50 protein-coding genes and 1 pseudogene (1 of these 51 only partly in view) are annotated in these 57,671 nt (G+C 38.8%); 29 read left to right on the top strand and 22 right to left on the bottom strand.

All coding sequences use genetic code 11. The features are described 5' to 3' along the window. Positions 1-97: the 3' portion of a thiamine pyrophosphate-binding protein gene (locus ACYU0V_RS13735; RefSeq protein ID WP_461847896.1), read on the top strand. Its footprint begins 1,544 nt before the window's first position; 97 of the gene's 1,641 nt are visible here — the last part of the coding sequence; its start codon lies off the left edge, out of view; its stop codon occupies positions 95-97. A gap of 155 nt (positions 98-252) precedes the next feature. Then, complete coding sequence (locus ACYU0V_RS13730) at positions 253-1,449, top strand: hypothetical protein (protein WP_461847894.1); 1,197 nt, start codon at positions 253-255, stop codon at positions 1,447-1,449. A gap of 61 nt (positions 1,450-1,510) precedes the next feature. Here ACYU0V_RS13730 and ACYU0V_RS13725 read toward each other — a convergent pair whose 3' ends face one another. Beyond that, positions 1,511-2,809, bottom strand: coding sequence for an MFS transporter (locus ACYU0V_RS13725; RefSeq protein WP_017399054.1), 1,299 nt, complete (start codon positions 2,807-2,809; stop codon positions 1,511-1,513). A 241-nt stretch (positions 2,810-3,050) separates the two neighbouring features. Between ACYU0V_RS13725 and def the strand changes: the two genes are divergently transcribed. Continuing rightward, positions 3,051-3,533 carry a peptide deformylase gene (gene def, locus ACYU0V_RS13720; RefSeq protein ID WP_199111803.1) on the top strand — a complete coding sequence of 161 codons (483 nt, stop codon included), beginning with the start codon at positions 3,051-3,053 and terminating at the stop codon, positions 3,531-3,533. A 178-nt stretch (positions 3,534-3,711) separates the two neighbouring features. Beyond that, positions 3,712-5,034, top strand: a complete 1,323-nt coding sequence (locus tag ACYU0V_RS13715) for a glutaminase (protein WP_262441929.1) — start codon at positions 3,712-3,714, stop codon at positions 5,032-5,034. Here the strand turns inward: ACYU0V_RS13715 and ACYU0V_RS13710 are convergent. Then, complete coding sequence (locus tag ACYU0V_RS13710; protein ID WP_461847893.1) at positions 5,001-5,789, bottom strand: AraC family transcriptional regulator; 789 nt, start codon at positions 5,787-5,789, stop codon at positions 5,001-5,003. The genes ACYU0V_RS13715 and ACYU0V_RS13710 overlap by 34 nt on opposite strands. 106 nt (positions 5,790-5,895) lie before the next feature. Here ACYU0V_RS13710 and ACYU0V_RS13705 point away from each other — a divergent pair, with 106 nt between their 5' ends. Both ACYU0V_RS13705 and ACYU0V_RS13700 read left to right on the top strand, forming a co-directional pair. Next, complete coding sequence (locus ACYU0V_RS13705; protein WP_461847891.1) at positions 5,896-7,116, top strand: MFS transporter; 1,221 nt, start codon at positions 5,896-5,898, stop codon at positions 7,114-7,116. A gap of 271 nt (positions 7,117-7,387) precedes the next feature. After that, positions 7,388-8,623, top strand: a complete 1,236-nt coding sequence (locus tag ACYU0V_RS13700) for a hypothetical protein (RefSeq protein ID WP_461847890.1) — start codon at positions 7,388-7,390, stop codon at positions 8,621-8,623. Positions 8,624-8,774: 151 nt separating this feature from the next. Here ACYU0V_RS13700 and ACYU0V_RS13695 read toward each other — a convergent pair whose 3' ends face one another. Beyond that, a complete protein-coding gene (locus ACYU0V_RS13695; protein WP_461847888.1) occupies positions 8,775-9,920 on the bottom strand; it encodes an aldose epimerase family protein in 1,146 nt (381 codons plus the stop codon). 192 nt (positions 9,921-10,112) lie between these two features. On the opposite strand from ACYU0V_RS13695, the gene ACYU0V_RS13690 reads away from it, so the two are divergent. Beyond that, the gene (locus ACYU0V_RS13690) at positions 10,113-10,559 is read left to right on the top strand and encodes a hypothetical protein (RefSeq protein ID WP_461847887.1); all 447 of its coding nucleotides are present in this window, start codon (positions 10,113-10,115) and stop codon (positions 10,557-10,559) included. A gap of 11 nt (positions 10,560-10,570) precedes the next feature. Here the strand turns inward: ACYU0V_RS13690 and ACYU0V_RS13685 are convergent, their stop codons facing one another. After that, a complete protein-coding gene (locus ACYU0V_RS13685) occupies positions 10,571-11,446 on the bottom strand; it encodes a LysR substrate-binding domain-containing protein (RefSeq protein WP_081037658.1) in 876 nt (291 codons plus the stop codon). A gap of 184 nt (positions 11,447-11,630) precedes the next feature. Between ACYU0V_RS13685 and ACYU0V_RS13680 the strand changes: the two genes are divergently transcribed. The 4 genes from ACYU0V_RS13680 to ACYU0V_RS13665 all read left to right on the top strand — a co-directional run bounded on the left by ACYU0V_RS13680 (position 11,631) and on the right by ACYU0V_RS13665 (position 15,639). Continuing rightward, positions 11,631-12,380, top strand: a complete 750-nt coding sequence (locus ACYU0V_RS13680) for an SDR family NAD(P)-dependent oxidoreductase (RefSeq protein WP_069120008.1) — start codon at positions 11,631-11,633, stop codon at positions 12,378-12,380. 77 nt (positions 12,381-12,457) lie between these two features. Further along, positions 12,458-13,759 carry an MFS transporter gene (locus ACYU0V_RS13675; RefSeq protein ID WP_461847884.1) on the top strand — a complete coding sequence of 434 codons (1,302 nt, stop codon included), beginning with the start codon at positions 12,458-12,460 and terminating at the stop codon, positions 13,757-13,759. Positions 13,760-13,778: 19 nt separating this feature from the next. Then, the gene (locus ACYU0V_RS13670; RefSeq protein WP_079381098.1) at positions 13,779-14,624 is read left to right on the top strand and encodes a transketolase; all 846 of its coding nucleotides are present in this window, start codon (positions 13,779-13,781) and stop codon (positions 14,622-14,624) included. 10 nt (positions 14,625-14,634) lie between these two features. Beyond that, positions 14,635-15,639 carry a transketolase family protein gene (locus ACYU0V_RS13665; protein ID WP_057084886.1) on the top strand — a complete coding sequence of 335 codons (1,005 nt, stop codon included), beginning with the start codon at positions 14,635-14,637 and terminating at the stop codon, positions 15,637-15,639. 79 nt (positions 15,640-15,718) lie between these two features. Here ACYU0V_RS13665 and metH read toward each other — a convergent pair whose 3' ends face one another. Then, positions 15,719-19,405, bottom strand: coding sequence for a methionine synthase (gene metH / locus ACYU0V_RS13660; RefSeq protein ID WP_461847883.1), 3,687 nt, complete (start codon positions 19,403-19,405; stop codon positions 15,719-15,721). A gap of 464 nt (positions 19,406-19,869) precedes the next feature. Between metH and ACYU0V_RS13655 the strand changes: the two genes are divergently transcribed. Next, complete coding sequence (locus ACYU0V_RS13655; RefSeq protein WP_005070664.1) at positions 19,870-21,501, top strand: inorganic phosphate transporter; 1,632 nt, start codon at positions 19,870-19,872, stop codon at positions 21,499-21,501. A 165-nt stretch (positions 21,502-21,666) separates the two neighbouring features. Continuing rightward, positions 21,667-23,001: a D-serine ammonia-lyase gene (locus ACYU0V_RS13650; RefSeq protein ID WP_461847881.1), complete on the top strand. Its 1,335-nt coding sequence runs from the start codon at positions 21,667-21,669 to the stop codon at positions 22,999-23,001. Between the two features lie 47 nt (positions 23,002-23,048). Here ACYU0V_RS13650 and ACYU0V_RS13645 read toward each other — a convergent pair whose 3' ends face one another. The 5 genes and pseudogenes from ACYU0V_RS13645 to ACYU0V_RS13625 all read right to left on the bottom strand — a co-directional run bounded on the left by ACYU0V_RS13645 (position 23,049) and on the right by ACYU0V_RS13625 (position 28,887). Continuing rightward, positions 23,049-24,596 (bottom strand): hypothetical protein, encoded by a 1,548-nt coding sequence (locus ACYU0V_RS13645; protein WP_461847880.1) that lies wholly within the window; start codon positions 24,594-24,596, stop codon positions 23,049-23,051. Positions 24,597-25,150: 554 nt separating this feature from the next. Next, the gene (locus ACYU0V_RS13640) at positions 25,151-25,315 is read right to left on the bottom strand and encodes a hypothetical protein (protein WP_000854552.1); all 165 of its coding nucleotides are present in this window, start codon (positions 25,313-25,315) and stop codon (positions 25,151-25,153) included. Between the two features lie 109 nt (positions 25,316-25,424). Beyond that, positions 25,425-26,429: a formylglycine-generating enzyme family protein gene (locus ACYU0V_RS13635; protein WP_005070657.1), complete on the bottom strand. Its 1,005-nt coding sequence runs from the start codon at positions 26,427-26,429 to the stop codon at positions 25,425-25,427. Beyond that, positions 26,426-28,099, bottom strand: a pseudogene (locus ACYU0V_RS13630) (arylsulfatase). The gene ACYU0V_RS13635 and the pseudogene ACYU0V_RS13630 overlap by 4 nt, the downstream one beginning before the upstream one ends. A gap of 170 nt (positions 28,100-28,269) precedes the next feature. Continuing rightward, positions 28,270-28,887 carry a rhomboid family intramembrane serine protease gene (locus ACYU0V_RS13625; protein ID WP_017387134.1) on the bottom strand — a complete coding sequence of 206 codons (618 nt, stop codon included), beginning with the start codon at positions 28,885-28,887 and terminating at the stop codon, positions 28,270-28,272. Between the two features lie 158 nt (positions 28,888-29,045). On the opposite strand from ACYU0V_RS13625, the gene nfuA reads away from it, so the two are divergent. Both nfuA and ACYU0V_RS13615 read left to right on the top strand, forming a co-directional pair. Then, positions 29,046-29,684 (top strand): Fe-S biogenesis protein NfuA, encoded by a 639-nt coding sequence (gene nfuA / locus ACYU0V_RS13620; protein WP_068566332.1) that lies wholly within the window; start codon positions 29,046-29,048, stop codon positions 29,682-29,684. A gap of 165 nt (positions 29,685-29,849) precedes the next feature. Then, a complete protein-coding gene (locus ACYU0V_RS13615) occupies positions 29,850-31,889 on the top strand; it encodes a ligand-gated channel protein (protein ID WP_461847878.1) in 2,040 nt (679 codons plus the stop codon). A gap of 22 nt (positions 31,890-31,911) precedes the next feature. Here ACYU0V_RS13615 and ACYU0V_RS13610 read toward each other — a convergent pair whose 3' ends face one another. Further along, positions 31,912-32,919: a hypothetical protein gene (locus ACYU0V_RS13610; protein ID WP_202744650.1), complete on the bottom strand. Its 1,008-nt coding sequence runs from the start codon at positions 32,917-32,919 to the stop codon at positions 31,912-31,914. A gap of 25 nt (positions 32,920-32,944) precedes the next feature. Continuing rightward, positions 32,945-33,970, bottom strand: a complete 1,026-nt coding sequence (locus tag ACYU0V_RS13605; protein WP_461847875.1) for an alpha/beta fold hydrolase — start codon at positions 33,968-33,970, stop codon at positions 32,945-32,947. Between the two features lie 285 nt (positions 33,971-34,255). Here ACYU0V_RS13605 and ACYU0V_RS13600 point away from each other — a divergent pair, with 285 nt between their 5' ends. Beyond that, complete coding sequence (locus tag ACYU0V_RS13600) at positions 34,256-34,870, top strand: carbonic anhydrase (RefSeq protein ID WP_304395059.1); 615 nt, start codon at positions 34,256-34,258, stop codon at positions 34,868-34,870. Between the two features lie 35 nt (positions 34,871-34,905). On the opposite strand, the gene ACYU0V_RS13595 is transcribed toward ACYU0V_RS13600, so the two are convergent. Continuing rightward, positions 34,906-35,529 (bottom strand): arylesterase, encoded by a 624-nt coding sequence (locus ACYU0V_RS13595; protein WP_461847874.1) that lies wholly within the window; start codon positions 35,527-35,529, stop codon positions 34,906-34,908. A gap of 44 nt (positions 35,530-35,573) precedes the next feature. On the opposite strand from ACYU0V_RS13595, the gene ACYU0V_RS13590 reads away from it, so the two are divergent. Both ACYU0V_RS13590 and ACYU0V_RS13585 read left to right on the top strand, forming a co-directional pair. Then, positions 35,574-36,266, top strand: a complete 693-nt coding sequence (locus tag ACYU0V_RS13590; RefSeq protein ID WP_101663935.1) for an ABC transporter ATP-binding protein — start codon at positions 35,574-35,576, stop codon at positions 36,264-36,266. A 3-nt stretch (positions 36,267-36,269) separates the two neighbouring features. Beyond that, on the top strand, positions 36,270-38,729 hold the full coding sequence (locus ACYU0V_RS13585) for an ABC transporter permease (protein ID WP_101663934.1): 2,460 nt from the start codon (positions 36,270-36,272) through the stop codon (positions 38,727-38,729). A 1-nt stretch (position 38,730) separates the two neighbouring features. Here the strand turns inward: ACYU0V_RS13585 and ACYU0V_RS13580 are convergent, their stop codons facing one another. Further along, positions 38,731-39,540, bottom strand: coding sequence for a rhomboid family intramembrane serine protease (locus ACYU0V_RS13580; protein WP_461847872.1), 810 nt, complete (start codon positions 39,538-39,540; stop codon positions 38,731-38,733). A gap of 76 nt (positions 39,541-39,616) precedes the next feature. On the opposite strand from ACYU0V_RS13580, the gene mtgA reads away from it, so the two are divergent. After that, positions 39,617-40,294, top strand: a complete 678-nt coding sequence (mtgA, locus tag ACYU0V_RS13575; protein ID WP_002117784.1) for a monofunctional biosynthetic peptidoglycan transglycosylase — start codon at positions 39,617-39,619, stop codon at positions 40,292-40,294. A 105-nt stretch (positions 40,295-40,399) separates the two neighbouring features. Then, complete coding sequence (gene ppk1 / locus ACYU0V_RS13570; protein WP_014206067.1) at positions 40,400-42,478, top strand: polyphosphate kinase 1; 2,079 nt, start codon at positions 40,400-40,402, stop codon at positions 42,476-42,478. 58 nt (positions 42,479-42,536) lie between these two features. On the opposite strand, the gene ACYU0V_RS13565 is transcribed toward ppk1, so the two are convergent. Continuing rightward, on the bottom strand, positions 42,537-42,665 hold the full coding sequence (locus tag ACYU0V_RS13565) for a hypothetical protein (protein WP_227061766.1): 129 nt from the start codon (positions 42,663-42,665) through the stop codon (positions 42,537-42,539). A gap of 57 nt (positions 42,666-42,722) precedes the next feature. Here ACYU0V_RS13565 and ACYU0V_RS13560 point away from each other — a divergent pair, with 57 nt between their 5' ends. Then, a complete protein-coding gene (locus ACYU0V_RS13560; protein WP_461849949.1) occupies positions 42,723-43,313 on the top strand; it encodes an SPOR domain-containing protein in 591 nt (196 codons plus the stop codon). 29 nt (positions 43,314-43,342) lie between these two features. Here the strand turns inward: ACYU0V_RS13560 and oxyR are convergent, their stop codons facing one another. From oxyR to rubA, 4 genes are all read right to left on the bottom strand, one after another. Continuing rightward, a complete protein-coding gene (gene oxyR, locus ACYU0V_RS13555; RefSeq protein WP_002117503.1) occupies positions 43,343-44,251 on the bottom strand; it encodes a LysR family transcriptional regulator OxyR in 909 nt (302 codons plus the stop codon). A 6-nt stretch (positions 44,252-44,257) separates the two neighbouring features. Beyond that, complete coding sequence (gene estB / locus ACYU0V_RS13550; RefSeq protein WP_002117541.1) at positions 44,258-45,202, bottom strand: esterase EstB; 945 nt, start codon at positions 45,200-45,202, stop codon at positions 44,258-44,260. Positions 45,203-45,254: 52 nt separating this feature from the next. Next, the gene (rubB, locus tag ACYU0V_RS13545; protein WP_461847868.1) at positions 45,255-46,436 is read right to left on the bottom strand and encodes a rubredoxin reductase RubB; all 1,182 of its coding nucleotides are present in this window, start codon (positions 46,434-46,436) and stop codon (positions 45,255-45,257) included. 94 nt (positions 46,437-46,530) lie between these two features. Further along, a complete protein-coding gene (gene rubA / locus ACYU0V_RS13540) occupies positions 46,531-46,695 on the bottom strand; it encodes a rubredoxin RubA (RefSeq protein ID WP_000760495.1) in 165 nt (54 codons plus the stop codon). 446 nt (positions 46,696-47,141) lie between these two features. On the opposite strand from rubA, the gene ACYU0V_RS13535 reads away from it, so the two are divergent. Beyond that, complete coding sequence (locus ACYU0V_RS13535; protein ID WP_349913211.1) at positions 47,142-47,582, top strand: SRPBCC family protein; 441 nt, start codon at positions 47,142-47,144, stop codon at positions 47,580-47,582. 15 nt (positions 47,583-47,597) lie between these two features. On the opposite strand, the gene ACYU0V_RS13530 is transcribed toward ACYU0V_RS13535, so the two are convergent. Continuing rightward, entirely contained in the window at positions 47,598-48,086 is a 489-nt protein-coding gene (locus tag ACYU0V_RS13530; protein WP_017387145.1) for a YqiA/YcfP family alpha/beta fold hydrolase, read from the bottom strand. Between the two features lie 256 nt (positions 48,087-48,342). Here ACYU0V_RS13530 and lysS point away from each other — a divergent pair, with 256 nt between their 5' ends. The 6 genes from lysS (at position 48,343) to ACYU0V_RS13500 (ending at position 54,877) form a co-directional block, all read left to right on the top strand. Beyond that, on the top strand, positions 48,343-49,872 hold the full coding sequence (lysS, locus tag ACYU0V_RS13525) for a lysine--tRNA ligase (protein WP_461847862.1): 1,530 nt from the start codon (positions 48,343-48,345) through the stop codon (positions 49,870-49,872). A 185-nt stretch (positions 49,873-50,057) separates the two neighbouring features. Next, positions 50,058-51,500, top strand: coding sequence for a capsule assembly Wzi family protein (locus tag ACYU0V_RS13520; protein ID WP_461847861.1), 1,443 nt, complete (start codon positions 50,058-50,060; stop codon positions 51,498-51,500). A gap of 254 nt (positions 51,501-51,754) precedes the next feature. Next, complete coding sequence (locus ACYU0V_RS13515; RefSeq protein WP_002117520.1) at positions 51,755-51,886, top strand: hypothetical protein; 132 nt, start codon at positions 51,755-51,757, stop codon at positions 51,884-51,886. Continuing rightward, positions 51,879-52,787, top strand: a complete 909-nt coding sequence (cysD, locus tag ACYU0V_RS13510) for a sulfate adenylyltransferase subunit CysD (protein WP_000140408.1) — start codon at positions 51,879-51,881, stop codon at positions 52,785-52,787. Before ACYU0V_RS13515 ends, cysD begins: the two co-directional genes overlap by 8 nt. Positions 52,788-52,817: 30 nt before the next feature. Beyond that, positions 52,818-54,431, top strand: a complete 1,614-nt coding sequence (gene cysN / locus ACYU0V_RS13505; protein WP_032056838.1) for a sulfate adenylyltransferase subunit CysN — start codon at positions 52,818-52,820, stop codon at positions 54,429-54,431. Between the two features lie 89 nt (positions 54,432-54,520). Further along, positions 54,521-54,877: a hypothetical protein gene (locus tag ACYU0V_RS13500; RefSeq protein ID WP_461847850.1), complete on the top strand. Its 357-nt coding sequence runs from the start codon at positions 54,521-54,523 to the stop codon at positions 54,875-54,877. Between the two features lie 48 nt (positions 54,878-54,925). On the opposite strand, the gene ACYU0V_RS13495 is transcribed toward ACYU0V_RS13500, so the two are convergent. Beyond that, the gene (locus ACYU0V_RS13495) at positions 54,926-55,483 is read right to left on the bottom strand and encodes a DUF2239 family protein (RefSeq protein WP_461847848.1); all 558 of its coding nucleotides are present in this window, start codon (positions 55,481-55,483) and stop codon (positions 54,926-54,928) included. Positions 55,484-55,696: 213 nt separating this feature from the next. Between ACYU0V_RS13495 and ACYU0V_RS13490 the strand changes: the two genes are divergently transcribed. Beyond that, complete coding sequence (locus ACYU0V_RS13490) at positions 55,697-56,209, top strand: hypothetical protein (protein WP_002117749.1); 513 nt, start codon at positions 55,697-55,699, stop codon at positions 56,207-56,209. Positions 56,210-56,251: 42 nt separating this feature from the next. On the opposite strand, the gene ACYU0V_RS13485 is transcribed toward ACYU0V_RS13490, so the two are convergent. Beyond that, positions 56,252-57,589, bottom strand: a complete 1,338-nt coding sequence (locus ACYU0V_RS13485) for a CitMHS family transporter (RefSeq protein ID WP_002117607.1) — start codon at positions 57,587-57,589, stop codon at positions 56,252-56,254. Positions 57,590-57,671: the final 82 nt, after the last annotated feature.

Genomic DNA, 57,671 nt, shown 5'->3' with positions numbered 1-57,671 from the left:
GGCTGTCGCTTTTGAAGGGCCAACCGTGATTGAGCTCGATATGAACTCGATTGGGCCATTAAACTTCGCGGGTCCACCGCAAAAGAAACTGTATTAACCAGTTTGGATGGTTTAGTACATATGCGATGGGAGCTGCTAAGCCATCCTTTTTTTAGATAAATTTTTTTGTCTAAAAAAAAATAAAAACGAAGTTTTACAGGTAAAACAAATAAAGTTCCAGCAGGACGCTGGAACTCAATCAAGGATGTAGAGATGAAAAAGACTTCATTGATCATGGCATTCATTGCATCGCTTACGCTGGGGGTAAGCGTCAATGCATTTGCAAAAGACTCATTGCTTGAATGGAAAAGTGATGATGGTACCGATTCATTAAAGTTAGGTGGGGTGGTTCGGTTAAATCAACGCTATGAAGATTGGGAAGGGCCAAACCGTGGTTTTGGTAAGCTCCATTTTGATATTTTCAGGGTTGATCTCAAAGGTAAATTTGATGATGCCTATATCAATGCCAGCTATATGGTTCAAGACCAACAGAAAACGTCCATTGAAAAAGCATATGTTGGCTATAACCTGGATGCCAATAACAGCATCGAAGCGGGGCTAGTCTATAAACCTTTTACGATTTATCCTTATCCGCAAAATGGCTGGACCTATCACATTCCATTCTTTTTAGGTTATGGCAATAACATTGCACCGGGGTTCAACTGGAATTATCACGACAAAGACTGGGATTTAAAACTCGGTTATTACCCGCAAATGCTAGAGACGAACCTGCGTTATTCACCAGAGAGTGCAACTTATGATGACTTGGTTGGAAATGCATTTCCATCTCAAAAAGCCTATCAAAATGAAAAACGCAATCAGGTGAATACCCGCATTGTTCGCAAGTTAGAAACTGATTTCGGTAAGCAAGAGTTCGGTGTATCGGGTGCAATCGCCCAGCTACATAATGATATTACCGATAAAGACGGCAAATATTATGCAGTCGGTTTGCATACTGAAAACAACTACAAACGCTTTAATTTACAAAGCTCAATCATTCATTATCAATATGATGCTAAAAACCCGGATGGTGTAAATAGTGATATGACTTTGATGGGAGCGAATGGACTTACACCTGCTTATTTCATTGCTTCGGAAGGTACGATTGCCAGTTTAAACCTTGCCTATACGTTGCCTGTGACCAATATGGGCAAGCTAAAAGCCATTAAGTTTTATAATGACTATAGTTATCTCGATAAAAAACGTGATGATTGGTCAGACTCGCAAATGAACACTACAGGGATGATGTTTATTGCTTCACCATTTATGGTTTGGGCAGATTATACTTGGGGTAAAAACTCTAACATTATTGGTGGGGCAACCAACTCAACAGGATATACCTCTGCTACCTCGCCAAACAGTGACAAATGGTTATACCGTATTAACTTTAATATCGGGTTTACTTTCTAGAGTAAGCAGCAATAAAAAACCACGCAATTGGCGTGGTTTTTTATTTAATAAGTGAAAATTTTTAATACCTGTTTTTTTCGAACTTATTCCAAAACACAAAGGCAGTCACAAAGGCCAAAATGGTTAGCGCGAAAATATAATACATCGCACCAATATCACTATATTGACTGAGCCAATGCACTAAAGGCAGGGTCATACCACCAACAATTGCATACGATAAATTATAAGAAAATGAAATGCCCGAGAAGCGAACAGGCGCGGGGAACATTTTAACCATACTGCTCGACACCATGCCGACAGTACCAGAGCATAGACCCAACAACATATATAAACCAAAAATGGTTGAATGTGCCGCGTGCCCCAAACTATTATAAAAAACTGCTGCTGTGAGTGCCACGGCAAGCGCACCGACCATCATGACTTTGCCACAGCCAAAACGGTCAGCAAAATAGCCTGCCAAAATACAGCCGACCATTTGCATGACAATGGCTGCACTTTGCATTTCAAAAGTTTGAGAACGCTCAAAGCCAAACGTACCAGTTAATAAATTTGGCATGGCTAAAATCACCACCACCACACAACCTGTTAAAAACCATGTAAATAACATGCCAATCGCAACAGCTGTTTTATGCGTTTTTAACACTTGTTTTACAGGCATTTCTTTTGAGATTTCTTTACGAGCTTGCATGGCTTTAAACACAGGCGTTTCTTTTAAATAAGTCCGCAAATAAAGTGCAACCAGACCAAAAATACCACCTGCAATGAAAGGAATACGCCATGCCCAGTCATGGATTTGTCCTTCACTAAAATTCAGTGAAATCCATAAAGACATCAATGCACCCAATAAAATTCCTAAAGACAGCCCAGCGGTGAGTAAACCATTTGCCAGTCCAATTTTTCTTTCAGGTACATGTTCAGACACAAATGTCCATGCGGCTGGAATTTCACCCCCAATCGCAATACCTTGGACCACACGCATAAGCAATAAAAGTAGGGGTGCCAAATATCCGATATTTTCAAAGGTAGGCAATATCCCGATAAACAGGGTAGGCAGTGCCATCAGTAAAATAGAAAGCGAAAATAGTTTTTTACGACCGACCAAGTCACCAAAATGGGCCATGACAACCCCGCCTAAGGGCCTGAAAAAATAACCTGCTGCAAAAATACCGTAAGTGTTGAGCATGGCCCAAAACGGACTAAGTGTGCTAGGGAAAAAGAGGTCGGAAATGATTTTGGCGTAAAACACATAAATCACAAAATCATAAAACTCTAAAGCTCCACCCAATGAAGAAAGGGCGAGGGTTCGTTTATCTTCTTTATTAAGATAGTTCGCATCCTGCAAAGTTAATTCCTGATCCATTTTTTACTTAATTGTTGTAATTGAAGTTTGGATATTAATGGAAAAGTGAAGTAAAAGTAAATGGAGGAAATTTGTTCTATATGGTAACGGGTAACGTCGGTTGGACTTGCTCAGATCAAAAAGCTTTAAAACAAAAAACGCTTTAGATGAAACAAAAACAGATGTAGGAATGGCTTTTCTTTTGTTTGGTTCAGCGACACAATAAAACTTGTTATAGCCAGTTTAATGAGAGAGTCAAAGGATGAGTGTAGTTTTACCTGTCGCGAAGCGTGGTGAAGATATTTTGAAACTGACTGCGGCCCCTGTGTCGGCAAATGAGTTAAACAGTAATTGGCTTTATCAGCTTGCTGACGCTATGCATGCGACAATGCTTGAGCGTAATGGAGTAGGGATTGCTGCACCGCAAGTTTATATCTCTAAACGCGTCATTATTGTGGCGTCTCGTCCAAACCCACGTTATCCCGATGCACCTGAAATGGAAGCAGTGGTCATGGTGAATCCTGAGATTTTAGAGTTCTCAAACGAGGTTTGTTTAGGTGAAGAAGGTTGCTTAAGTGTGCCAGACGAGAGGGGGCAAGTTGAACGCGCAGAAAAGGTTAAGGTTAAATATTTAACACTTCAGGGTGAAGCAGTTGAAATGATTTTCCATGGTTTTCCTGCTCGTATTGTTCAACATGAAGTCGATCATTTAAATGGGATCTTATTTGTAGAAAGAATAATCTAATCTTTAGTTTAAAGTTTTGAAAAACCTATAATGAGCTTGAAAAGGATAACTCATCGGAATTAGAATACTTATATCGTGATATTTAAATCATTACAAAAGATATAATTTTAATATTATCAGCAGGTTGTGCTGAAATTTTGCGCGATGTTGTAAATCTCCTCATTTAAGGTTACTGACCATGAAAACCCCTCTCCCAGAATATTTGGCAAATGTTATAGAAGCCTGTGACATCGATAACAGCGGTCATCTCGCCGATTATATTCCTGAGTTGGCAAATGCAAACCCAAATCGATTAGCTTTAGCAATGTCTACGGTAGATGGTGAAATTTATTCGGTCGGTGATGATGATGTTGAATTCACCATACAATCAATTTCTAAACCATTTGTATATGCCTATGTTTTACAACAGCTTGGCATTGATGCAGTACTTGCGAAAGTAGGGGTAGAGCCTTCGGGGGAAGCCTTTAATGAAATTTCATTAGGTAAAGACGGCCGTCCCAAAAACCCGATGATCAACTCTGGCGCAATTACTGTACATTCCTTGATTCAGGTTAAACATGGTTTGCATAGCGCAGAAATCCTACGCCGTTTTATGAGCGAGCTTGCTGGTCGTGAATTAAGTTTTGATGAGTCTGTTTATGATTCGGAAGTCAAAACAGCCTACCGTAATCTTTCGATCGGTTATATGCTCCGCACGGTGGGGATTTTGGAAACTGACCCTGTTGATATTGTGAATGGTTACATTCGTCAATGTGCGATCATGGTTACAGTTAAAGATCTGGTACGCATGGGCAGTGTACTTGCCAATGGCGGGGTCGACCCTAGAACTGGAAAACGCCTATTAAACCGATCTGTAGTTAGACAAGTGCTCAGTGTCATGATGAGCTGTGGCATGTATGATGCCGCGGGTGACTGGCTTTCAACTGTAGGTATTCCTGCTAAAAGTGGTGTAGCAGGGGGGATTTTGGGTGTGCTACCGGGGCAGGTCAGTATTGCTGCTTTTTCACCTCGACTAGATGAGCATGGTCATAGTGTTCGAGGAATCGATATTTTAGAGCGATTATCTCGTGACATGGGATTACATCTCATGGAAGGTACGCCTTCTGCCCAGACCATTGTACAAAGTCATTACCGTACAGGAAAAGATGCATCATTAAGTGTGTATGTGCTTCGGGGTGTATTGAAATTTACCGAAGCTGAAATGTTGTTGCGTATTTTACAAGACGAGACAACTGATCAAAGCACAATCGTTATTGATTTAACCCAGATTTCACTTATCCACGATGTGGGTAAACGTATGTTTTTAGAAGGCGTAGATCGCCTGATTGATGATGGTCATACCCTTGTTTTAGTTGATCCTGAACAGCGCTTAGACCATGCCAGAACCGCCAAAGATCGAGAACTTCATGTCTATCATGATTTCGATGATTTATTGGAAAAACATGAGATCCGCACTAAAAAAAAGACTTATAGCGACATCGTGGCACTTCTAAACTGCTGAGGTGTTTTTCCTAGATGTCGCTTAAACATCGCACTGAATGCGCTGGGGTTTGTATACCCCAGTGACTCTGAAATTTGGGCAATAGATTCGCCATTCGCGATTTTACTCAAGGCAAGTGCAATATGCATTTGCTGTACCCATGCTCGATAAGACAGCCCAGTTTCTTTTTGGAACATACGCATTAAAGTTCTAGAGCTCGTACCAATATCATCAGCCCAATCTGTTAAATCTTTTGAATGGTCAGGAGTATGTAATAACTCTTGGCAAATTTTTAAGAGTCTTTTGTCTTTCGGCCACGGAATCTGAATAGACAACAAATTAGCGCGATGGATTTCTTCAAAAATCAAAATTTGTAAAGAACGGGAAAGCTCTTGAGAGGTCGCTGTATTTGGAGTGTTCTCTCGTTCAATTTCATTTAAACGAATCAAAAGTTCATGTAACAGGTTACTGACTCGAATAATAAAGCAATCTTGTCCCATTAAAGCTGCTGCATTTACTTCAACCAATGCCGTATTTAACTTAACGTGACTCAGTGAAATCACGCTGTGCTCTACATGTGCTGGAATCCATAATGCACACATGGGTGGCACAATCCACACATGATTAGGTGTAAACACCTGAATGTTGCCAGTGGACGCATATAAAAACTGCGCACGTGTATGCGTATGCGTAGGGGTGATTTCTCGATAAGAATGCTCAGAAGATAGCCCAGTCACAAGTTCAGACAAATCAGACTGAATAAGAGAATCGGACATAAACTATCCTAAAAATTGTCACTTATACGATGATTATTGGAAGATAACTTTATAAGCGACAATTTACAATAAGTATCTCATTTAAAAATATTGGAGTTTTTCAGGTATGACGTCTTCAATACAATTGAAAGATGGTATTGCCAATACCGTTGCAAATGATCAGCCTCAAGGAATGATTATTAAAATTGTAGGCGCCGTGGCAGTCGCACATTTACTGAATGATTTAATTCAGGCGGTGCTACCAGCCATCTATCCAATGCTAAAAGCAAACTTTTCGCTGAGTTTTGCGGAGGTTGGCCTAATCTCGTTTGTATACCAGATTACAGGTTCACTGCTACAGCCTTGGATTGGACTTTATACCGATAAACATCCAAAACCATATCTTCTTCCACTCGGAATGATGGTCACATTCTGCGGCATTATCTTGTTGGCATTTTCACCAAGCTTTGCAGTGTTGTTGTGTGCATCTGCGTTGATTGGGGTAGGCTCGGCAACTTTTCACCCTGAAGCTTCACGGGTGGCACGAATGGCATCGGGTGGGCGCTTCGGTACAGCTCAGTCGACTTTTCAGGTGGGCGGAAACACGGGTACAGCCATTGGCCCATTGTTAGCAGCTTTACTGATTGTCCCATTTGGGCAGCATGCAGTTGCGGGCTTAGTGATATTTGCACTTTTAGCGATTTGGGTTTTATTTGGCGTAAGCCGTTGGACTGTGAGTCATGCTAAAAGTCAGGTGGTTGCACGTGCTACCCAAGCACATACTAAATTGCATGGTCGTAAGCTGATTATTGCTTTGAGCACAATTAGTGTGTTGATGTTTGCCAAATTTACCTACATTGCTAGCATTAGTAACTACTTTACCTTTTACTTAATTCAAAAGTTCCATATCAGTATTCAAACAGCTCAGTTGCATTTATTTGCCTTTTTGGCAGCCGTTGCTTTAGGTACATTTGCAGGTGGTCCAATTGGTGACAAAATTGGCCGTAAAGCAGTGATCTGGGTTTCATTTGTTGGTATGGCACCGTTTGCATTAATGATGCCGTATGCAAACTTATTTTGGACAACGGTTTTCTCAATTATTGCAGGTTTAGTGTTGTCATCGGCTTTTGCAGCGATGGTGGTTTACGCACAAGAAGCCGTTCCGGGCCGTGTGGGTATGATTGCAGGTCTTATGTTTGGTCTTATGTTTGGGGTAAGTGGTATTGCCGCAGCTGGGTTAGGGCATTTAGCGGATATTAATGGCATTGAATGGGTATTTGGTTTATGTTCATTGTTGCCATTACTTGGTTTTGCAACTGCATTTTTACCCAACACAAAAGTTAGATAGAATTTTTTATTTTATTCTTTTAAATCTCCCAGTCTTAAACAGATAGGGAGATTCTTTATAAGAAAAGAAAACTGTATATTAGGTTAATAAATTTATTTTAATTAAAAATAATAAAGTTAATTAAATAGTCTATCTTGTCCTATGAAAAAAATTGGTTAAAATCGCAAGGCAGTATATCAAGACATAAATTGATAATATTGTAGAAATAGTAATAATTTCTTAATTTATTGAATTTATTATATAAAATAAAATTTATTATGGGTGGTATGAAGTGTTCGCTATTAAGCAATTATCATTAAGTGTTTTTCTCGTTTCTACATTAACTTTAGTTGCATGTGGTGGTGGGGGTGGAGAGAATTCTACGGACAGTTCTTCTACATCTTCAAAATCAAATCCTAATGAAATTCCGACTTTATCATCTACTTCTTTGATTAATTACACTACAACTTTTGAGCAAAATCTCACTATAATTAATGAAAAAAATAATGGCATATCAACCCAGCTTGTTCCAAGTAATGGATCTAGTAAAAGTGTGATTGAACCTAGTTATAGTGTAAGAACTTATGGAAATTCAGGGCTTTCATTTTATTATAAATTAGATAAAAATCAATTTATTAGGGTTGAGTATGATAAGCTTTCTGGTAAAGTAATAAATGCAAGAATTGATACAGAGAAATCTTCTTTAACTTGTAGGGATGATAAATGGACTCCTGAAGGTTGTGAAGGGATTAGTATGATTTATGATAGTCGTACTGGTGATTCAACACTATTATTTAATAATAAAAAATTTGAAGATTCATATTATACAGATTCCTCCTCGAATAATAAAAAGGTAACGTATTTAGTTACATTGAATGGTACGGTAAAAGGCAGTATTAGTAGCAAACCTTTAGAATTTACAGATTTTGAAAAGACCCATAATGGTGAAATTACTGTTAATGGTAAGAAAATGGATATTCTTCGAGCCTATATGAGGGATACTCAGCTTGTTGTTCAATTTACGAATGGTGAGAGCTTATATTTGCTTACAGGTAAATCATCAGGGCTGGTTAACACTTATTATACAGGAGAAGAGATTCTCTCTAGTGCGGCGGCTATGGGAACATTAAAAAAACTAGATAACGATCGAGTAAATGTAGAATTTAATAACGTTTACTTTAATTCAAAAACTGGATCTAACTCTAAAATAGCCTCAGGAAATATTACGTTAATTAATAGTTACGCCAAAATTGATATCTCAAATGTAGGAAAAATTGATACAAACGAGATTTATGCTTATGAACTCTCTAATAAAGAAATAACTTACTTTATTACATCTACTACTGGGCATGGTTATATTACTGTTCAAGGACAAAATCCTGTTAATATTCAGATAAATGGCTATTCTTGTACTTTAGGTGATTGTAAAAATGTATTGATCTCTAAAGATGGTTCTTATATCCAATTGAATGGTACAAAGCTGGGTGATGTGAGTGTGACCGGTTCAATTCGAACGAATATTCATTAAGTGATTCATTTCACCTTGTACTAGCTGGATAGGAGTAAGGTGACGGTTAATATTCGGCATTTTATGAATACAAAAGTAAAATAAATGAAAAGACTCTCAGCCATACTTAGCTGAGAGTCTTTTTAATATGAACATAGCCTCATTGAAAAGACTATTTTTGAACACCAAACTTAAATACGGTAACACTGTTATAAGTTTGATTCGGGTTTAAACGTGTAGAAGGGAAGGATGGTTGATTAGGGCTGTCTGGAAAATGCTGTGTTTCTAATGCTAGCGCGTCTGCTTGTCGATAGAGCACACCATTTGCGCCAACAATATTTCCTAATAAATGATTAGCTGTATACATTTGGACACTTGGTTCAGTCGTTAAGACTTGCATGGTCCGTTTAGATTTTGGATCAACCACACTAGCTGCAAGATTGAGTTTCCCTTGAGACTTTTGATTAATTATCCAAGTTTGATCATAGCCATATCCATAGGCCAATTGCTGATTATTCGCTCGAATATCTTTCACAATTGCTTTAGGCGTTCGAAAATCAAAAGGTGTACCTGCAACTGAAGCAATTTCACCTGTGGGTAAGGAGTTTTGGTCGGTTACCAATATACGGTCTGCATTGAGTTGTACCACATGATCTAGTACGCCATAAGGATTACTCCCAGCGCCTGACAAGTTGAAATAACTGTGGTTGGTGAGATTGACGACTGTCGGTTGATCAGTTTTGGCTTTATATTCAATCTGGAATTCATTTTGATCTGAAAGACTGTAGATCACTTCTACATCTAATTTTCCGGGAAATCCTTGATCACCATTTGGACTGGTCAACTTAAGAGAAGCTTTAACGGTTTCACCTTTAGAAACGAGGGGTTTAACTTGCCAAACACGTTTATCAAAACCGGGATTGCCGCTATGTAATGAATTCGGCCCATTATTTTTTTCAAGGTTATACGTTTTTCCATCTAAGCTAAATTTAGCATTACCAATCCGGTTCGCATAACGACCAATTAATCCGCCAAAATGAATGCCTTCCTTGGTATCAGTGACTTCATAACCTTTTAGTTCATCAAAGCCCAAAACAATATTATTTTGTTTACCTTGTGCATCGGGAGTCAAAATCTGTGTAATTACACCACCGAAGCTAATAAAAGATACCGAGACACCTTTGTTATTGCTCATGGTGTATAAATCAACTTTTTGACCGTCTTGAGTCGTACCATATGGTTTTACATTTAATGTGGCTGCATTGGTAAGTTGTGCAAAGCTATAAATCGTAATACCTAAAATTACTAATTTTTTCATGTTTATACTCTATTTTTTAATCATAGGATTGGATGAATATAAGATTGATTTTTCATCTTTTTAAAGAGGTTTTTATTATAGATAGTGTTAATAATAATCGAGTAGTTAATGTTAAATATTGGAAAAATTGGTTCAATTTAGGCTTATAAAGAAATTAATCTTATGCGCAAAATTCGACGATAGGCTATTTTTATGAATCATCCCGACTCGGTTTTAAAATTTTCACTTGGTCTAAATAGTCTCTCGTTTGATGTAGACAGCCAACACATTCACCTTGAGCAGGGCTTAGGTTTTGTTAATTCAAAAAGTGTCAGCGATGGTGTTATTGATGAGCTTGCTATCGAAAAGATGATTTATTTTATTGAAGAAATCATCGAGTCAAATCCCCTCAGAAATCTAAATATAAGTGGTGTAGCTGTTACATCTGATGCAGTCATGACACAACTCAGTGAGTTATTTTTTAGTGCTAAAAAGCAAATCAGCCGTACTGAGCTTGAGCATGGTTTTAATAGTTTTATTGAGCGTTTGAGTTACTACACGAATCAAGTAGCTCCAGATGAGCTTTATATTTTTACCTACTTTGTATTTATTCGAGAGATGATGCATCACTTAAGAATTGAGCAAATTCAAATCATTTAATAATTACTTTCTCAATCCGCTAACTCATCATGAATCCAGTTTAAAAACAGTTCAATTTTAGGAATAAATTGATGCGTTCGTGGATACACCAAATGATGAGCAGAGATTGGAATCGATAGCTCATCTGCAAAAACTCTAACCAACTTTCCAGATTCTAAGTAATTTTGAGTAAGCAAATTACTTTCCAAAACAAAACCTAACCCGTGTGTGGCCGCCTCAAGTGACATATAAGAGCGGTCAAAACTCAAAGTGTAGGGAAATTCAGGAATGCTTAAACCCTGATGGGCAAACCATTGGGGCCAAGTAACTAATGTTGAGCGCGATAAAATCAGTTCTTTTTTTAATAAATCTTGAGGTTTATTTACTGGACTACGTTCAAGTAGTTTGGGGGATGCAAGTACTTCTAGCTTTTCATTACGAATCGTTCTGATTTCTACCCCTGTCCAGTTGGGCAAACCATGACGAATATCAATATCGATCTTGTCGCGAGTAAAGTGCAAATTTTCATAAGAACATGACAGATTGACCTGAATCATTGGAAATTTTTCTTTAAATGATTCAAGGCGAGGGAGTAACCAGAGCAAACCAAAACTTGGAGATGAATGAATATATAAACTGTCTTTAGGGCTTTTATCAGCAGCTTTTTCCGTGGCTAACATGAGGTTATGCAAAATGGTCGTGACATCTTGAAAATAGCGTTCGCCAGAAGGGGTAAGCGTCACACCACGAGCACCACGAATAAATAAACTCTGCCCAATCATTTCTTCAAGCTTAGCAATTTGATGACTTACTGCTGAAGGGGTGAGATTCAAATGCTCGGCTGCCTTGGCAACATTGCCGAAACGGGCAGTTTGTTCAAAAGCCTGTAATGTTTTAATTGAGGGCATCTGGTTGAAATTGTTTTCACTATTATCCATGAAATGATCCGTTTTTATCCCTAAAACTTATTTAAAAATAGCATAGGCATGAATTTTTTTCATGCCTTGTTGAATTCGAGCTGATTGCTGGGCTTTGTGAAAAAAGAGATTCTAAGTCAGAACTCAGGATATAAAGCGTAAAAGAGGATTGAACATGTTACTACAAGGAAAAGTGGCATTAATTACTGGTGCAGCATCAGAACGTGGAATTGGGCGAGCAACCGCAGAAATCTTTGCACAACAGGGTGCCAAAGTCATTATTGTTGATTTAGATCTTGCTCAAAGCCAAAACGCTGCAAAGGCACTTGGTGAAGGACATTTAGGTCTTGCTGCAAACGTTGCGAACGAAGAACAGGTCAAAGTAGCTGTTGAACAAGCGCTACAGCACTATGGCAAGATTGATATTTTAATTAACAATGCTGGTATTACTCAGCCAGTTAAAACACTCGAAATCCAGCGCAATGACTATGACCGCATTTTAGATGTTAGCCTACGCGGAACACTGATTATGTCGCAAGCTGTTATTCCATCCATGAAGGCAAATGGTGGTGGAAGCATTGTATGCCTATCTTCAGTTTCAGCGCAGCGCGGTGGTGGTATTTTTGGCGGGCCACACTATAGCGCTGCCAAAGCAGGTGTATTAGGTCTGGCAAAAGCGATGGCACGTGAGTTTGGTGGCGATCAGATCCGTATAAATTCTCTTACTCCCGGTCTAATCCAGACTGATATTACTGGCGGTTTAATGAATGATGACCGTCGTCATGACATTTTGGCAGGTATTCCTCTCGGCCGCTTAGGTAAAGCGCAAGATGTTGCAAATGCAGCATTATTTTTGGCAAGTGATCTGTCAGCTTACTTAACTGGTGTCACACTCGATGTAAATGGTGGCATGCTGATTCATTAACGCTTGTCATTTAAAAACTAAAAATAGAATGATGGTCACAAGAGGATACTGTGGCCAAATGTAAAGGGATTCGCATGATGGATACAGTATTTTCATCTGAAGTAGATATGGCGGTTCGTAAATCTGCCTATCGAAAAATTGCATTTCGGCTCATGCCATTTTTAATGCTTTGTTATTTTTGTGCCTATTTAGATCGAGTAAACGTGGGTTTCGCCAAGCTCCAAATGATGAGCGATTTACAGTTTAGTGAAGCTGTATATGGTCTAGGCGCAGGGATTTTCTTTATTGGTTATTTCCTATGTGAAGTACCAAGTAACATTGTACTTCACAAAGTAGGTGCACGGCGTTGGATTGCCCGAATCATGATTACATGGGGCATCTTGTCAGGCTGTTTTGCCTTTGTTCAAACCGAATGGCAATTTTACACCTTACGTTTTCTATTGGGTGTCGCCGAAGCTGGACTAGCTCCGGGCTTGTTGCTCTACCTTACTTATTGGTTCCCGTCTTATCGCCGCGCACGCATGACAGTTCTTTGGTTTATCGCGATTCCAATTTCAGGAATGATTGGTGGACCACTTTCAGGCTTAATCATGGACCGAATGAGCGGTGTACATGGTTGGTTTGGCTGGCAGTGGATGTTTGTAATTGAAGCCATTCCCACAGTGATTGTTGGCTTGCTTGTACTTGCTGTTTTAAAAGATTCAGTTCAAGACGCCAATTGGTTAACCCAAGACGAAAAGAACTTGGTGAAGCAAGAGCTTGCTCAGGATAACCAGCACAAAGAAGGTCATGCTAGCGTCAAAGAGTTTGTCGCAGATAAACGTTTATGGCTACTGGCAGGTATTTACTTTTGTGTAGTGATGGGCCAATACGCCATTACATTTTGGCTACCAACTCTCATTCGTAATTCGGGCATTAGTGATAACTGGCATATAGGTTTGCTCACAAGCCTGCCTTATATGTGTGCCATTGTGGTCATGATTTTGGCAGGGCGTAGTGGTGACCATTTCCAAGAACGCCGCTGGCACTTAATTATTCCGATGTGTGCAGGCGCTATAGCACTTACATTTGCGACTTTATTCGCTTCAAATCTAACGCTCTCTTTAATTTGCCTTTGCATCGCAGCCTCAGGTGTGCTGACGGCATCCTCTTTATTCTGGATGTTACCGACCAACTTTTTGGGTGGTGTTTCCGCAGCGGCAGGTATTGCAGCAGTGAATAGCTTCGCCAATCTTGCAGGATTTTGCTCACCTTATTTGATCGGTTGGGTCACTACCAACACAGGTTCAAATGCAATCGGCATGTTCTTAATCACAGCAGTATTAATTTTCGGTGCCAGTCTGGTTCTGCGTGTTCCGGCAAAACTGGTCAATCGTTAATAAGGAATAGTAAATGACAATGTTAAATGTTGATAAAGCAGGCCAAATTGCCGAGTTGCAACAACGTGCCTACCACATTCGCCAACATGCTTTACGTATGGGGCAAGTACAGGGGCAAGGTTATGTTGGGCAAGCCTTAGGGGCAGCAGATTTGCTCGCCGTGTCTTATTTTCATGCCATGAAATATCAGCCAGAGAACCCTGAATGGGAAGGCCGTGACCGTTTTTATCTGTCTATTGGGCACTATGCAATTGCACTCTATGCAGCCTTAATCGAAGCAAAAATTATCCCGCTTGAAGAACTTGAAACCTACGGTGCAGATGACAGTCGTCTACCAATGTCGGGCATGGCTTCTTACACACCGGGTATGGAAATTACAGGTGGTTCATTGGGGCATGGTCTTGGAATTGCAGTCGGTGCATGTTTAGGGCTAAAACAGAAAAAGTCGGATGCTTTTGTTTATAACTTACTTTCTGATGGAGAGCTAAATGAAGGCTCAACATGGGAAGCCGTGATGTCTGCTTCGCATTGGAAACTAGATAACTTAATTGCCATCATTGATGTGAATAATCAGCAGGCAGATGGGCACTCCAGTGAAATTTTAGCATTTGAGCCAATTGTTGATCGTTGGCAGTCTTTTGGTTGGTACACCCAACGTGTGGATGGCAACAACATGGAAGCTTTGCTTGAAGCATTCGAACAAGCGCGAAACCATGAGGGAGCATGCCCACGTGTCATTATTTGTGACACCAAAATGGGTAAAGGCGTGTCGTTCTTGGAAAGCCGTGAAAAAACGCACTTCATTCGTGTTGATGAACATGAATGGGACGACGCTTTAAATATTTTGACCCACTACGGACAGTAAGGAGTACACCATGAGCCAGTTAGCTAATCCTCCTAAGAAAAAACTAACCACTTCGGCAATGATTGCTTCTATTGCTGCCGAGGGCCAACCGACCAAACCAGCACCATTTGGACATGCACTGAATGCCTTAGCAAAAGAGCGTGACGATATCGTAGGTTTATCAGCAGATTTATCTAAATACACTGATCTACATATTTTTGCTAAAGAAAACCCAGACAAGTTTTTCCAAATGGGTATGGCAGAACAACTTTTGATGAGTGCAGCAGCAGGACTTGCTCGTGAAGGGTTTGTTCCTTTTGCAACAACTTATGCCGTATTTGCATCACGCCGTGCCTATGACTTTATTTGTATGGCAATTGCGGAAGATAACCTGAATGTCAAAATTGTAGCAGCTCTTCCGGGATTAACCACAGGCTACGGCCCAAGTCATCAGGCAACGGATGATATTGCAATTTTCCGTGCTATGCCGAACTTGATGATTATCGATCCATGTGATGCCTTAGAAATAGAACAGGCAATTCCTCAGATTGCCGCTCATAATGGTCCGGTATATATGCGTTTATTGCGTGGTCAGGTTCCATTAGTGCTCGATAAATACAACTACCAGTTTAAATTGGGTAAGGCACAGGTGATTAAACCCGGTAAAGACTTACTCATTATTTCGACTGGTCTATTGACCATGCGTGCGCTTGAGGCAGCGGAAGAGCTTGAAAAAGAGGGCATTGAGGTTTCAGTGCTACATGTACCGACCATTAAGCCTCTAGATGAACAAACTATTTTAGATGAAGTCACAAAAGGTGGCAGACCTGTTTTAACTGCCGAAAATCATTCAGTCATTGGTGGGTTAGGAGAAGCTGTTGGCTCACTACTTCTAAGAAATGGTCAACATCCTCGTTTTGACATGATTGGTTTGCCAGATGCATTTTTAGATGCAGGCGCATTACCCACTTTGCATGACCGATATGGTATTTCAACTGAAGCAGTCAAAGAGAAGATTAAGTCACATTTGAAGTAGAAAGATTAAACTTTCAAATTGAAAAGGGCGTGATGGAAATTCCTTCACGCCCTATTTTTAATCAAGATGATTCAAAAACTTAAGCAATCGAATCATCTAAATTCGGCGCTAACCAACGTTTCGCTTCATCCAGTGTCCAACCTTTACGTTTTGCATAATCTTCCAGTTGGTCTTGAGATATTTTACCTACGTTAAAGTATTCACTTTGAGGGTGAGAATAATAGAAACCACTTACTGAAGATGGTGGCATCATGGCAAAGTGTTCAGTCAGTTTAGTACCAATTTTGTCGGTAGAACCTAACCAGTCAAACAACACAGCTTTTTCAGAGTGCTCTGGGCAAGCAGGGTAGCCCGGTGCAGGGCGAATACCGACATATTTCTCTTTAATCAGTTCTTCATTGCTAAGCTGTTCATCCGCTTTATAGCCCCAGAACTCTTTACGAATGCGTTCATGTAAGTGTTCGGCAAAAGCTTCAGCAAAACGGTCTGCCAATGACTGCACTAAAATTGCAGAGTAGTCATCACCTTTAGCTTTGTATTCATTTGCCAGTTCTTCTGCACCAAAAATCGATACAGTGAATCCGCCTAAGTAGTCCTGTTGTTCACGGTCATTACGAATGTAATCTGCCAAAGACAAGTTCGGTTTACCTGTCACTTTGTCAGATTGTTGACGTAAGTGCTCAAAAGTATGCGTAACATTTTGACCAGCTTCATCAAATACGCTCACTGTGTCAGCGTTAGTGCGCTGTGCAGGGAACATACCGAATACGGCACGAGCATCAAAACGATTGTTGTCGATAATATCTTTCAACATCGCTTGAGCTTGGTTATACAAATCTGTTGCAGCTTCGCCGACCACTTCATCTTCTAAAATTTTCGGGAATTTACCTGCCAAGCTCCATGAAATGAAGAATGGTGTCCAGTCAAAATACTCTACAAGGGTTGCAAGAGGGTAGTTAGTGAGAACTTGTGTTCCTAAAAGATTTGGTTTTGGTGGTACATAGCTTTCGTCAATTTTAAAACCGTTTTCAACTGACTCAGCATAGGTCAATTTTGCAGCTTTTGGCTGTTTGTTGGCTAAGCGCTCGCGAATCTTGGCATATTCCGCACGGTGCTCTGCAATAAAGTTTCCACGCATTTCTTTAGAAAGCAGAGTCGTTGCAACACCTACCGCACGTGAAGCATCAGCCACATAAATCACAGCATCGTTTTGGTACTGAGGATCAATTTTTACTGCTGTGTGGGCTTTAGAAGTAGTCGCACCACCAATTAATAAAGGAATGTTAAAGCCTTTGCGCTGCATTTCTTTCGCAACAAATACCATCTCATCTAAAGATGGCGTAATCAGACCTGACAAGCCGATGATGTCACATTTTTCATCAATTGCAGTTTGCAAGATTTTCTCGCAAGGTACCATCACCCCAAGGTCAACAATGTCGTAACCATTACAGCCAAGTACCACGCCTACAATATTTTTACCAATATCGTGTACGTCACCTTTAACAGTGGCCATCAAGACTTTACCTTTAGATTGGCTACCTGTTTTTTCAGCTTCAATGTACGGGTTGAGCCAAGCCACAGCTTGCTTCATAACACGTGCAGATTTCACAACCTGTGGTAAGAACATTTTGCCCGAACCGAACAAGTCACCAACCACGTTCATACCGTCCATCAAAGCGCCTTCGATTACATCTAAAGGACGTTTGGCTTTGAGGCGAGCTTCTTCTGTATCTTGATCAATGTAAGTGGTAATACCTTTAACTAGTGCATATTCAAGACGTTTTTCGACTGACTCATTACGCCATTCAAGGTTCTCGGCTTCTTTGGCAGCACCGCCTTGTCCACGGTATTTTTCAGCTACTTCAAGCAGTTTCTCAGTCGCAGCTTGACCAGATTCACCTTGGTTTTGGTTTAAGATGACATCTTCAACCGCTTCTTTTAACTCGGCTGGAATATCATCATAAATTGCCATTTGGCCGGCATTCACAATACCCATGGTCATGCCTTGCTTGATGGCATGGTACAAGAACACAGAGTGAATGGCTTCACGAACAGGTTCGTTACCACGGAACGAGAACGAAACGTTCGATACACCACCAGAAATCATGGCGTGCGGTAAGTTTTGTTTAATCCAACCTGTGGCCTCAATGAAATCGACCCCATAGTTATTGTGTTCTTCAATACCTGTTGCTACTGCAAACACGTTCGGATCAAAAATAATATCTTCAGCAGGGAAGCCGACATCATTAACCAAAATGTCATATGAGCGCTTACAGATTTCACGCTTACGTGCAGCGGTGTCGGCTTGACCTGTTTCGTCAAATGCCATGACAATAATCGCAGCACCATATTGACGGCACAGGCGAGCTTTTTCTACAAACTCTTCATAACCTTCTTTTAAAGAAATCGAGTTAACAACGGGTTTACCTTGTACGCATTTTAAGCCAGCTTCAATGATTTCCCATTTTGATGAGTCAATCATGATTGGCACACGTGAAATATCTGGCTCAGAAGCTACAAGGTTTAAGAAATGCACCATCGCATTTTGCGAATCGAGCATCCCTTCATCCATGTTAATGTCGATAATCTGTGCGCCAGCTTCCACTTGTTGCTGTGCAACTTCTAAAGCTTCAGCAAAGTTTTCTTCACGGATTAAGCGTAAGAATTTTTTCGAACCTGTAACGTTAGTACGTTCACCCACGTTAACGAACAATGAGTCATCATAAATATTAAATGGTTCTAAACCACTCAAACGACAAGCAGGTACAGTTTCAGGAACTTGACGAGGGGCTATATCTTTTACCGCATTGGCAATCGCGCGGATATGGTCTGGTGTTGTACCACAGCAACCACCAGTAATATTAATTAAGCCACTTTCTGCAAATTCTTTTAAGAATGCTGCCGTTTGTTCTGGCGTTTCGTCATATTCACCAAAAGCGTTTGGTAAGCCCGCATTTGGGTGCGCTGAAACAAACGTATCTGCGACATCGGAAATAGTTTTTACGTGAGGACGCATGGCATCTGCACCAAGCGCACAGTTAAAACCAATCGATAGTAAGTCACCATGACGTACAGAGTTCCAGAACGCTTCCGCAGTTTGACCTGTTAAGGTACGACCCGATGCATCAGTAATGGTCCCTGAAATCATGATTGGTAATTCACGACCAATTTCTTTAAAGACTTCTTTAACCGCAAAAATCGCAGCTTTACAGTTTAATGTGTCAAATACGGTTTCAATCAAAATGATATCTGCACCGCCTTCAATCAGCGCATGAGTCGCTTCAATATAGTTTTCTTTTAGCTCATCAAAAGTGATGTTACGAAAGGCAGGGTCATTTACATTCGGTGAAATTGAACAAGTACGCGATGTTGGTCCAAGTACACCTGCTACAAAACGCGGTTTATCTGGAGTCGAATACTTCTCACAAGCTGCTTTAGCTAAACGTGCTGCTTCACGGTTAATCTCTGGAACAAGATCTTCCATGTGGTAATCAGACATAGAAACACGTGTGCCGTTAAAGCTGTTGGTTTCAATAATGTCTGCACCAGCATCAAGATAAGCTTCATGAATACCTTGAATGATTTGAGGCTGGGTCAGAACCAAAAGGTCATTGTTACCTTTTAAGTCATGTGCCCAATCGGCAAAACGCTCACCACGGTAGTCGGCTTCTTCCAATTTATGGCGCTGGATCATAGTTCCCATTGCACCATCAATAATCAGAATGCGTTTAGCAAGAAGCGCTTTTAGGGTGGCAAGCGTAGACATAGAAAACCCCGATCTTTTATATGAATTTAAAAATGCGGCGCTATTGTAACAGAATAGTTGCGCAATTGATGAGCTATAACGACCCATCATTCACTGTAATAAATTCATTAAAAAACGACTTTTATGACAAATAAAGATCGTTTTTTCATCAAATATTCATAAAATGATCATGATATTGAAATATTTCATCTCCAATATTCGGTTTTATGACAGTTGTGGTGTTTAAAAAGTAGACGTTTAGGTGATTTTTTAGATATTTTTGCTTCAAAAATAGTCATAAAATAGATGGATGGGGATTTATGTAAATTATTGTATTTAAATAAAAAAATAAAAATCATAGAGGAAAGGTGCATCAAATGAGGTCAAAATGTGAAAAATTGACTTCATCAGGCGCCGCTTTGTCATATAATTGTCATAATTTAATTTAAGAATACAGAGGATTTTTTTATCCTCTTACCGTCTGCATGAATTCTAATCTACCCCCTGTTTCGGATTCAAAACTTGCGGCAAACCTGCAAGTCAAATCGACGAATGTACATGTCCCGACACCTAAATTTTTTATGCCGGTGTTTCTGACGATTATTGTTGCAACACTTATTTATATTGGATTTCAGGTAAGTGCTGATTTAGCACATGTACCACCTTTGAGTCTTTATTCAGTTATTCTTTTATCAACTGCACTCTTGATTGCTTTAGGCTTTGAGTTTGTAAATGGCTTCCACGATACTGCAAATGCAGTGGCAACAGTGATTTACACCAATGCTTTACCAGCACCAGTTGCAGTCATGTGGGCTGGTTTTTGTAATTTCCTTGGGGTAATGGTTGCAAGCGGCGCAGTCGCTTACGGCATTATTGCATTGTTGCCTGTTGAATTGATCATGAATATGGGTAGCGGTGCAGGTTTCGCAATGGTTTTTGCGCTTCTTATTGCTGCGATTCTCTGGAACTTAGGTACTTGGTTCTTGGGTATTCCTGCTTCTAGCTCTCATACCTTGATTGGTTCAATCTTGGGTGTGGGCATTATGAACCATCTATTGAGTGCATCGACTGGCGTAACGACCAGTGGTGTTGATATGGATCAGGTGATTAAAGTCGGTAAGGCATTATTATTTTCACCTTTAATTGGTTTCGCTTTTGCAGCGATTGTATTCTTGTTGGTTAAAACTATTTTTAAACGCCAATTAGAATTATTCCAGCCACCTGAAGGGAATAAACCACCACCAGCAATCATTCGTGCAATTTTGATCTTTACCTGTACAGGTGTGAGTTTTGCACATGGTTCTAATGACGGTCAAAAGGGTATGGGACTCATCATGCTGATTTTGGTTGGTCTGGTGCCGTTGGCTTATTCATTAAATAAAAATCTTGATACTCAGCAAGTTCAATCATTCCATCAGCTTTCTTCTCAAACTGCCGTATTTTTGAATCAAAATCAGCCAGAATTAACCGATGAAAAAGCACGTGTTATTCTGACTAAATATATTCAAACTAAACAGCAAACTCCGGAAGTTGTGCCTGCATTGGCAAGTATGACTGATCACTTGGGTGAGCGAGTTTCTAGCTATAGCAACTTAAAAGATATTCCTGAAGCTGCAATTAGCGAAATTCGTAATGACATGTATTTAAGCACCACGACGTTTAAGCGTTTGGATAAAGCAGATGCTTTACCAAAAATGGATGACTCACAGAAAAAGCTTGTGAAAGAATACCGTAGTAGCTTAGATTCATTCTTACAATACATTCCGACTTGGGTAAAAGTGGCTGTTGCTTTAGCACTTGGTCTAGGCACAATGGTGGGTTGGAAACGTATCGTTGTGACTGTAGGTGAGCGTATTGGTAAGCACCACATGACTTATGGTCAAGGGATGTCTGCTGAGCTTGTTGCAATGAGTACAATTGCAGCTGCTGATGGTTTAGGTATGCCAGTTTCAACAACACACGTTTTAAACAGTGCTGTTGCGGGGACTATGGTCGCGAATAAATCAGGTTTAAACTTTAATACCGTGAAGACAATTCTCTCTGCATGGGTATTTACTCTTCCTGCAACAATCTGCTTGTCAGGTGGTTTGTACTGGTTATTCTTACAGTTTGTATAAAAGCATTTAAAAAATTAAAGCCACTGTTCACAGTGGCTTTTTTATTTATTTAGTTTTTAAAGTTGAGACTATTTTTCATGTACATTCATCTATAAATTAATAAGTTGTTATAGGTCATCAAACAGCTTTATAGGCTGGGCTTAAAATTTTATATCAGGATATATTATGAATGCGGTTCAAATACATCAGCTAAAACAAAAATTTCCACTTATTGAAACACTTCAAGCCTATCAAGAAACATTTTGGTTTACACCTCATCGTTATCCTTTAAAAGAAGCTTTAGAAAAAGTTGGACTAACCGCTAAGGATGTAAGTGAAGCAGAAGCAAGACTAGCGCGTTTCGCACCTTATTTGGCAAAAGTATTTCCTGAAACTCAAGCACAACATGGAAAAATTGAATCAGATATTGTTGAAATTGCTCATATGCAGCAAGTGCTTTCGTCAGCGAAACAAGTACAGCTTAATGGAACATTCTGGCTGAAAAAGGATAGTCATCTACCTATTTCAGGCTCCATCAAAGCACGTGGTGGCATTTATGAAGTGCTCACACATGCTGAAAAACTTGCCATGCAGGCAGGGTTACTTAAACCAGAAGATGATTATAGTAAATTAGATCAAGATTCATTTAGGGCATTCTTTTCTAAGTATCAAATTGCAGTAGGTTCTACAGGCAACCTTGGGCTTTCTATTGGCATCATGAGCGCCAAACTCGGCTTTAGAGTCACTGTTCATATGTCGGCTGATGCTAGACAGTGGAAAAAAGACAAACTACGTTCAATCGGCGTTAACGTTGTAGAATATGCCAGTGATTACGGCGTAGCTGTTGAAGAAGGACGAAAAGCCGCAGAGCAAGATCCACACTGCTTTTTCATTGATGATGAAAACTCAACAACATTATTTTTAGGTTATGCCGTTGCAGGAATACGCTTAAAACAGCAATGTGAGCAAAAACAAATTAAAGTCGATGCTGAACACCCATTATTTGTTTATTTGCCGTGTGGCGTCGGTGGTGGGCCTGGTGGGGTGAGTTTTGGACTAAAACTGGCTTTTGGTGAGCATGTACACTGTATCTTTGCAGAACCAACACATTCGCCGTGTATGTTACTTGGTGTCCACACAGGTTTGCATGATCAGATTTCAGTCAATGACATTGGCATTGATAACGTTACTGCGGCAGACGGACTTGCGGTAGGGCGTGCTTCAGGTTTTGTCGGGCGTGCTATGCAACAATTAATCGATGGCTACTACACCATTCATGATGAACGTTTATACGAGCTCATAGCGCTTTTAAATCAAACTGAGAATATTCAGCTTGAGCCTTCTGCAGTAGCAGGCATGATGGGGCCGTATTATGTTCAGACGAGTCCTGATTACTTGGCTTTACACCAGTTTACAGCTGAGCAGTTGCAACAGGCAAATCATGTAATATGGGCTACTGGGGGTGGCATGGTGCCGCCTGATGAAATGCAAAAATATCTATCGCACTTTCAAGATAAATAAAGATACGTTAGAAAAAAGCCCAATTCTAGGATTGGGCTTTAATCAAATTATTTTTTAGATGATTTTCTAAAAGGGAGTTTTTCGGTAGCAAAACCATAAATTGCAGCGAAAGGCAGGGCAGTTCGTGCTAAATAAGCCACACGCCATAATCCACCATGATTGGCACCTTCCATCATAAGTTCAAGCGGATGGTCTAATACAGTTTCAGGATTCGCGACAGAAGACTCATTTCTTAAGTCATGAATCCAGAGCGCCGCCATAATGGCATTGGTGGTTTCAGGGCTAAATGCTTCTACATCGAAAAGTTCTGCACCATTAAAAGCTGCTTTCAATAATGGATTTTTAGTCACTGAATGAGTGGTTGTCGATGGTGCAATATTAATGCTGACACGTTGTCCTTGATGGCGGGCCAAAATAGCACGCCATTGTTGAATACGTTTTGCTAAAGCATAGTTTGGACCTTGTTCAACCACTAAGCAGTCGGCAATACCATAAGTTTTTCCATTTTCACATGTAACCAAGTCTTGGTATGGCGCTTGAAAAAAACGATTGAGGGAAAGAGCAGAAACGCCTTTTACTGCCAATTTTTGCATTTTTCTGCGGGATTTAAATTTCTCTTGAGCAGCCTCTGCAACTTCTTTTGGTACTGCATAAACATCGGTTGGAGTACACATAAACATAAGGCTTGTATCAGGCTTATGCTCGCTCACAAATTGCATGATGCTATCCATTGCCATGGAAACGCGGACATGCTTTTCACCATCTAAATAGGCGATTGCTGCCAAATCTAACTTTTGTGGAAACTGTACCAGCCACTGCGCTATTTCTGGTAATTGAGTCAGTAAATTTGCACCCAGCTTATCTTTTAACTCAGAAGCTTTTGCTGACGAATCAAAGGCTTCAACACATGGTGCAATAAGTGTTGCATTCCCTTGTTGAATCGTATTTAAGATTTTGCTCCAGACTCGTGAGTTTGGTAAATCTACGGCAACAATATTTGCTTTCCATTTGGCTAACCAAGGCAGTGGTCCTGCTTCTGAGGCTGCACCAAACAGCACCATTGTACGGTCAGATAAATCGAACCATTCAGGATGAGCAATAGCTTCACGAAGTGCCTTTGCATGACTTGGCTCAATAATACCAGCCTCTTCCCAGCGTTGAATCTGGTCTAATAAGCTTTGTCCACTTAGTTTTTGTCCTTTATAGGGAACATACCATTCAGGTGCTGCGTCACTTTCACCTTTAAGTTTTACTGTATAAAGAGGAGTAGATGAAGCAATATGAACAGCATCTTTTAAAAGATAGTGTTTACCATCACGATAATAATCAAAAATATGGTGAGCTTTATGCAACCCTTGCTTCGCAATAGTAATTGGGTTGTTGATATTAGAAATCCCTTGTTTAACAAGAGCTTTAAAATATAAAGGATAGTTTTTTCGCCAGTTTTTTTCATTCAACACTTGTTGTGCGATTTTATTATCTACAATAGATAAGGCCTCTGACAAAATCTCTTGGCCTGTAAGAGATGTACTTTGTTTTTTTGTTGAGGCGTGTACCGGAAATTGTAGACCTTCGACTTGACTTGTGCTGGACATAAAATATCTCGTTTATACGACTGGGTTAATATACATGTGTATACATTATCTATGCCAATGAAAGGAAACGAGTGGCAATAACTGACAAAATATTATTGATTATTTATGTGATGAAACGTGAAAGAGAAAGTTATTATGATAAATTCATCTCATTTTGGCCTTAATTTTTTTCACATTTTTAGAACATTTTTATAGACTTACGTTACATAAATGTTTATTTTGTATTAAGCAAATACATCAGTATTAATCTGAAGGTAAAATGTTCAAAATGTATCAATAATAGAGATACAGAAATGATTAAAAACTAGACTTTTTTCTTAAGCGGTAAGAAAAGTCAAACGGAATAAGAAAGAATTGGGGTGAAACTAGATAGAAGACAACGTAAGATTGTCTTTTAAAAATCTTGGGGATATGGTGATTTTTTTACACCATAATTTTCTAGTTTCATCCCATCTATTTTTGGGCTGGAACTCTCCATTTAGTATTCAATTCATCACTTGATTGAAGCCTATTTCTTTAGAGTAACTTCAAAATTACTTTAAAAGAGGGTATTTCTAACAACGTCCTTTTTTAGCTTGTCCTGGTGGGCAAAAGCCTCCTGGATGTCCGTAATATGGTGAATCAGGGTCAATCACAATACTACCTTCAGGTGTATGGACCGCACAGGCTGATAGTGACATTGTGAAAATTGCTGCGGCACAAAGAAGTAAAGTTTTCATCTTGTTCTCACTTTTTTATCATTCTCACTTGTACTATAAAAACATTTTGATTATTTTTCGACCTAATTTTGGTTAAAAAATATCTTTAATAAGTCGAATTAAGAAGAAATTAAGGAGACCGTAAAATAGTCCGAAATCCAACATGTGTTGCAGCTAAATCAAAATCTTGTGGATAACGGCTACTGCTACGATAACGTGAACAATAATTTTGTGCACAAAGAAAAGATCCACCTTTAATTACATATTGAGTGCTGGTGATTTCTTGTTGACGTAAATCAGAATAATTTCCCATATGCTGGTCATGAGCACCTTGATAAGGAGAAGATGTCCATTCCCATACATTTCCAATCATATCAAATAGTTTGAATTTATTTGCCGCAAAACATCCAACGGGTGCAACACCTTTAAAGTGATCTTGATTTAGGTTTTGAAAAGGGAATTCGCCTTGCCAGTAATTGGCTTGCGGATGTTGATGTTCATCAGTAGGGGCCTGATGTAAAGGGGTATCAGTTTTTGAATTGGCTTTAGCTGCATATTCCCATTCTAGTTCTGTTGGTAAATCACGTCCTAGCCACACTGCATAATGTTCAGCATCATTTTTACTTACATACCTTACAGGCTCATTAGGATTTGCTATAGCTCCAGTACCGCCGTTTGGCGTTTTCCATGTATACCCTGATTTTAGCTGCCACCATTGCTGTGGGTGATGAGGGTCTGGTGAGAAAACAGCAGCCTGTTTTTGTTTTTCGGCATCGGTAATATAGCCAGTTGCTTTTACAAAACTTGCAAACTGAGCGACCGTAACTTCAGTTTGGTCAATCCAAAATCCTTTGACTTCACGCTGCTTTTTTCCAAAATTAAGTTCATCGGGATAGGCCTTTTCAGAACCAAAGTTAAAATCTCCATCGGCAATTAAAACCATTCCTGCTGTAGGCTGTTTGAGCCAACCCTGAGGCAGACCACTATAGTTTTGACACTTTTCAATAGACCCTAAATCAGCTAAAGATGTTTGCTGTTGCGTCGAAGACCTAGATTCAGAAAATTTTGAAGATTCGCTACAGCCTGTCATAATAGACAGGCTGATTGTGGTAACTAAAAATGGCTTCAATTTCATTTGGCGTTATATTCCTGCACACCATTTTTTTCAGTATATTTTTGATAGACCGATAAGAGTTCTTGAACTTTTGCAGGATAAAGCTGAGCAACGTTTTGTCTTTCACCGCGATCTAATTTAATGTTGTATAGCTCCCAAGTCCCTGTGCCTAATTCAGGCCGCCCTTGAAGTGCGATTTTCCATTCACCTTGTTTTGCATATTTGCTGCCATGTAACTCATCGGCAAAGCTAAAATTTGCAGGGCGAATAGTATCGGTTTTGTTTTCAAGCAAAGGTTTCCATGAAATTCCAGATGGCGTATTAATGGCCCGGCCATTATATTGACCTTGTGGTACTGGAATATGAGCATATTCTAGTAAGGTAGGGAAAACATCGAGTACAGATGCAAAGCTATGATTGGTTGCTTCTGCTTTTTTCTGATTTGGTAATTTCACAATAGCAGGGGCAGACGTTGCGCCTTCGCCCGCTGTATCTTTCCATAAGTGGAAAGGTGCGGCACTGACTTCGGCCCAACGTGGCCCGATATAGTGGTACGAACTAGGTGTGCCAACATTAGCTACCGAGTTATCAAAAACAGATTCACTGCCATATCCGCCACGTACAAAACCTTCTGCACCATTATCTGAGACAAAGAAAATTAAAGTATTGTCATAAAGATTATTTTGTTTGAGATATTGAATAATGCGGCCGACATTCGCATCAAGATTTTCTACCATGCCCGCATAGATTTCCATCTTACGAGCTTCTAGTGCTTTTTGTTCGGCTGTTAACTCATATTACCCATATTTTTGTGGAGCATTTTGTGTCGCAATTGGTTCTGCTGCATCAAAGTTTGCAGGAATAATTCCAAGCTGTTTTTGTCTGGCAATGCGGGCATTACGAATTGCATCGTAACCGACATCATAAACTCCGCGATATTTTTCACGATATTCGGCTGGGGCTTGAATTGGCCAGTGAGGCGCCGTATAGGCAGCATAAGCAAAGAACGGTTTGCCACTATTTTTGCCTGAATCTAAGTAGCTTAGTAATTTATCGGTGAAATAGTTGGTAGAGAAAAAGTCATCAGGCAAAGCTGAAACAGGAATAACTTGACCATCTTCTGTATAAGTTGAATTTCGTTTAAATGCACTTGGTGCTTGCTTAAAATGATGGTCTAAGCCTTGTAATAAAGTAAATGAATGATCAAAACCTTTAGCATGTGCATTGGTTTCAGGGGTTAAGCCTAAATGCCATTTACCACTGATGTACGTGCGGTAACCATTATCTTTAAGTACTTGTGCAATCGATAAAGAACGTTCGTTTAAATAGCCCTCGTAACCTGGTTGTCCCTTCAAATGTTCTGGGGTGAGTTCTGCCATTGCGCCAATACCAGCTAAATGATGATCAGTACCGGAAATAAGTTGAGAACGTGTTGGCGAACAGGTCGGGGCAGTATGATAATCCGTTAAAAGGCGTCCTTCTTGAGCTAAACTATCAATATTAGGGGTGTGAATTTCACCACCAAAAGCTCCTAAATCTGAATAGCCTAAGTCATCAGCCATAATAAATAATATATTAGGTTGCTTAGGCGTGCTTACAACATTTTCTTGATTATCATTGTCATTACATCCAGCCAAAGATAAGCTAAATAATGCAATAGAAAGGCTAGATAAAATTGCTTTGTACTTCATTGTATCATCTGAATTATTAAAGGAATTGGCACGAGTTTAATCAGATGGTTTTTGCAAACAAAACAAGGAAATGATCAAAGAAAATCAGAAAAAAGACAGAGAATTTATGCAGATAAATAAATCAGAAAAAAAGAAAAGCCCATAACGGACTTTTCTTAGATTTATATGCTTTAAAAAGGAAGGCGAGTAAGCTGGTCTAAGAAATGTGGAATAACTTTAGGTTCAAGTAAAATGGTTACGATGATTCCGTAAGCTGCACCCCATAAATGAGCACTATGGTTAATATTGCTATTACCACGCTTACCAGCCCAAATACTGTACGCCACATATAAAATAGCAAAAATAATAGCGGGTACAGGAATGAAGAATACAAAAATCAGCTTCCATGGCTGAAACAGAATATAAGCAAATAAAACTGCTGAAACAGCACCTGAGGCACCTAGGCTGGCCCAATTCGCATCATTTTTATGTTGTAAATAGCTTGGCAAAATCGCAAAGATTAAGCCACCTAAATAGAACAACACAAAACCCATGTCATAGAAATATTGGCGGTAAAAACTTTCAATGATACTGCCAAAGAAAAACAGGGTAATCATGTTGAAAAGTAGATGTGTTCCGTCGGCATGGATAAAGCCATGAGTAATGAATCGATCAATTTGTCCACGTTGCATTGCAGGCGGCCAAAAAATCAATCGGTTCATTACATTTTGATTGCTAAAAGCAAGTAAAGAAATAATGACCGTAATAATAATAAGAGTAACTGTATGGTTAAACGGCAAATGCAACATAAGAAATATTTAAAAAATGATCAATACTGAGCTCAATAATGCCATTAAAAACTTAACTTGAAACCCTGTTGTGTATAAATCCGACAAATTTAGTTGATTTTTTTTAAATCCACCTCATCTTCGGTTAATATAAAGGCATCAGCTTGAGGAATATTGTTATGTCGACTGAGAACACCAACACTGCTGTTGCAGAAGAAATTCCAAACCTTTTGATTACACCATCTGCACAAGAGTATTTGCACGATTTATTAACGAAGCAAAATACTCCGGGAATTGGCGTTCGAATTTTTGTTGAGCATCCGGGTACGCCACGTGCGGAATGCTGTATGGCATATAGTGCGCCAGAAGAAGTGATCCCAACGGATTATAAACAGGACTATCCTGATTTTCCTGCATATATTGATGCGCCATCTATTCCTTATCTTTTAGATGCCGTAATCGATTACAACAAGGACCGTTTTGGTGGTCAGCTCACTTTCCGTGCTCCAAACTCTAAAGTTCCACGTGTTGGTCCAGATGCTTCGATTGAAGAACGTATTACTTACATTCTTCAGGCAGAAATTAACCCAGGTCTTGCAGGGCATGGCGGAAATTGTAGCTTGGTAGAAGTACAAGATGATCCAGAACACGGTTTAACTGCTGTATTGAAATTTGGTGGTGGTTGCCAAGGTTGTTCTGCAATTGATGTTACCTTGAAACAAGGTGTAGAAACTACTTTAAGAGAGAACATTCCTGAGCTTCAACGTGTGATTGACCAAACAGATCATACACAAGCAGAAGGTGCTTACTTCAAATAATTAAATTATTTGAAAAGTGAAATAAAAAAGCCTCGCAATGAGGCTTTTTTATGGTCTTACAATTGAAAATAATTATCAATATTATTTATTTTTTTATTTAAATTTGTTACATTTGTTTAAGTAAAACTTAATATTTATTCATAATTTAATATGTTGGAGTAGGGTATGACGAAGAGTATTTTCCAATCTGTATTATCAATTTCGGTACTTACAGTAATGTTTCCTGCGGCTTATGCCGCTGAAAGTGAAAATATTTTAGTTGATTCTTCCATAAAAAATGAAAAAGAAAGCGAAGTTACTCAACTTGAAAAAATTGTTGTGACAGCAAGTGGTTTTGAACAAAATATAAAAAAAGCAGCAGCTTCAATTTCGGTTTTAACTCAAGATGAAATTAATAAAAAAGCATATCGTGATGTAACTGATGCACTTAAAGATGTCCCTGGTGTAGTTGTTACAGGTGGCGGAAGCTCATCTGATATTAGTATTCGTGGGATGGGAAGTGCATATACCGTTATTATGGTTGATGGTAAGAAAGTAAATACACGTTCTGTGCGACCAAATAGTGATAATTCAGGTATTGAGCAAGGTTGGTTACCGGGAATCGAAAGTATCGAACGTATTGAGGTTATTCGTGGTCCAATGTCGGGTCTATATGGTTCGGATGCGATGGGTGGTGTGATTAATATCATTACTAAAAAAGTTGCAGATGTTTGGAACAGTTCTGTTAAGTTAGATACAACAATTCAAGAAAATAATAAATCTGGAAATCTTTACCAAGCCAATACTTATGTGTCGGGACCTTTAATTAAGAATTTACTTGGTTTAAAAGCCAATGGCACATTTTCACAAAGAGATGAAGATGAAATTATTGGTGGTTATAACAAACAAAAAATTCGGGCGGGAGGGGCTACTTTAAGCTTAACTCCTAATGATCAACATACCATCGAGCTTGAATACCAGCGTTCTATCCAAAATCGTAATGCCACAATAGGTAAAACAGTTTCACCTATTCAAACTGGTCGGAACCCACCAGTAGATTCATTAACAGACTATTACCGTACAGAATATAGTTTAACGCACCGTGGGGACATTGGTCCTGTAAAGACTCATTCTTATATTCAACGCGAAGAAAATAAGAACCCATCTAGAAATATGGAAGCTGTAAATATGACATTTAACACGCTTAACCAGATCACACTCGCAAGTCATGCGCTTAGCGTGGGCGGAAGTTATCTAAAAGAAGAATTAGATGATTTAGGTAACCAATTAAAAGTGGGTGGCTCACAACCTGTTTCTAATTTAGATCGTTATAGCTGGGCATTATTTGCAGAAGATGCATGGAATATTATTGATCCTTTCACTTTAACAATGTCATTACGGATGGATCAGGACGAAAAATTTGGAGATCATTTCAGTCCTAAACTATACGGGGTATGGACCTTAAATGATAACTGGGTTATTAAAGGCGGTGTATCAACAGGTTATAAAACACCTGCACTACGAGCGACCGTAGCAGAATGGGGGCAAGCTACAGGAGGCAGCAGTTCTGCAGGTGTAATTGTTGGTAATCCTGATCTAAAGCCTGAAAAAAGTACCAACTATGAGCTGTCATTCTCGTGGGATAATTTAGATAATTTGAATGCTGGTTTAACGATTTTTAATAGCGAATTTAAAGATAAAATTACAGAAGTTAGAACGTGCTCAGGAGATGCTGGTGCTCGCGAGTGTAAGTGGTTAGGTCTAGATTTTGATTTTGTGAGTCAACGCACAAATGTGGATAAAGCCAATATGAGAGGTGTTGAAGCGACATTTGGTTGGTTAATATCACCAGATTTAAAAATGAATGCTAATTATACTTATACCGATACTGAGCAAAAAAGTGGTCAATTTAAAGGTCAGCCTTTAAATGAGATGCCGGAACATATGTTTAATACCACTTTAGATTGGCAAGTTAATGACTTAGTCAATATGTGGAGCCGTTTGAATTTTCGTAGCAAAACTTCTGAATATTTAAGTCGTACGTCAATGGCTGAAGGGAAGCCTGCTTATGGACTAGTTGATGTTGGTATGAACTATAAACCAACTGACAAAATCCAAGTTGCGGCTGGTATTTACAACTTATTTGATAAAGATATTGACGTAGCAACTTATAGTTATGTTTTAGATGGGCGTCGTTATAATTTGGGAATCATTTATAAATTCTAAGTGGTTAAATAACAAAGGCGCTTTAAGCGCCTTTGTTATTTAAAATATCTAATGCTTTTTCAGAATAATAAAAACTTTCTAAGTAAACACGCGCACGGCGTCTTAAATGTCCTGTTGTAATTAACTGCTGTAATACAGGCACAAGTAACGTGGTCAGCTCATGTTGCACTAAGCTTTCATCGATATTGAGGTCACGAAGCAATAAATCAAAACTACGCTCCTGATTACGTACATACCAAGTATAGATACCATCATGTACTTGCTGTTTTAGATAATCAGTTTGGCGAATGTGGTCCCAGATTTCATGTCCTAGGCCAACCGTTTTTGATAAGTCTTGAGTTTCTACATAATTTTTTAAAACAGAAAGTGGCATAGTTTTAACTTTATGCCAAACATTTGCCTGAAAATGGTAGAGCTTATCATTGTCAAAATGTTGGTTTAAAACACGCTCACTCATTTGGCTGAGTTTTAAAATATTCTTTTGCAAATAATGATTAATCGTATCGTCCAGATTTGAATCGGTTACTGTTTCTAAAACAGATTTCCCCATTTTCATAAAACGACCTACACCTGGTACACGCTTTGACATTGATTCATCTAAATAATCATGCATTGTTTGCTGAATCAGTTGCGTGAGCAGGGCCGAAAAAGCAGGATTATTCACAATCGTTTTAATCAGTTTTTTACGGTGCTCTTCTTTACTTGCAACGTATTGTGCAATTCGGTCAATCGTTAAAACAGGAATAACATCTTCAACAGTTGCGGTTTCATTTGCAGGATGAATCAATGCAAACCGAATATGCTCAGCAATTTGTTCAATCAGGAAATCAGAAGCAGGCGTATCTAAAATCTGCTTTTGAATGAGCTGTTGAATTTGTTCAAAAGTCCACAGATGTTGTAATTGCCGACTCCCCAACCAATGATAAAATTGCTCAAACTCTTGCTGGATCACCTGAGTCTGAGCAAATTGCTCATCTAAAAAATCAAGATGAGCTTCAATAAGTTTTTCAATAAGTGGTTGGGTAGACATAAGGTCTCACAAGTCCGAAGTTTTATTAAGGTGTGGTCGTTTTTGACGACTGATTTGTTTCTACTTTAAGTAAAAACGGTAGATATTGTTGCATAACCAACTGTTCAGCTTCCAATATTGGCATATGACCTACATTTTCTAAAATAACTGGAGGTTGGGCATTCTTTAAAAGTCGTTTTAGTTCACTTGCTACTTCGACATTAATAATCTTATCTTGTTTGCCCCATAGAATGAGCGTCGGTGCATCGATCGTTTTGGTAAGTACCGCAAAGGAGTCTGGTGTATAGACTTTATTAAGTGCAATCAATTGATCAACCAGTTTTTGTGTTTGAGGTGCCTGATCAATCATCAACTTTTCTTGAGCTTGAAGAAACTCTTTAGGAATAAACGGAGGATTAAACATGGTTTGTTTTAACAAATAGTTAAAGTCACCTTTTTTAGACACTAAAAGTTGTTTGAGGTAAGCAGGATCTTTTAAATAAATTGTATTGGCTGAGCGAAAAATACCGCCGCTATCTACTAAAAATAAACTTTTGGTTTCAAATGGATACTGTCCAGCATAGAGTAGGGCAATAGAGCCACCAAGTGAGTGCCCAGCAATATGAATTGGACCTTTTAAATTTGCAGCCTCAACAAAGCGACGTAATTTTTCAGCAAGATTTGGTACCGAATAATCGAAGTCTTGGGAAACGATAGTTTCACCACTACCCGGTAAATCAGGAATAATGACATGGTAATTTGCGGTGAGATAATGAGCCACTCGGTTCCAGTTATCACGGCTACCCGCTAAACCATGAATAAGGAGTAAAGTCGGTTTTGTTGTAGAGCCGCCTTCGCTATATGACCAAGTCACATCACCGACTTTTAAGCTTTTGCTTTGTAGGCCTGCCCAGCTACGTTCTTGTTGTAATACATTCTGGAATGTCACATCAATATTATCGGCTGCCTGTGTTTGAGAAATACTCATCACTGACAATACGCTACAAGCCAAAGTCAGGGCGGTAGCAGTTTTTTTCATAGAGGCCTTAATTGATTTGGACAGCCTTGTCATAGATTTCATCCTTGAAGCTTAAGCGAGTTTGAAAAATTATTGAAAAACTTTGCCAATGAGTCATTTGCCAAATGTTTGGAATGAAGAAAATTATAGTCAATCCGAGAACCAAAGTATGTCTATTTTTTCACTAAACAGTAGCGAATGTGCAGTGAGCTCTACATTAAAACAGGTTAAGTATTTTTAAATTTTTTCATAGAAAAGGATTTAATTTTTTGTCAGTGACATTCAAATTTTGACACATTAAAATGATTTCCAACCTTGAAAAAACAATGGAAATATAAAATGCCTACCGCGCAAGAAGTTTTAGATCGTCTGAAAGCTGGTAATCAACGATTTGTAAATGGAAATAGTTCCCTTGCAAAAACCTTATCGCATCATGAACGCGCTGAAATGGCAAAGGATCAAAATCCGTTTGCAATTGTACTTGGCTGCTCAGATTCTCGTGTTCCAGCAGAGATGGTATTTGACCAAGGTCTTGGTGACTTATTCGTAATCCGTGTAGCTGGTAATGTGGTTGCACCTTCACAAGTCGGTAGTGTCGAGTTCGCAGCAGAGCGTTATGACTGTCCGGTTGTAGTCGTATTAGGACACAGTCATTGTGGCGCAATTCAGGCAACAATTGATACGTTAATGAATCCTGATCAACCACCATCGTCTAACCTAATGTCGATTGTGAACCGTGTTCGTCCATCAGTTGAAATTTTAATGCAAACTGACTTAAAAAATGATTTGAAAAAACTATCATGTCATGCGGTACGTTCAAACGTTTTTGCTTCTGTAAATCAATTACGCCATGGTTCAAGTGTGCTTGAAAGCTTGATTGCAAAAGGTGAGTTGATTGTGGTCGGTGCAGAATATTCACTAGAAACTGGTGAAGTTACTTTTTTTGATTTCTGATCATATTAAAAAGAATACTTAAAGATAAAAGGTGCCTATAGGGCACCTTTTATATATGGGTAAGCTAAATTAAGTAGTCTTGACTGCGCTTGAGCATTGGGATGAATCAAATCATTTTGCATAAGCTGTTTTTGACCAGCAACACCATCTAGAAAAAACGGTAGTAGTTTCACCTGATATTTTTGACTTACAACTTTATAATTATTTTCAAAAGCTTTGCTATACGCAGCCCCATAATTTGGCGGAATCTTCATGCCAAAAAGAATAACCTTAGCTTTTTGTTTTTGGCTTAATTGAATGAGCTGATCCAGATTTTTTTGAATCATTTGAGGTGGTTGCCCACGCAATCCGTCATTTCCACCTAATTCAATCACGACCACATTCGGCTCATAGGTCTGCAATAATTTAGGTAATCGGGCTAAAGCGCCGCTTGTTGTTTCTCCACTAACACTTGCATTGACCACTTTGTGTTGTTTGGGATACTGTTGGTCTAAGCGTTTTTGCAGTAATTGTACCCAACCTTGTTTGGGATCAATTCCGTAACCGGCACTAATACTATCTCCTAAAATTAAAATAGTTTTCGCCGATACAAGCATAGGCAGCATACTTAATGAGATGAGCATGATGCTTTTAGAACCAATCAAAAAAGATTTAGACATTTGTACTTCGACCCTGATTCTGAATACATAGGACTTTTCACATCATGCCACAACCCATCATTGCTGCCCATCAAGTTACACAAACTATTCAGATTAACCAAAATCAGTTTACGATTTTAAAAGATATTGATTTAGAGATTTTTGAAGGGGAACAGGTAGCAATTACGGGACGTTCCGGCTCAGGTAAATCAACCTTACTAGGAATTTTGGCGACTTTAGATCAACCGTCTGAAGGAGAAGTCTGGTTGTGTGGTCAAGCTGTTCATCAGTTAACAGAGGAACAACGTGCCCAAATCAGAATGCAGCATATTGGTTTTGTATTTCAGTCTTTTCAACTTCTGCCTCAGTTGAGTGCGCTTGAAAATGTGATGTTACCTTTACGATTACGTAAAGACTTTGATTATAAAACAGCGGAGAAAAAAGCTTCAGATTGGTTGCATCGAGTAGGGCTCAGTCGTCAAGTTGAACAAACGCCTAAAGTCTTATCTGGTGGCGAGCAGCAGCGTGTAGCCATTGCACGCGCTCTTATTGCAGAACCACAAATTATTTTTGCGGATGAACCGACTGGAAACCTAGATGGTCAGACAGCACAAGAAATTGAAAGCTTACTCTTTGATTTAAATCGAGAGTTAGGTACGACTCTGATTTTAGTCACCCACGATCGTAATTTAGCAACCCTATGTCAGCGTCATGTTGAGTTAGATGATGGCCGACTAAAGACAGTACAGGGTGGTTAAACTATGCGTAATCTTCTCAAACCAATTTTGCTACAGAGTTTTCGTACGGGTGGATTATATCTACTCATTATTGCTCTATCGCTTGCGATTAGCGCAACGACAGCCCTGAAATTTAGTAATGACCAAGTTAAAAATGCAGTCAGTCTGCAAGCTTCACAAATGCTGGGTGCTGATTTAGTTCTGTCGAATAACGAGCCTATCGAACAGCAGTGGAAAAAGAAAGCTGAGCAGCTTGGTTTAAAGCAAACTCATGTCACTATATTTAGCTCGATGGCACATACCCAAGATCAGTTTGTCATGGTGAATGTAAAGGCAATTGAGCCTTTATTTCCACTCAGAGGACAGCTTGAAATTGCGCCAAAAACTCAAGCGATTCAATCTGGTGAAGTTTGGCTAAGTCAAAGAGCAGCCGATTTACTTAAAGTAAAGCTAGGAGATACTGTTTCTATTGCTGATGGTACCTTCCGTTTTAGTGGCGTGATTGTGCGTGATTCAAATCAAGAACTCGGTTTTTCAGGCTTTTCTCCAACCGTTATTATTCATCAAGCCGATATTGCTAAGACTCATGCGATTCAGACAGGGAGCAGAATTGACTATCGTTTATTAATGGCAGGTAGCCCTGAACAGGTTCAGTCATTTTCAAAGCAATTTAAGCAACAGCATCAACCTTCTAAAGATGTAGATGAAACGACTGGCTTGCGTTTACGTGATGCAAGTGAATCGAACAGTAGGTTATTACGTCCGCTTGAAAATTTAGATACCTTTTTGCAATTGGCCAATATTTTAACGATTTTATTGTGTGGTATTGCCATCGCTTTAACGAGTCAAAGATATGTTCAACAAAACCAAGATCACATTGCACTTATTAGATGTTTAGGCGCCAGTAAGTTCCAAATCTTGTGGGCATATATTGGATTGCTTTGTATTGTCAGTGCGATTTCAATTGTGCTGGGAAGCCTATTAGGTTTAATCATGGGGTTTGGTCTGCTGCAACTTATGCTGCAATTGATCCCTCAATTAGAGTTAAGTTTTTCGGTTGTACCTCTTTTAATCGGGCCTTTACCAATTGCGATTTTTACCAGCGTGATTGTGCTGCTTGGTTTTATTTTGCCAAGCATTTGGGAGCTTTTAAATACACCTCCAATTCGTGTTATTCGGGAGCAAGCCAAATCTCGCAAATCTTTATTTTTTATGTTTTTTGCAGGAATCACTAGCCTAGTCGTTTTTAGTTTGGTATTGAGTGAAAACTTAATGCTCAGCATTCTGGTTTTAGCGGCAATTATTGTTCTTTGTATTTTGCTTTACACCGTTGTTTGGCTATTGCTTCGTAGCTTAAAAAAGCTGAAAAATCGATTGTCTTTTTATATTCGTTCGCCATTACAAAGCGCCTTACAAATTACTGCATTGGCTTTAGGCTTAAGCCTCATTACGGTACTCAGTGTATTAAGAACAGATTTATTACAGCGTTGGCAGCAACAACTTCCAGAAGGGACACCGAATCAATTTGTTTATGGATTACCTCCATTTGATTTAAAAGCATTTGAGCAACAATTAAAGCAGAATGGCTGGCAAAGCACGCCGTTATATCCAAATATTCGTGGCCGATTGTTAGCTAAGAATGATGTGCCTTTTTCAGAAGAGGCTATAAAGCAAAACAATTCTTTGCGCCGTGAACTGAATTTGACTCAATCAAATCTACTACCAAATGACAATGTCATTACAAATGGTCAAGCCCAGTTTAATGGCGTAGGGCAAGTTTCAGTCGAAAGTAAAACTGCCGAAAGTTTGGGAATCCAAATTGGAGATAAGCTTACTTTTAGTTTGCCCGAAGGCAACTTACAGGCCAAAGTTGTGAATTTCCGGAGTGTAGAGTGGGAAAGTTTTAGCCCTAACTTTTTCTTTATTTTTTCACCTAAAACCTTAGACGAAAATGCTGGAAGTTATTTAGGTAGTTTCTATGTGCCTAAGCAAGATCAACCAAAAATGATCACTATTATTCAGCAGTTCTCAAATACAGTATTTATTGATGTTGATCGAATATTAGATGAAGTAAAGCGCTTAATGAATGTTCTAGTCAAAATAGTAACTGTTCTAGCGGCATTAGTTGGTTTTTCTGGAATACTCGTTTTAATTGCTTGTCTAAATTTATTAATGGATGAGCGACGCCGTGAAGTTGCTTTGTTACGTTCATTTGGTTTATCTAAAAATAAAATGAAGCAAATGCTCAGTTTTGAGATTGGGTTTTTAGGTCTGTTAGCAGGCATAGTTGCCTGCTGTTTTGCAGAAGTGATTAGTGCGATCGCAAGCTATAAAATGAATATGGCAATACAGTGGCATATTGAAATCTGGCTGATTTTACCTTTTGGCATGATGCTGGTTTGTGCTTTGATTGGTCGTTATCGACTAGGCTATCTCTGTAATTTACCACCTTTACAAAGTTTAAGAGAATTAAACCAATTGTAGTTTAAGGAATAATGTCAGGGTTCTGGATGATGATTTCATGCCAGAGTGGAAGTAACGGTGAATTGATTTGTACACAGTACATATAAAAAACACCCGTAATGATTACTGCGCCTAATAAGCCTAAAATTTTAAGTATAGTTTTTAACTTGCTGACATAGCTTAAGTACCACATCAGTGCAAGGAATGCTCCAATAATCATGCCGCCAATATGCGCGGCATTATTAATACCCGTTGCGACAAAGCCAAAAACAAGGTTGATGGCCATAATCATTAATAATGCTTTTTTATCGAGTATGTAAGCTTGATGAGGCAGCGGGGGAAATAGAGAAAGTACTGTTAACGCAGCACCTAATCCCATCACGGCACCCGAAGCACCTGCACTGACATGAGGAAGTAAACTTTGATCGAAATGTTGCAGTAATTCATGCCCATTTTGAATAGTCATATAGCTACTGAGAAGGCTACCAAATAAGCCAGCAAGTAAATACAGGCTTATAAAATAAAAGCGACCAAATAGTGACTCAGCTACATTACCGAAAATATAGAGGGCCCACATGTTAAGCATGAGGTGAACAAGACCAAAATGAAAAAACATGCTGGTAAATAAGCGTTCGGGCTGCCCAGTAAAAGTAAGTGGTGTAAAATCAGCGCCCCAATGAATAGCATCTTTCATGACTGGGTCGCTAATATCGACACCAGTCGCAATTTGCCAGACAAACAAACTTACATTAATCAAGATCAGTAAGGCGGTCAGCCACCAAGTTTGTACATTGAGTTTACGATTAATGTGCGGAGGCTGATATTGAGTCATGCTATGCTTTTGTTATATATGAACATGCTTAACAGCTTAACATGAAAAAAGTTGAATACAGGAGATCAGGACGAACATGAAAGCTTTTATTGTTCGCGTGTTGTTAATTTTTATTGGGGCAATTCTCCTTATTCAGCTTTGGATTTTCTCAAGTTTAGTTTGGTGGCGTACACATGAAGTCGATACCACCATGTTTATGCGAATTGATTATTGGTCAGATACCTCAGAGCCGATCATTCATGAATGGCTTGACTATGATGATATTAGTGACAATTTTAAACATGCGATTTTAGCTGGGGAAGATGCAAAATTCATCCATCACCATGGTTTTGACTGGGATGGCATTCGTTTTGCACTAGAGCGGAATAATGAAGAAGGCGAAGTGGTTGCTGGTGGTTCTACAGTATCTCAACAACTGGCAAAGAATTTGTTTTTATACAATAAGCGTTCATTTATTCGTAAAGGCCAAGAAACCATAGCCACATGGATGATGGAGCGAATGTGGTCAAAACGCCGAATTCTTGAGGTATATATGAACTCTGTTGAATTTGGCAAAAATCGATATGGTGTAGAAGCAGCCGCGCAATATTATTATGGTAAAAGTGCGAGAAGCTTAACGCGTGAACAAGCTGCTTTTTTAGCCGCATTATTGCCTGATCCGAAATATTATCAAGATCACCGCAACGATCGTAAACTACAATATAGAAAACGCGTTATTCTACGTTATATGAATAGCACCCAGATTCCTGAATAATGATGTTTTAAAGATGTGTAAATTTTTTAGTTTTTACCAAATTGTCATATTTTTGCAGCATACTGTTTTATAGAGATTTTGGCTGGATAGAGAATTGAGTTAGACATGAATACAGCGATTACACCAACGACCCCAACAGAATATAGTTATAATGACCGTTATATAAATCGTGAATTGTCTATTCTTGACTTCCATTTGCGTGTATTGGAGCAAGCGGTAGACCCTTTACATCCATTACTTGAGCGAATGAATTTCTTGCTCATTTTTTCACGTAATCTAGACGAGTTTTTCGAAATTCGTGTTGCAGGGGTGATGGAGCAATTTTCTCTGGGCAATGAGAGTCGTAGCCCTGATGGTTTGACGCCAAGACAAGTCTTACAAAAAATCTCTGAAACTGCTCACGCTGCGATTGAACGTCAATATCGTATTTTAAATGAAGAAATCTTACCTAAATTACGTGAAGAAGATATTTGCTTCCTCCGTCGTGGTGAACTAACGCCAGCACAGTCAGCTTGGATTAAGAAGTATTTTCAAGAACAAGTTGCACCTGTATTAACCCCAATTAGCTTAGATCCAGCGCATCCGTTCCCACGTCTCGTAAACAAGAGCTTAAACTTTATTATTACCTTAGAAGGTAAAGATGCTTTTGGCCGTCAAATTGATTTAGCCGTGGTTCCAGCCCCACGTTCATTACCTCGCGTTGTACGACTGCCAGATGAGTTAACAGGTGGTAAAGAACATCACGTCATGCTATCTGCAATTATTCATGAACATGTGTCCGATTTGTTCCCTGGCATGACAGCAACAGGATGCTATCAATTCCGTGTTACACGTAATGCTGACTTGGCATTAAATGAAGATGTTGAAGATTTAGCAAAAGCTTTAAAAGGTGAATTAAGTTCTCGACGTTTTGGTCGTGCTGTTCGCTTAGAAGTAACTCATAACTGTCCGCAGCATATTTACGAGTACTTATTAGAAGAATTTGATTTAACTGATGAGCAATTATATAAAGTTGATGGTCCTGTAAACTTGGCTCGTCTGGTTTCAAATTTTAAACGCCCTCATTTGCGTTATGACTCACATACCCCGGTTGTACCTAAAGTGTTTAAAAAGACCGAGAGCATTTTCTCTGCAATGCAGAAGCAAGATATTTTGCTTCATCATCCTTTTGAATCTTTCGCTCCCGTGATTCAGCTACTCCGTGAAGCTGCTCGCGATCCACAAGTATTGGCAATCAAGCAGACACTTTACCGTAGTGGTGCTGACTCTGAAATTGTACAGATTTTGGCGGAAGCTGCGCGTAATGGAAAAGAAGTGACCGCGGTTATTGAATTGCGTGCACGTTTTGATGAAGAATCAAATATTGAAGTGGCTAACGTTTTACAAGAAGCGGGGGCTGTGGTTGTTTACGGTATTGTTGGTTATAAAACTCACGCCAAAATGATTATGGTGGTACGCCGTGAAAACAATAAACTTGTGCGTTATGTTCATTTAGGCACTGGTAACTACCATGCAATGAATGCTCGAATTTATACCGATTATGGTCTTATGACGACTGATAAAGATCTGTGTGAAGACGTGCACCGTATCTTTCAAGAGTTGACGGGTATGGGCAAAATGGCGAAATTGAAAAAGCTATTACATGCACCATTTACCTTACATGCTCAGCTCATCAACTTTATTGATGAAGAAATTGCCAATGCTAAGGCGGGGCGTAAAGCTCAAATTATTGTGAAAGTAAATGCCTTAACGGAAGTTCAATTAATCAATAAATTATATGAAGCATCTCAAGCGGGTGTTCAGATTGATCTGATTATTCGTTCTATTTGCTGTTTACGTCCAGGTTTGCCTAACTTATCAGAAAATATTCGTGTACGTTCAATTGTAGGACGTTTCCTTGAGCATACTCGCGTTTATTACTTTAGCAATAATGGTGATGCACGTATTTACTGCTCAAGCGCAGACTGGATGGATCGTAATTTATTTAACCGTGTTGAAGCATGTTTCCCTGTTGAAGATCCTGCATTGAAAAAGCGTATTTATCAACAAGGACTAGTGAACTATTTGCAAGATAACCAGCAAGCTTGGTTGTTACAGTCAGATGGTACTTGGGTGCGTGCTGAGCCAGCAGAGGGTGAAAAATTGCATAATGCTCAAAGGGCACTATTAGAAATTATTAAATAATAAGTTTTAAATTTAATTAAAAAGCCGAGAAAATGTCGGCTTTTTAATTCACTGAAATTCAAAGTAATTTAGTTAGTTTTTCTAAATGGTTGTTGGATAAACGATAATAATTTGAAGCACAGCAAGATGTTTTTAAAATATGTGATTTTTGCCATAAAACATTGAATTTTAAAAATATACAAATCACAAGAAATCTACTTTAATACGCCACATTAAATATATTTAACTTTGGTAAATGAATAAGATGCAATGCTTTATTAGAAGTTTACTTATTAGAATACTTTTGGGGATAATGCCAGTGACTGCATACGCAGATCAGAAGTGTTATGGGGATATTATTGTATTTCAAAGATTTGATGATCAAGCGATATATCCTTATTTTGCGCCAGTTTCCAATGATAAAACTAAAAAGAGTGAGGTAAAGAATAAAACAATAATCATCCAAAAAAGAAAACAAAAGCAAGATGAGTTTTTAGCGCAAAAGAAAAATGAGGAAGTTCACACAAAAAAAGTAGAAGAAAAGAAAAATTCTGAAAATAAAAAACAACTTGATGCTGCGATTGCTAAAGAAATTTTAGAAAATGGTGAAAAAAAGTGGATGGTACAGGTTGCACTAGCAGCTAATCAAAATAAAGCAAATCGGGTTCAATCTCAGCTTGAGGCAAAAGGCTATAAGGTCGTAACTAGTTCAACCACTAAAGGAATACGAGTCATGATAGATCCGGCCAACGACTATGCTATCGCACAAATTATTAGAGAAAAAATTATTGCTGATAATAGTTTGAATATGCAATCTGCTTGGGTGTTTAAGTGGGCATCCCTTACACCTCAATAAAATAAAAAGGAGTCCGAAGACTCCTTTTTTTATTCATGTAGGTTTGTCGTGATTTTCTGCATAATTTGCAGTAACACGTCAAATTCACTTTGTAGCGGCGTACTTTTACGAGTGACTAGCGCTAAAGTGCGACTCGGGGCATCTTCAATTGGTTTTGCAGTAATTTGATCATTAAACTTGATCATACTATTTTCAATTGCAATTTCTGGTAAAAGCGTAAAACCTAAATCAGAAGAAACCATTTCAACTAAAGTTGGTAAAGAGCTTGCTTTTAAACGGTTGTCGTTTTTACGTTCACCGATAGGGCATGCACTTAAAACGTGGTCACGTAAACAGTGGCCTTCTTCAAGCAAAATTAATCTCGATAAATCAAGATCATCTAGTGAGTTTGCTTGCAAAGCATTTGTATCTTGCTTACTACATACAAGGTACAAATTTTCTTTCGAGATTTCAGCGACTTTTAGGCCTCTAGTATCAAACGGTAGAGCAAGAACAATCATGTCTAGATTACCGTGTTCCAGACGCTCTACAATTTTTTCACTTTGAGCTTCATGCAGATGCAACTGAATTTTAGGTAACTGCTGATGCACTTCATCAAGTAACCGTGTCAGGATAAAAGGTGCAATGGTTGGGATAACTCCCAAATGCAAATCACCTGTTAACGGTTCACTCATTTCACGGCTCAAACGCATTAAATCTTGAGCATCTGCTAGTAGTACACGGGCACGAGCAACAACTTGTTCACCCAATGGTGTTAAACGCACATTCTGACGGTCACGCTCTACCAGAACGCCACCTAACAATCGTTCAAGCTCCATGATGCCGCCTGATAACGTCGATTGCGTGACAAAAGAGCGGCGTGCTGCTTCAGTAAAATGCAAAGTTTCCGACAACGTAACTAAATATGATAGCTGTCTTAGTGAGGGTAATGCAGCCATAGTGTCCTAGTATGATGATTTAAAATGATGCGCAAATAAACCGCTAAGCTGAGGAATAAAATGTGCAGGGATATCATGCCCCATTCCATCAATTAATTCAAACTTAGCACCGGAAATTGCTTTTGCTACAGCCTTACCATGACTAGGTGGAAGTAAGCGATCACGAGAGCCATGTAAGACTAACGCAGGTTGCTTAATTTCACGGTCTAGTTGAAGTAAGGAGCCTGTACATAATATTGCTAAAAACTGTTGAAGTACACCAGCAGGATAATAGCTACGTTGATAAAGTTTGCGTGCAGTTTGCATTGCTTCAATCTGGTTGACGTAACCAGGTGAACCAATCAATTGAAATAATTTTAAACTGTGATTAACAATACCATCTTCGTCACGTGACTCAGGTTTGCCAATTAAACTCAAAAGCTGTTTCGGAAAAGGAGGGGGTAAAAAAGGCTGATTATTACTTGTAAACATGAGCCCCAATTTCTCAACCTTTTCAGGATATTTTGCTGCAAGAATTTGAGCGATCATCCCGCCCATTGATGCACCAATGACATGTGTTTTAGTCACGCCTAAGCGGTCAATGAGCATTGATACATCATCTGCCATATCATGCAGAGTATAAGGCGCTCCTTGGTTACTTAACCCCAGCGCAAAGCGACCCATCAATTTAACCGTATTTAACCGTTTACCTTCATGACGTACTTTTGAAGAAAGGCCAATATCACGGTTATCAAAACGAATAACACGAAAACCTTGATCAATGAGTGATTTACAGAAGAAATCTGGCCAGAAAAGCATTTGAGCCCCAAGACCCATAATCAGCAAAATGGTTGGATGTTCCGGTTTTCCACCTACTTCTACATGTAGCTCAATACCATTGCCTAAGTTGACTTTGGTTTCTTGCATGAAAGATGTGTAGGGCGAAATGTTAAACTGTAAGGCACTATTCATGTTATTCATTCCTTAAAGGAATACTCTCAAAAGAGTATTCCTGATTCAAACCTTATGCTTGGGCTGGAATAAGATCTGGAACAAGCTTTGTTAAAGTTAAGCGTTGTTTACCTGCTGTTGCACCTAACAATACGAAACCACGCAATGTTCCTTCATTGTCAATTGCTTTAGCAAGCATACCATCGTCGAACTCTTCTGTTTCCCAGTTCACTTCTACATCTACTGGTGCCGGTAATACTGTAAGTGGAGCTGCAGGAGTTTTTACTGCAACGGGCATAGCAGGGTAGTGTACGGCAGTTTGTTGTCCGCTGAGGGTTTTTGCAAGAGCACGAGCTTGCTGCATAATCGGCATTACATATGGAAGTAGCGTGCCACTTACTTCTGCACAATCGCCAATTGCATAAATGTCGGCTTGATTCGTTTCAAGTAAACTATTGGTAATAATTCCACGGCTTGTTTGAATATCTGCACTTTTAGCAAGTGAAATATTTGGCTGTAAACCAATGGCTGAAAGAACAATGTCTGCTACCAAAGTTTGGCCATTTGCGAGTGTAATCGCATAATCTTCGCCATCATTAATTTTGCTGACTTTCTCAACTGTTGTGCCTAATGCAAATTTAACACCAGCCTCTTCGAGATTTTGCTGGAATGCAGAAGCAATATGACCTGGCAATAAGCGGCCTAATGGTTGAGGTGCCAAATCAATGACAGTAATCTCATATTCACTGTGAAGTAAGTCATTGGCAAATTCACAACCAATCAAACCAGCTCCTAAAATAACAACACGCTTGTCTTTACGTTGAGCTAGATTTTCACGGAAAGCACGGTAATCAATTAGCGAGTTCACTACATGAATGTCATCGCTACCATCGCCTGCAATTGCAAGACGAATTGGGTTAGCACCAACAGCTAAAATTAGTTTTGAATAGGGTTGATTCGAAGTTACCCCGTCTTTCTCAAGAACAAGCTCATGGCGTTCAGTCAAAATTTCTTTTACGAAAGTAAAAGGCTCAATACGCATATTGAGTTGGGTACCCATTTTTGCAGCATCACCTAATGGAATTTGTTCAGGTGCTTTTTTACCTGCAAATGCATTTGATAATGTTGGTTTTGCATAATTCACTGCATCATCCGCACAAATCATCACAAGTTCTTGCTCTGGACTAAGCTTACGAAATTCACGTGCTAAGGTATAACCCGCCATGCCTGATCCGATAATGACGATAGGATGCATTTTTCTCTCCAGAGTTAGAATTATTTATTTAATACGGTGATTGGTAATATTCGTAAAAAAGACCATGTCAATCATGGCCTTTTACTTGAAGTCATTAGATTTCGATCATTTCGAAGTCAGCTTTTGAAACGCCGCAATCAGGGCAAGTCCAGTCATCAGGGATATCTTCCCATTTTGTTCCAGCTGCAATGCCGTCTTGTGGCCAACCTTCTGCTTCATCGTAAATCCATCCACAAACGATACATTGATATTTTTTCATGAGACTCTCCGCACTGATAAGTTTGCTCAAAGCTGCCTTTCAGTAAAACTATTCCATCTATTAATAATGTAACCACGATCCGGTCAATAATAACCAATGTGCCTTTGATCGGATATCAAATTTTTACGCAGTTCTACATTTAATGTAAAGCAAATAACGGAGTTTAATCATTCGTAAGCAAAGATGAATGGCAGGTTAGGACAAATAAGTGGTTTTTTAGGCAAAACTTGAGCATAAACTAATAATAACTAATACATTCTTAACGTTAATTTTAAACTTAATGTTGTTTGTGAAATTATTGAGAAATAAAAAGTGTCTGCTCATTTAAAAGATTTATATAATAAGAAAGCTAAATAACAACAAATAAAGATTCAACAGATGTCATTATTAAACGCGAAAATTAAAATTCGACAGTATAAGAACGGAATAAATCAGGGAACTTAAGTATGGAAAATTTAGTATACGAAGTAGAAATTGAGGCACCTATAGAAAAAGTATGGGAATTACTTTGGAATAACGAGACATATAATGCTTGGACAAAATTTTTTGCTCCAGATTCCTCAATGCGTACCGATTGGCAAATCGGTGGTAAAACTTATTTCCTAGATGGTGAAGGAAATGGCATGGTCTCTACCATTGAAGAATTGAAAAAGCCGGAAATCTTGATTTTTAAACATTTAGGAATGATTAAGGATGGTAAGGAAGATTTAGAAAGTGAAGAAGTTAAAGGTTGGAGTGGTTCCCAAGAAAAATATTTTTTAAACCAACACAATAATGTAACTACTTTAAGAGTTGAATTAGCCACCTTACCTGAATATATGGGTATGTTGAAAAGTGGCTTTGTTCAAGGATTTAACGTAATCAAGAAATTAGCAGAAGAAAAATAGGCAATCTGCATTAATTTAAGCCAAATATTTTTTATAAATTTTCATAATCAAATCATTGATACGAGAAGGGTAGGCCAAACGATGATGTCCGCCTTCAAAGGTTTCAATATTCATGTAGGGAGCAAGTTTTTCTTGAACCTGATACATATCAAGTTGCTCATCTCCTAATTCTAAATAAGCCATTTTAGGATTAGAGAGGGTAAGTTCCTCTTCGGAAAGCTGAGGATAATCAGGTCGAAAACTAGGCGTAAGACTTGGATTTGCCACAATAACAGCTAATTTATGTTGAGCGGCAGTTTTTAAGGCCCAATATCCTCCAAGGCTGTGACCAACCAGTAAATCTGGTTTAATCGTCTGAATAGCTTGGTGATAAAAGTACTCAACAGATGCATAACTTAAATTACGATAATCAACGTCAATACAAAATTTTTCAGGATGTAAAATGGCGTGGAACTTTGTCGATTCACGAGAAGAATCCAAGCCATGTAAAAATAGAATTTTCATTATTTACGACACAATCTCATTGATAAAATACAAGGCAAATAGGGCCTTTGAATATCGAGGTTATTTGGATTTTTTTATATTTTACTAAAAGCTTTAAAAAATGATCTTAGCGATTGGTCTAAGTCATTTTGCCTTTAAAAAGTACTGCTCGTTTCCATAAATTGTCTTTTTTCATTTTTGTTTGCTTGAAATCATTCGAAAAACTCCTGCAATCTGTTAAGCTATGTCACTTCATTTTTACTTAATCGAGGCAGAGATGACGCAACAAAACGCTCAATCGACTTCTGAACCAACTATTTCCGAAAACGATTTAATTGCACAGCGTCATGCCAAATTAAAGCAAATCCAAGATGTTGCGAAGGAAACTGGAAAGAGTCCTTGGCCAAATACTTTTAAGCGTGAACATTATGCTGCTGATCTACAAGAACAATTTAAAGATCAGTCGAAAGAACAAATTGAAAGCGCTGAGCATGTCTATGTAAAAGTGGCTGGCCGTGTCATGTTAAACCGTGGTTCTTTCATGGTGATTCAAGACATGACAGGTCGTATTCAGTTATATGTTGACCGTAAAGGCTTACCAAAAGATATTCTTGAAACTATTAAAGGTTTAGATCTTGGTGACATTATTGCTGCCGAAGGTTATATCGGACGTTCAGGCAAAGGTGACTTATATGTTCATCTTGAAGGTTTTGAACTTCTTACAAAATCGCTTCGTCCGTTACCAGATAAATTTCATGGCTTAAATGACACAGAAGTTAAGTACCGTAAACGTTACCTTGACTTAATTGTGAATGAAGAAACACGTAAGACTTTTGAAATCCGTGCCAAAGTTGTTGCAGGTATTCGAGCATTCTTAAACAATGAACGTTTCATGGAAGTTGAAACGCCAATGATGCATGTGATTCCGGGTGGTGCTTCTGCACGTCCATTCGAAACACATCACAATGCTTTGGATATGCCTTTATTCTTACGTATTGCACCTGAACTTTATTTGAAGCGTTTAGTTGTTGGTGGTTTTGAGCGTGTGTTTGAAATTAACCGTAACTTCCGTAATGAAGGGGTGTCAACACGTCACAACCCTGAATTCACGATGATCGAGTTTTATCAGGCATATGCTGATTATAAAGACTTAATGGCATTAACTGAAAATATGCTTGAAAAGTTGGCTTTGGATATTCTAGGTACAACTGATGTTCCTTACCAAGGTGAAGTGTTTAGCTTCAAAGGACCATTCAAAAAAATCTCTATGTTCGATGCGATCTTAGAGAATAATCCGCAGTTCACGCCTGAAAATGTAGGTGATCGCGAGTTTCTTGCAGAATTTATTCGTGAAGAGTTGAAAGAAGAGGTTAAGCCTGGTTTTGGTTTAGGTAAGCTTCAAACGATCGTATTTGAAGAAACTGTTGAAACTAAACTTCGTCAGCCAACATTTATTACTGATTATCCAGCGGAAACTTCTCCATTGGCGCGTCGTAATGATGACAATCCACACGTTACAGATCGTTTTGAATTCTTCATCGGTGGTCGTGAATTGGCAAATGGTTTCAGCGAGTTAAATGACCCAATCGATCAGGCTGAGCGTTTCCAAGCGCAAGTTGCTGAAAAAGACGCTGGTGATGATGAAGCAATGCATTACGATGCAGAATTTGTTGAAGCATTAGAATATGGTTTACCTCCAACAGCAGGTGAAGGTATCGGTATCGACCGTTTAGTCATGTTATTTGCTGACGCACCAAGTATCCGCGATGTAATTTTATTCCCGCATATGCGCCGTAAAGAAGGTTAATCTTCTAAAATGCAAAAAGGCAGTATTTATACTGCCTTTTTTATTACTTTTTATATCTAGAAATTTACCTAATTATACTAACCTTAAGATAGCGTTAAAAAATGTAATTGCACAGTTTAACAATTGCAAAGTTGTGATAAAAAATTTAAGGTGTTGCTCATAAATAACTTTGAGAATTGGCTGGCATGTTTCTAAGAAAAACACTTTCGATTGCAATATTGGCAACTGCTTCATCCGCTATTTTTGCACAAGGTTTAGTGCTAAATAATGAAGATTTACGCACCGATTTAAACTGGTTAAATCAACAAGGTGTTATTAATATTAGTACTTCAACTTGGCCGTTAAGTGGTGATGAAATTCAAAGAGCACTTTCTCAAGCAAAAGTGTCTCATCCAGCTCAACAAAAAGTTATTAATTCAGTACTTAATGCATTAAAAGCAGATAACAATACAGTTAAAGTGGGTGCTTTTGCTGAATCTGATATTAAAAATATTCCTCAAGCATTCGGTGATAACCAAAAAGCTCAATATCAAGGTTCATTAGAGTTTAATGCTGGCGGTGAAAACTGGGATGCTAAAATCCGAGTAAATGCAGAAAAAGATCCTCAAATTGATAATGGACAAGATGTGAATGTTGAAGGTTCATATGTCGCTGGTAAACTTTGGAATCAATGGGTAGTTGCAGGTCAAATTCCAACATGGTGGGGACCTGGACACGATGGTAGCTTAATTCGTGGTGATGCTAGTCGACCAGTTTATGGGGTAACTGCACAACGTGCTGTGCAAAATGCTTTTGAGACAAAATGGTTGTCTTGGATTGGACCTTGGCAATACCAAGCATTTGCTGGTCAATTAGATGATTATAAAGCAGTACCTGATGCTAAATTATTGGGTCTACGCATAACTGCACAACCATTACCATATTTGGAACTAGGTGCTTCACGTACAATTCAGTGGGGTGGAGACGGACGTTCGGAAAGTTTTAGCTCTTTATGGGATGCTATTAAGGGTAACGATAATGTCTATGGCGATACTGAAAATCCATCAAACCAATTGGCTGGGTTTGATGGGCGCTTATTATTGCAACCTCTTTTAAATATTCCAGTAAGTCTTTATGGTCAATATGTGGGTGAGGATGAGGCCGGTTATTTGCCATCTAAAAAGATGTATTTAGCTGGGGTTGATTATTCGTCAAGCTACAATGATATGCCATATCAACTTTATGCAGAATGGGCAGATACGCGTACTAATGGGGATGTAAAGAGTATCTCTTATACGCATTCGGTTTATAAAGATGGCTATTACCAACATGGTTTCCCATTAGGTCACGCGATAGGTGGTGATGGGCAAATGTATTCGGTGGGTGGCGATATCCGCTTTGATGTTATGAACCGTTTAAGTGGTCGTGCTATGGTGGTTAAAGTTAACCAATCTAACTTGGCAATCAATAAAGCATTCCCTAAAGATGATGAAATTAAAGCACTTGATTTAACGTGGACGCATTTCATCAAACCTGATCTTCCATTAAAAATTAATGGTTGGGTAAGTGATTCAGATCTTGAAGGTAATGATGCTGGTGCGTCTATTGGTATTGAAATTCCATTAGAACGTAAAATGTTTGGTTTCTAAGATTAGATCATGTTTTAGAAAAGAGAAGCGATTAATGCTTCTCTTTTTTTATGGCTTTTAAAGAAAACTAAAGACTAGAACATGATTTGCTTAAGTTGACTACACAAGCTAGGATTACAAAGTTATGCAAGTGAATCAGCATATTACATGTATATGATTAAATCGAATATCAATATGAAAAAACAAGCAAAAGGAATCGGTTTTAAATCACTATAATGCATAACTAATGCTATAAGCCATATAAAGGCTTGTGGTTGGATTATCTATCACGAAAAATTGGAGTTGTTATGGCACTCGTTCCTCCACATGGTCTTCTAGGTGGTGGTTTAATACTACTTCTAGATTTTATGGGCAAAATGGATAGAGAAGGACGTGTTCATGACTGAATCAAGACTCACACATCTCAAGCAACTTGAAGCTGAAAGCATTCATATTATCCGTGAAGTTGCTGCAGAATTCGAAAACCCAGTCATGCTTTACTCAATTGGTAAAGACTCGGCTGTGATGCTTCATCTTGCGTTAAAAGCATTTTATCCAGCTAAACTTCCATTCCCATTATTACATGTAGATACGGGTTGGAAATTTAAAGACATGATCGCGTTTCGCGATAACATGGCAAAAACTCATGGTTTTGACTTAATTGTTCATCAGAACAAAGAAGGCCGTGAAGCTGGGATCAACCCATTTGATCATGGTAGTTCAAAATATACAGATATTATGAAAACCCAAGCTTTAAAACAGGCTTTGGATAAATATCAATTTGATGCTGCTTTTGGTGGTGCACGTCGTGATGAAGAAAAATCACGTGCAAAAGAGCGTGTGTATTCATTCCGCGATAGCAAACACCGTTGGGACCCGAAAAACCAACGCCCTGAACTTTGGAATCTTTACAATGGTAAAGTGAACAAAGGTGAAAGTATTCGTGTATTCCCTTTATCTAACTGGACTGAGTTAGATATCTGGCAATATATTTATTTAGAAAATATTCAAATCGTTCCTCTTTATTTCTCTGCTGTTCGTCCAGTAGTAGAGCGTAGCGGTACGTTAATCATGGTTGATGATGAGCGTATGCGTCTAAAAGAGGGTGAAGTTCCACAGATGAAGTCTGTACGTTTCCGTACGCTTGGCTGTTACCCGTTAACTGGTGCAGTTGAGTCTGAAGCAGATACGTTACCTGAAATTATCCAAGAGATGCTTTTAGCCACGAGTTCTGAGCGTCAGGGTCGTATGATTGACCATGATGAAGCGGGCTCAATGGAAAAGAAAAAGCAAGAAGGCTATTTCTAAGACAATTTCTAAATTTGTGGAGTTTGAGCAATGTCTCATCAATCAGAATTAATCAGTCAAGATATCTTGGCCTATTTAAAGCAACATGAACAAAAAGACCTTCTACGCTTTTTGACTTGCGGTAACGTAGACGATGGTAAAAGTACGCTTATTGGACGTTTACTCTACGATTCAAAATTGATTTATGAAGATCAATTGCAAGCTGTAACACGTGACAGTAAGAAAGTGGGCACAACAGGTGATGCACCGGACTTGGCATTACTTGTAGATGGTTTGCAGGCTGAGCGTGAGCAGGGTATTACCATTGACGTAGCTTACCGTTATTTCTCAACAGAAAAGCGTAAGTTTATTATTGCGGATACCCCAGGACATGAGCAATATACACGTAACATGGCAACAGGTGCGTCAACTGCGGACTTGGCAATCATCTTGATTGATGCACGTTATGGTGTACAAACTCAAACTCGTCGCCATACCTTTATTGCAAGTTTGCTTGGTATTAAGAATATTGTTGTTGCAATCAATAAGATGGACTTGGTTGAATATTCACCTGAACGTTTTACTGAAATTCAGATTGAATATGATGCTTTCGTAAGCCAATTAGGTGATCGCCGTCCAGCCAATATTCAGTTTGTACCAATCTCTGCTTTAAATGGCGATAACGTTGTAAATCCGTCAGCTCATACGCCTTGGTACAAGGGTCAAACCTTGATGAGCATTCTTGAGTCAGTGGAAATTAGTCGTGAATCAAACAAACACGAATTCCGTTTCCCTGTTCAGTATGTAAACCGTCCAAATCTTGATTTCCGTGGTTTTGCGGGTACCGTTGCTTTAGGTGAAATCAATGTTGGTGATGAGATTGTTGCACTACCATCAGGTAAGCGTTCAACAGTTAAAGAAATCGTTACTTTTGATGGAAACCTTGAGCAGGCTGTAGCGGGTCAAGCGGTTACATTGACCCTGAATGATGAAATTGATATTAGCCGTGGTAACGTTCTGGTGCGTGCTGGCGAGCAACCATTAATTTCACGTAGCGTTCGTGCTTCAGTGGTATGGATGAATGAACATCCGCTCGTGAAAGGTAAGTTGTACAACGTTAAAATTGGTACCCAGACTGTTCCTGCTAAAGTCACTAATATTCACTATCGAGTGAATGTGAATACACTTGAACATACTCATGTGGAAGAGCTTGAGTTAAATGCAATTGCAGATGTTGTAGTTGAGTTCGATGCGCCAGTTGTGTTTGATCAATATCAAGATTCTCGTTATACAGGTTCATTCATCTTTATTGACCGCTTAAGCAACGTAACTGTTGGTGCGGGTATGGTTGAGGCTGCTGTTGAATGGACTGCACATAGCAATCCTGTAACAGCTGAAGATCGTGCTGCACGTTTGGGCCAAAAGCCAGCGGTGATTGGGATTTCTGCACAGTTAATCGAGAAAGCTCAAGTTTTAGAAAGTTTATTGATCCAACAAGGTGTAGTTGCGATTGCAAAAGCCAACTTAACTGCTGATCAAATTACTTTATTGCGTGAGACAGGTGTTGTAGTTATTACTACGGCTGTGGATGGTACAGATACAGAAGTTACTGCTGAAACCGTTGAAGAGGCAGCTGAAAAAGTTGTGGAATTAGTTCGTCTTTAATAGACTGAATTGATTTTGAAAAAACCCGCGTAAGCGGGTTTTTTGTATTGTGTATACTCTATATTTTTATATAACTACATCTCTAATATATGAAACTTGAAACCCTTAATAAAAATGCTGAATTCTATATCGCTTCACTAGCTTTGGGAGTTTTAGAGGGAATGAAACAGGGAATTCTTTCTCCTGAAGCTGGAATATGGTCTTTAGCAAGGTCGAGCTTTTCTAATGAACTTTTAAAATCTACAATAATTTCTAACGATCTAAAATATGTAATCGCATGTTTTGATGAGATTGATGCTTTATCTAGCTTTGACGGTGGAGAGGTAAAGCAACAGCAAATGATTGATGAATTGAAAGAGAGATGTCTAAGTTGTTTGCAGGGGGGTGATTATAAAAATCTTGATATGAAAATGACATCTTCAATAAATGATGAAGATGATTTATAGATCATGTCTGATTGTTCCGCTTATCAAGAAGCTGGAATAATCAAAAAATTAAAAAATATTTTGGGTTTTTTGAATCAGATGCTCTTTTATATCTTTAGGATAGCTCTGAATCATTTTTAAAAAAACTTCTCGATCACCTTGATATAAGGCCCGTGTTGCTTCTTCGTAATTTGGCATATTGCCCAACATAGCAGACATAAAACGGTCGATGGCTTGTTTGGTGAGCATAATATTGCCTTCAGAGTTTGGGTTATTTAACTCTTTATCAATTAACTTGCGAATCACTGCTGAGGCACTCGCGCTTTGTTGATCTAACCAATCCCAATGTTTTTTTTGTAAAGTGATTTCACGAGAAATTACTCCGAGTTTAGGTCGTCCAACTTTTTTAATTTCTTCCGGTTCAGCATAACGTTGTTGAATTTCTTGTTCCGAACCAGAAAGATCAAGATCAATTTGTTGACCTGTTTGATCATTAAAAATCAGAATATTTTCCGTTGTTTTCGGAAGATCTTTGAGTTTTTTTGCAAGTTCAATAAGGGAGTCACTTGCAATAAGCGTGCTTCCAGTGAAGGCAGTATAGGTGATTTTAGTATTCATTTTAGCCATATATTTTTATCGGGGTAAAATAATATTATCAGGGTAAAATTAATTTGGCAAATAATTAAAATTATAACCGAAGAATTATTTGATTTTATGAGTGTAGTCTATGAAGTTAGGACTATAAAAATATTCAAGATAATGGGCTATTTAAAATTTTACTCTGCTTTAGTATCGCTTTTATGAGAGAATACGCCTTTAGTTGTATGTATAGAGACTCCTATGTTTGAGCAATCTCCTGAATCTTTAAGCGATATCGAAATTTTAGACATTTTACAGTCGATGAAAAAAGATAAGCTAGATACGGAAGCAAATGAGATCATCCGTAACGGGGGGAAAGCAGGACGTCAGGAAGCACATAAACAGGCTTTAGTGGCACTGAATACAAATTTTGAAGAAAAGTTTGTAGAGGCAGTTACTCTTGCACTAGGTTTAAATGCAGCTCAAGCTAAAAAAATTCGCTATAAAAAAGATCGAATTCGTATTTTAAAAGCGCGTGGTATTGATTATTTAGCTATTGATGGTGCAGAAACAGCGCAAGTTTTGGCACAAATTTCACAAGCGATTGTTCGAGAAGATGCAATAGTTACTCATGACTTACATGACATCTTCCCATTTTGGAAAGAAGGTTGGCCAATGGTGCAATTTGATAATGCCTATAAAATTTTAGAAGAAGATATTAGCTTGCACTTTCATGCGTTCTTAGACGCCATGATTGAGTATATAAATAAATAAAAATAAAAGCCCCGTTTGGGGCTTTTATTTTTAGGGGAATAATTAAAGTGTACTAAAGAGCGGGAAAACGCCAATCACTAATGCGGTGCCCATCAAAACCATACATGTTATAAATGCCCATTTAAATGTGAACTTTTGATGATCTGCAAAGTCAACTTTAGCAAGACCGCATAACAAGTAAGTTGATGGAACAAGAGGCGATAGTAAGTGTACTGGTTGACCTACAATTGATGCACGAGCAATAGCTTCTGGGCTAATACCGTAATGTGAAGCCGCTTCAGCAAGAATTGGTAAAACACCATAGAAGAATGCATCATTTGACATAAAGAATGTCAAAGGCATACTGACTAAAGCGGTAATCGGTGCAAGATATGGACCCATGCTTGGAGGAATCATTGCGACGAATTCTTTAGACATCGCCTCAACCATACCTGTACCAGATAGAATACCTGTGAAAATACCTGCTGCGAAAATTAAACCTACAACAGCTAAAATACTATCTGCATGCATTGCGATACGCTTTTTCTGCATATCAACATCTGGATAGTTAATCAGCATTGCAATACAGAACGCTAGCATGAATAGCACTGACATTGGCAAAATGCCTTTGATTAATGCAATCATGAGAATAATAGTAAGTACCATATTTACTTTGCGTAAATGTGGACGCGTCGCTTCAGGATCTTTCGACACGGTAATATTGTCACCATGATGACTTTCAAGCTCAATCACGCCTAAACGTTTTTGCTCATAGCGGCCATATAAATATGCCAAGAAGAATAACCAACCAATACTAATGATCATTGGAAGGATCATTGGTACGAAAATATGGCTTGGATCAACTTGTAACGCACTTGCAGCACGAGCAGTAGGACCACCCCATGGCGTTAGGTTCATTACACCACTACATAAAAGCATAAGCGCAGTCATGATGAGTGTGTTCATTCCTAGACGTTGATAAAGTGGCAACATTGCAGCCACACAGATCATATAAGTGGTTGAGCCATCACCATCTAAAGAAACGAGAGTGGTTAAAAAGACAGTTCCTAGAGTAATTTTTAAAGGATCGCCTTTAACTTTTTTCAAAATCCATTTAACCGGTGGGTCGAAAAGACCTGCATCGATCATTAAGGCAAAATACAAAATTGCGAATAAAAGCATTACGCCAGTTGGCGCTAATTTTTTGATGCCATCCAGCATCATCTCACTGAGACCTTTAAGTTCAATGTGACTTAAACTTTCAAAGTAATGACCTAGGCCCCAAGCAATGAGAGAAAAAATAAACGGGATGAGAATTAAAGCAATAATAGGGCTTAAACGTTTGGACATGATTAAGTACATGAAGCACAAAATCATGCCAACACCAAGTAATGTCAGCATACAATCAATCCTTTGCCTATAGTTTTACTGAACAAGTTTATTCAAAACTCTGACCTTGGTTATTCTTATTAATTTTTATTAA

It is taken from the genome of Acinetobacter sp. X9 (assembly GCF_054889255.1).
Note: the sequence above shows the minus strand (reverse complement) of the source record. Positions and strands in the feature narration are given on the sequence as shown.

What these genes read in the sequence shown, in the direction of transcription:
- ACYU0V_RS13595 (WP_461847874.1), bottom strand. Translation starts at nt 35,529, where the DNA reads ATGTCTAAATCTTTTTTGATTGGTTCTAAAAGCATCATGCTCATCTCA.
- ACYU0V_RS13645 (WP_461847880.1), bottom strand. Translation starts at nt 24,596, where the DNA reads ATGTCCAGCACAAGTCAAGTCGAAGGTCTACAATTTCCGGTACACGCC.
- nfuA (WP_068566332.1), top strand. Translation starts at nt 29,046, where the DNA reads ATGTCGACTGAGAACACCAACACTGCTGTTGCAGAAGAAATTCCAAAC.
- ACYU0V_RS13560 (WP_461849949.1), top strand. Translation starts at nt 42,723, where the DNA reads ATGCAATGCTTTATTAGAAGTTTACTTATTAGAATACTTTTGGGGATA.
- ACYU0V_RS13705 (WP_461847891.1), top strand. Translation starts at nt 5,896, where the DNA reads ATGACGTCTTCAATACAATTGAAAGATGGTATTGCCAATACCGTTGCA.
- ACYU0V_RS13495 (WP_461847848.1), bottom strand. Translation starts at nt 55,483, where the DNA reads ATGGCTAAAATGAATACTAAAATCACCTATACTGCCTTCACTGGAAGC.
- ppk1 (WP_014206067.1), top strand. Translation starts at nt 40,400, where the DNA reads ATGAATACAGCGATTACACCAACGACCCCAACAGAATATAGTTATAAT.
- ACYU0V_RS13715 (WP_262441929.1), top strand. Translation starts at nt 3,712, where the DNA reads ATGAAAACCCCTCTCCCAGAATATTTGGCAAATGTTATAGAAGCCTGT.
- ACYU0V_RS13655 (WP_005070664.1), top strand. Translation starts at nt 19,870, where the DNA reads ATGAATTCTAATCTACCCCCTGTTTCGGATTCAAAACTTGCGGCAAAC.
- ACYU0V_RS13590 (WP_101663935.1), top strand. Translation starts at nt 35,574, where the DNA reads ATGCCACAACCCATCATTGCTGCCCATCAAGTTACACAAACTATTCAG.
- ACYU0V_RS13725 (WP_017399054.1), bottom strand. Translation starts at nt 2,809, where the DNA reads ATGGATCAGGAATTAACTTTGCAGGATGCGAACTATCTTAATAAAGAA.
- ACYU0V_RS13580 (WP_461847872.1), bottom strand. Translation starts at nt 39,540, where the DNA reads ATGACTCAATATCAGCCTCCGCACATTAATCGTAAACTCAATGTACAA.
- def (WP_199111803.1), top strand. Translation starts at nt 3,051, where the DNA reads ATGAGTGTAGTTTTACCTGTCGCGAAGCGTGGTGAAGATATTTTGAAA.
- ACYU0V_RS13535 (WP_349913211.1), top strand. Translation starts at nt 47,142, where the DNA reads ATGGAAAATTTAGTATACGAAGTAGAAATTGAGGCACCTATAGAAAAA.
- lysS (WP_461847862.1), top strand. Translation starts at nt 48,343, where the DNA reads ATGACGCAACAAAACGCTCAATCGACTTCTGAACCAACTATTTCCGAA.
- ACYU0V_RS13635 (WP_005070657.1), bottom strand. Translation starts at nt 26,429, where the DNA reads ATGAAATTGAAGCCATTTTTAGTTACCACAATCAGCCTGTCTATTATG.
- ACYU0V_RS13680 (WP_069120008.1), top strand. Translation starts at nt 11,631, where the DNA reads ATGTTACTACAAGGAAAAGTGGCATTAATTACTGGTGCAGCATCAGAA.
- ACYU0V_RS13625 (WP_017387134.1), bottom strand. Translation starts at nt 28,887, where the DNA reads ATGTTGCATTTGCCGTTTAACCATACAGTTACTCTTATTATTATTACG.
- ACYU0V_RS13610 (WP_202744650.1), bottom strand. Translation starts at nt 32,919, where the DNA reads ATGTCTACCCAACCACTTATTGAAAAACTTATTGAAGCTCATCTTGAT.
- ACYU0V_RS13640 (WP_000854552.1), bottom strand. Translation starts at nt 25,315, where the DNA reads ATGAAAACTTTACTTCTTTGTGCCGCAGCAATTTTCACAATGTCACTA.
- rubB (WP_461847868.1), bottom strand. Translation starts at nt 46,436, where the DNA reads ATGCATCCTATCGTCATTATCGGATCAGGCATGGCGGGTTATACCTTA.
- estB (WP_002117541.1), bottom strand. Translation starts at nt 45,202, where the DNA reads ATGAATAGTGCCTTACAGTTTAACATTTCGCCCTACACATCTTTCATG.
- rubA (WP_000760495.1), bottom strand. Translation starts at nt 46,695, where the DNA reads ATGAAAAAATATCAATGTATCGTTTGTGGATGGATTTACGATGAAGCA.
- ACYU0V_RS13710 (WP_461847893.1), bottom strand. Translation starts at nt 5,789, where the DNA reads ATGTCCGATTCTCTTATTCAGTCTGATTTGTCTGAACTTGTGACTGGG.
- ACYU0V_RS13605 (WP_461847875.1), bottom strand. Translation starts at nt 33,970, where the DNA reads ATGACAAGGCTGTCCAAATCAATTAAGGCCTCTATGAAAAAAACTGCT.
- ACYU0V_RS13690 (WP_461847887.1), top strand. Translation starts at nt 10,113, where the DNA reads ATGAATCATCCCGACTCGGTTTTAAAATTTTCACTTGGTCTAAATAGT.
- ACYU0V_RS13670 (WP_079381098.1), top strand. Translation starts at nt 13,779, where the DNA reads ATGTTAAATGTTGATAAAGCAGGCCAAATTGCCGAGTTGCAACAACGT.
- ACYU0V_RS13485 (WP_002117607.1), bottom strand. Translation starts at nt 57,589, where the DNA reads ATGCTGACATTACTTGGTGTTGGCATGATTTTGTGCTTCATGTACTTA.
- ACYU0V_RS13490 (WP_002117749.1), top strand. Translation starts at nt 55,697, where the DNA reads ATGTTTGAGCAATCTCCTGAATCTTTAAGCGATATCGAAATTTTAGAC.
- ACYU0V_RS13675 (WP_461847884.1), top strand. Translation starts at nt 12,458, where the DNA reads ATGGATACAGTATTTTCATCTGAAGTAGATATGGCGGTTCGTAAATCT.
- oxyR (WP_002117503.1), bottom strand. Translation starts at nt 44,251, where the DNA reads ATGGCTGCATTACCCTCACTAAGACAGCTATCATATTTAGTTACGTTG.
- ACYU0V_RS13665 (WP_057084886.1), top strand. Translation starts at nt 14,635, where the DNA reads ATGAGCCAGTTAGCTAATCCTCCTAAGAAAAAACTAACCACTTCGGCA.
- ACYU0V_RS13530 (WP_017387145.1), bottom strand. Translation starts at nt 48,086, where the DNA reads ATGAAAATTCTATTTTTACATGGCTTGGATTCTTCTCGTGAATCGACA.
- ACYU0V_RS13685 (WP_081037658.1), bottom strand. Translation starts at nt 11,446, where the DNA reads ATGCCCTCAATTAAAACATTACAGGCTTTTGAACAAACTGCCCGTTTC.
- metH (WP_461847883.1), bottom strand. Translation starts at nt 19,405, where the DNA reads ATGTCTACGCTTGCCACCCTAAAAGCGCTTCTTGCTAAACGCATTCTG.
- cysD (WP_000140408.1), top strand. Translation starts at nt 51,879, where the DNA reads ATGACTGAATCAAGACTCACACATCTCAAGCAACTTGAAGCTGAAAGC.
- mtgA (WP_002117784.1), top strand. Translation starts at nt 39,617, where the DNA reads ATGAAAGCTTTTATTGTTCGCGTGTTGTTAATTTTTATTGGGGCAATT.
- cysN (WP_032056838.1), top strand. Translation starts at nt 52,818, where the DNA reads ATGTCTCATCAATCAGAATTAATCAGTCAAGATATCTTGGCCTATTTA.
- ACYU0V_RS13500 (WP_461847850.1), top strand. Translation starts at nt 54,521, where the DNA reads ATGAAACTTGAAACCCTTAATAAAAATGCTGAATTCTATATCGCTTCA.
- ACYU0V_RS13695 (WP_461847888.1), bottom strand. Translation starts at nt 9,920, where the DNA reads ATGAAAAAATTAGTAATTTTAGGTATTACGATTTATAGCTTTGCACAA.
- ACYU0V_RS13585 (WP_101663934.1), top strand. Translation starts at nt 36,270, where the DNA reads ATGCGTAATCTTCTCAAACCAATTTTGCTACAGAGTTTTCGTACGGGT.
- ACYU0V_RS13520 (WP_461847861.1), top strand. Translation starts at nt 50,058, where the DNA reads ATGTTTCTAAGAAAAACACTTTCGATTGCAATATTGGCAACTGCTTCA.
- ACYU0V_RS13650 (WP_461847881.1), top strand. Translation starts at nt 21,667, where the DNA reads ATGAATGCGGTTCAAATACATCAGCTAAAACAAAAATTTCCACTTATT.
- ACYU0V_RS13600 (WP_304395059.1), top strand. Translation starts at nt 34,256, where the DNA reads ATGCCTACCGCGCAAGAAGTTTTAGATCGTCTGAAAGCTGGTAATCAA.
- ACYU0V_RS13730 (WP_461847894.1), top strand. Translation starts at nt 253, where the DNA reads ATGAAAAAGACTTCATTGATCATGGCATTCATTGCATCGCTTACGCTG.
- ACYU0V_RS13615 (WP_461847878.1), top strand. Translation starts at nt 29,850, where the DNA reads ATGACGAAGAGTATTTTCCAATCTGTATTATCAATTTCGGTACTTACA.